54 protein-coding genes (2 of these 54 running past the window's edge) are annotated in these 57671 nt (G+C 33.4%); 26 read left to right on the forward strand and 28 right to left on the reverse strand.

Going from position 1 to position 57671, the window contains the following annotated elements:
• Both JI750_RS10730 and JI750_RS10735 read left to right on the forward strand, forming a co-directional pair.
• Positions 1-942, forward strand: partial view of a discoidin domain-containing protein gene (locus tag JI750_RS10730; RefSeq protein WP_202001331.1) — the end only. 978 nt of this gene lie to the left of the window's left edge; only the last 942 of its 1920 coding nucleotides appear in the window; its start codon lies off the left edge, out of view; its stop codon occupies positions 940-942.
• Positions 943-1107: 165 nt separating this feature from the next.
• On the forward strand, positions 1108-2499 hold the full coding sequence (locus tag JI750_RS10735; protein WP_202001334.1) for a M20/M25/M40 family metallo-hydrolase: 1392 nt from the start codon (positions 1108-1110) through the stop codon (positions 2497-2499).
• Positions 2500-2570: 71 nt separating this feature from the next.
• Here JI750_RS10735 and JI750_RS10740 read toward each other — a convergent pair whose 3' ends face one another.
• The 17 genes from JI750_RS10740 to JI750_RS10820 form a co-directional block, all read right to left on the reverse strand.
• Entirely contained in the window at positions 2571-2873 is a 303-nt protein-coding gene (locus JI750_RS10740; RefSeq protein ID WP_202001337.1) for a hypothetical protein, read from the reverse strand.
• A 6-nt stretch (positions 2874-2879) separates the two neighbouring features.
• The gene (locus tag JI750_RS10745; RefSeq protein WP_202001340.1) at positions 2880-3332 is read right to left on the reverse strand and encodes a hypothetical protein; all 453 of its coding nucleotides are present in this window, start codon (positions 3330-3332) and stop codon (positions 2880-2882) included.
• Between the two features lie 86 nt (positions 3333-3418).
• Positions 3419-4096, reverse strand: coding sequence for a YiiX family permuted papain-like enzyme (locus JI750_RS10750; protein WP_202001343.1), 678 nt, complete (start codon positions 4094-4096; stop codon positions 3419-3421).
• A 101-nt stretch (positions 4097-4197) separates the two neighbouring features.
• Positions 4198-5103 (reverse strand): hypothetical protein, encoded by a 906-nt coding sequence (locus tag JI750_RS10755; protein WP_202001346.1) that lies wholly within the window; start codon positions 5101-5103, stop codon positions 4198-4200.
• Positions 5104-5122: 19 nt separating this feature from the next.
• Positions 5123-5941, reverse strand: coding sequence for a 3-deoxy-8-phosphooctulonate synthase (gene kdsA / locus JI750_RS10760; RefSeq protein WP_202001349.1), 819 nt, complete (start codon positions 5939-5941; stop codon positions 5123-5125).
• A 217-nt stretch (positions 5942-6158) separates the two neighbouring features.
• Positions 6159-6518 carry a hypothetical protein gene (locus JI750_RS10765; protein WP_202001351.1) on the reverse strand — a complete coding sequence of 120 codons (360 nt, stop codon included), beginning with the start codon at positions 6516-6518 and terminating at the stop codon, positions 6159-6161.
• Positions 6519-6536: 18 nt separating this feature from the next.
• Positions 6537-6986 carry a 2-dehydro-3-deoxyphosphooctonate aldolase gene (locus JI750_RS10770; protein WP_202001353.1) on the reverse strand — a complete coding sequence of 150 codons (450 nt, stop codon included), beginning with the start codon at positions 6984-6986 and terminating at the stop codon, positions 6537-6539.
• Between the two features lie 20 nt (positions 6987-7006).
• Positions 7007-7693 (reverse strand): lysoplasmalogenase, encoded by a 687-nt coding sequence (locus tag JI750_RS10775; RefSeq protein WP_202001355.1) that lies wholly within the window; start codon positions 7691-7693, stop codon positions 7007-7009.
• Between the two features lie 8 nt (positions 7694-7701).
• Positions 7702-8973: a sterol desaturase family protein gene (locus JI750_RS10780; RefSeq protein ID WP_202001357.1), complete on the reverse strand. Its 1272-nt coding sequence runs from the start codon at positions 8971-8973 to the stop codon at positions 7702-7704.
• Between the two features lie 276 nt (positions 8974-9249).
• Entirely contained in the window at positions 9250-9525 is a 276-nt protein-coding gene (locus JI750_RS10785) for an ATP-dependent Clp protease adaptor ClpS (protein WP_095927736.1), read from the reverse strand.
• A gap of 36 nt (positions 9526-9561) precedes the next feature.
• Positions 9562-10395: a 50S ribosomal protein L11 methyltransferase gene (gene prmA / locus JI750_RS10790; protein WP_202001359.1), complete on the reverse strand. Its 834-nt coding sequence runs from the start codon at positions 10393-10395 to the stop codon at positions 9562-9564.
• A gap of 142 nt (positions 10396-10537) precedes the next feature.
• Positions 10538-11290 carry a triose-phosphate isomerase gene (gene tpiA / locus JI750_RS10795; RefSeq protein ID WP_012025485.1) on the reverse strand — a complete coding sequence of 251 codons (753 nt, stop codon included), beginning with the start codon at positions 11288-11290 and terminating at the stop codon, positions 10538-10540.
• Positions 11291-11345: 55 nt separating this feature from the next.
• On the reverse strand, positions 11346-11843 hold the full coding sequence (locus JI750_RS10800; protein ID WP_202001361.1) for a TlpA family protein disulfide reductase: 498 nt from the start codon (positions 11841-11843) through the stop codon (positions 11346-11348).
• 324 nt (positions 11844-12167) lie between these two features.
• Positions 12168-12830: an alpha/beta hydrolase gene (locus JI750_RS10805; RefSeq protein WP_202001363.1), complete on the reverse strand. Its 663-nt coding sequence runs from the start codon at positions 12828-12830 to the stop codon at positions 12168-12170.
• Between the two features lie 201 nt (positions 12831-13031).
• Complete coding sequence (locus JI750_RS10810) at positions 13032-13484, reverse strand: hypothetical protein (RefSeq protein WP_202001366.1); 453 nt, start codon at positions 13482-13484, stop codon at positions 13032-13034.
• Between the two features lie 147 nt (positions 13485-13631).
• Positions 13632-14732, reverse strand: a complete 1101-nt coding sequence (locus tag JI750_RS10815; RefSeq protein WP_202001369.1) for a BT_3928 family protein — start codon at positions 14730-14732, stop codon at positions 13632-13634.
• A gap of 78 nt (positions 14733-14810) precedes the next feature.
• The gene (locus JI750_RS10820) at positions 14811-15353 is read right to left on the reverse strand and encodes a DUF1599 domain-containing protein (RefSeq protein ID WP_202001373.1); all 543 of its coding nucleotides are present in this window, start codon (positions 15351-15353) and stop codon (positions 14811-14813) included.
• Between the two features lie 145 nt (positions 15354-15498).
• On the opposite strand from JI750_RS10820, the gene folP reads away from it, so the two are divergent.
• The 3 genes from folP to JI750_RS10835 are packed head-to-tail and all read left to right on the forward strand — an operon-like array spanning position 15499 to position 17841.
• Positions 15499-16323 carry a dihydropteroate synthase gene (gene folP / locus JI750_RS10825; protein ID WP_202001377.1) on the forward strand — a complete coding sequence of 275 codons (825 nt, stop codon included), beginning with the start codon at positions 15499-15501 and terminating at the stop codon, positions 16321-16323.
• Between the two features lie 26 nt (positions 16324-16349).
• Positions 16350-17189: a DUF4919 domain-containing protein gene (locus tag JI750_RS10830; protein ID WP_202001381.1), complete on the forward strand. Its 840-nt coding sequence runs from the start codon at positions 16350-16352 to the stop codon at positions 17187-17189.
• 19 nt (positions 17190-17208) lie between these two features.
• Positions 17209-17841 (forward strand): hypothetical protein, encoded by a 633-nt coding sequence (locus JI750_RS10835; RefSeq protein ID WP_202001385.1) that lies wholly within the window; start codon positions 17209-17211, stop codon positions 17839-17841.
• A 74-nt stretch (positions 17842-17915) separates the two neighbouring features.
• On the opposite strand, the gene JI750_RS10840 is transcribed toward JI750_RS10835, so the two are convergent.
• The 8 genes from JI750_RS10840 to JI750_RS10875 all read right to left on the reverse strand — a co-directional run bounded on the left by JI750_RS10840 (position 17916) and on the right by JI750_RS10875 (position 24184).
• Positions 17916-18350 carry a CHRD domain-containing protein gene (locus tag JI750_RS10840; protein WP_202001388.1) on the reverse strand — a complete coding sequence of 145 codons (435 nt, stop codon included), beginning with the start codon at positions 18348-18350 and terminating at the stop codon, positions 17916-17918.
• Positions 18351-18537: 187 nt separating this feature from the next.
• Positions 18538-19011, reverse strand: coding sequence for a 23S rRNA (pseudouridine(1915)-N(3))-methyltransferase RlmH (rlmH, locus tag JI750_RS10845; protein ID WP_111283719.1), 474 nt, complete (start codon positions 19009-19011; stop codon positions 18538-18540).
• 206 nt (positions 19012-19217) lie between these two features.
• Positions 19218-19520 (reverse strand): antibiotic biosynthesis monooxygenase family protein, encoded by a 303-nt coding sequence (locus tag JI750_RS10850; protein WP_202001391.1) that lies wholly within the window; start codon positions 19518-19520, stop codon positions 19218-19220.
• 93 nt (positions 19521-19613) lie between these two features.
• Positions 19614-21029, reverse strand: a complete 1416-nt coding sequence (locus tag JI750_RS10855; RefSeq protein WP_202001394.1) for an amidohydrolase family protein — start codon at positions 21027-21029, stop codon at positions 19614-19616.
• A gap of 215 nt (positions 21030-21244) precedes the next feature.
• Positions 21245-21529 (reverse strand): GNAT family N-acetyltransferase, encoded by a 285-nt coding sequence (locus JI750_RS10860; RefSeq protein WP_111366406.1) that lies wholly within the window; start codon positions 21527-21529, stop codon positions 21245-21247.
• Positions 21530-21534: 5 nt separating this feature from the next.
• Positions 21535-21930, reverse strand: a complete 396-nt coding sequence (locus tag JI750_RS10865) for an OsmC family protein (protein ID WP_202001420.1) — start codon at positions 21928-21930, stop codon at positions 21535-21537.
• Between the two features lie 2 nt (positions 21931-21932).
• A complete protein-coding gene (locus JI750_RS10870; RefSeq protein ID WP_202001423.1) occupies positions 21933-22814 on the reverse strand; it encodes a pirin family protein in 882 nt (293 codons plus the stop codon).
• Positions 22815-23083: 269 nt separating this feature from the next.
• On the reverse strand, positions 23084-24184 hold the full coding sequence (locus JI750_RS10875) for a DNA alkylation repair protein (protein ID WP_202001426.1): 1101 nt from the start codon (positions 24182-24184) through the stop codon (positions 23084-23086).
• A gap of 204 nt (positions 24185-24388) precedes the next feature.
• On the opposite strand from JI750_RS10875, the gene nadC reads away from it, so the two are divergent.
• The 5 genes from nadC (at position 24389) to priA (ending at position 29923) form a co-directional block, all read left to right on the forward strand.
• Entirely contained in the window at positions 24389-25246 is an 858-nt protein-coding gene (gene nadC / locus JI750_RS10880; RefSeq protein ID WP_202001429.1) for a carboxylating nicotinate-nucleotide diphosphorylase, read from the forward strand.
• A gap of 77 nt (positions 25247-25323) precedes the next feature.
• The gene (locus JI750_RS10885) at positions 25324-26247 is read left to right on the forward strand and encodes a YihY/virulence factor BrkB family protein (protein WP_202001432.1); all 924 of its coding nucleotides are present in this window, start codon (positions 25324-25326) and stop codon (positions 26245-26247) included.
• 1 nt (position 26248) lies between these two features.
• Positions 26249-26677, forward strand: coding sequence for a DUF2147 domain-containing protein (locus JI750_RS10890; RefSeq protein WP_202001434.1), 429 nt, complete (start codon positions 26249-26251; stop codon positions 26675-26677).
• Positions 26678-26687: 10 nt separating this feature from the next.
• Entirely contained in the window at positions 26688-27446 is a 759-nt protein-coding gene (gene bla-B1-FLAV, locus JI750_RS10895; RefSeq protein ID WP_202001436.1) for a subclass B1 metallo-beta-lactamase, read from the forward strand.
• Between the two features lie 26 nt (positions 27447-27472).
• A complete protein-coding gene (gene priA / locus JI750_RS10900; protein ID WP_202001438.1) occupies positions 27473-29923 on the forward strand; it encodes a replication restart helicase PriA in 2451 nt (816 codons plus the stop codon).
• An 8-nt stretch (positions 29924-29931) separates the two neighbouring features.
• Here the strand turns inward: priA and JI750_RS10905 are convergent, their stop codons facing one another.
• A complete protein-coding gene (locus tag JI750_RS10905) occupies positions 29932-30630 on the reverse strand; it encodes a LytR/AlgR family response regulator transcription factor (protein WP_008463025.1) in 699 nt (232 codons plus the stop codon).
• A gap of 177 nt (positions 30631-30807) precedes the next feature.
• On the opposite strand from JI750_RS10905, the gene rpsF reads away from it, so the two are divergent.
• From rpsF to JI750_RS10950, 9 genes are all read left to right on the forward strand, one after another.
• Positions 30808-31149: a 30S ribosomal protein S6 gene (rpsF, locus tag JI750_RS10910; protein WP_068842999.1), complete on the forward strand. Its 342-nt coding sequence runs from the start codon at positions 30808-30810 to the stop codon at positions 31147-31149.
• Between the two features lie 5 nt (positions 31150-31154).
• Positions 31155-31451 (forward strand): 30S ribosomal protein S18, encoded by a 297-nt coding sequence (gene rpsR / locus JI750_RS10915; RefSeq protein ID WP_002987043.1) that lies wholly within the window; start codon positions 31155-31157, stop codon positions 31449-31451.
• A 67-nt stretch (positions 31452-31518) separates the two neighbouring features.
• The gene (rplI, locus tag JI750_RS10920; protein ID WP_202001440.1) at positions 31519-31959 is read left to right on the forward strand and encodes a 50S ribosomal protein L9; all 441 of its coding nucleotides are present in this window, start codon (positions 31519-31521) and stop codon (positions 31957-31959) included.
• A 134-nt stretch (positions 31960-32093) separates the two neighbouring features.
• On the forward strand, positions 32094-32567 hold the full coding sequence (locus JI750_RS10925; protein ID WP_202001442.1) for a DUF6495 family protein: 474 nt from the start codon (positions 32094-32096) through the stop codon (positions 32565-32567).
• 1169 nt (positions 32568-33736) lie between these two features.
• Positions 33737-43636 (forward strand): Ig-like domain-containing protein, encoded by a 9900-nt coding sequence (locus JI750_RS10930; protein ID WP_202001443.1) that lies wholly within the window; start codon positions 33737-33739, stop codon positions 43634-43636.
• A gap of 47 nt (positions 43637-43683) precedes the next feature.
• The gene (locus JI750_RS10935) at positions 43684-44616 is read left to right on the forward strand and encodes a PorP/SprF family type IX secretion system membrane protein (RefSeq protein WP_202001445.1); all 933 of its coding nucleotides are present in this window, start codon (positions 43684-43686) and stop codon (positions 44614-44616) included.
• Between the two features lie 11 nt (positions 44617-44627).
• Positions 44628-46565 carry an OmpA family protein gene (locus JI750_RS10940; protein WP_202001447.1) on the forward strand — a complete coding sequence of 646 codons (1938 nt, stop codon included), beginning with the start codon at positions 44628-44630 and terminating at the stop codon, positions 46563-46565.
• A gap of 243 nt (positions 46566-46808) precedes the next feature.
• Positions 46809-48812: an NAD-dependent DNA ligase LigA gene (gene ligA, locus JI750_RS10945; RefSeq protein WP_202001449.1), complete on the forward strand. Its 2004-nt coding sequence runs from the start codon at positions 46809-46811 to the stop codon at positions 48810-48812.
• Positions 48802-49494, forward strand: a complete 693-nt coding sequence (locus JI750_RS10950) for a hypothetical protein (RefSeq protein WP_202001451.1) — start codon at positions 48802-48804, stop codon at positions 49492-49494. The genes ligA and JI750_RS10950 overlap by 11 nt, the downstream gene beginning before the upstream one ends.
• Here JI750_RS10950 and JI750_RS10955 read toward each other — a convergent pair.
• Positions 49481-50392: a bifunctional metallophosphatase/5'-nucleotidase gene (locus JI750_RS10955; protein ID WP_202001453.1), complete on the reverse strand. Its 912-nt coding sequence runs from the start codon at positions 50390-50392 to the stop codon at positions 49481-49483. The genes JI750_RS10950 and JI750_RS10955 overlap by 14 nt on opposite strands.
• Before the next feature lie 46 nt (positions 50393-50438).
• Positions 50439-51218, reverse strand: coding sequence for a 5'-nucleotidase C-terminal domain-containing protein (locus JI750_RS10960; RefSeq protein ID WP_202001455.1), 780 nt, complete (start codon positions 51216-51218; stop codon positions 50439-50441).
• A gap of 47 nt (positions 51219-51265) precedes the next feature.
• Here JI750_RS10960 and JI750_RS10965 point away from each other — a divergent pair, with 47 nt between their 5' ends.
• The 7 genes from JI750_RS10965 to recN all read left to right on the forward strand — a co-directional run.
• Entirely contained in the window at positions 51266-51778 is a 513-nt protein-coding gene (locus tag JI750_RS10965; protein WP_202001458.1) for a DUF6913 domain-containing protein, read from the forward strand.
• A 15-nt stretch (positions 51779-51793) separates the two neighbouring features.
• Positions 51794-52675: a 4-hydroxy-tetrahydrodipicolinate synthase gene (gene dapA / locus JI750_RS10970; protein ID WP_202001461.1), complete on the forward strand. Its 882-nt coding sequence runs from the start codon at positions 51794-51796 to the stop codon at positions 52673-52675.
• Positions 52676-52812: 137 nt separating this feature from the next.
• Positions 52813-53607 carry an outer membrane protein assembly factor BamD gene (locus JI750_RS10975; protein WP_202001464.1) on the forward strand — a complete coding sequence of 265 codons (795 nt, stop codon included), beginning with the start codon at positions 52813-52815 and terminating at the stop codon, positions 53605-53607.
• Between the two features lie 9 nt (positions 53608-53616).
• A complete protein-coding gene (locus tag JI750_RS10980; protein WP_008463064.1) occupies positions 53617-53934 on the forward strand; it encodes a DNA-directed RNA polymerase subunit omega in 318 nt (105 codons plus the stop codon).
• 7 nt (positions 53935-53941) lie between these two features.
• Positions 53942-55156, forward strand: coding sequence for a bifunctional phosphopantothenoylcysteine decarboxylase/phosphopantothenate--cysteine ligase CoaBC (coaBC, locus tag JI750_RS10985; RefSeq protein WP_202001476.1), 1215 nt, complete (start codon positions 53942-53944; stop codon positions 55154-55156).
• Between the two features lie 69 nt (positions 55157-55225).
• Complete coding sequence (porD, locus tag JI750_RS10990; RefSeq protein WP_202001479.1) at positions 55226-56110, forward strand: type IX secretion system protein PorD; 885 nt, start codon at positions 55226-55228, stop codon at positions 56108-56110.
• Positions 56111-56167: 57 nt separating this feature from the next.
• Positions 56168-57671: the 5' portion of a DNA repair protein RecN gene (recN, locus tag JI750_RS10995; RefSeq protein WP_202001481.1), read on the forward strand. The gene runs 149 nt beyond the window's last position; only the first 1504 of its 1653 coding nucleotides appear in the window; its start codon is at positions 56168-56170; the stop codon falls past the right edge of the window.

Genomic DNA, 57671 nt, shown 5'->3' on the forward strand with positions numbered 1-57671 from the left:
TATTGGAATACAGGAACATGTAAAATTTCAATAAAAGACCGTTTTGAGCGTCGTATAGATATGTTTCCTGCTGGATTTGATAAAGACGATGTAATGTATTCGATCACCGCTTATGGAGATTTCCCAATTGTACTGCCAACGAGTGAGCGTGATCAGACAAAAGGCGCTTCATCTGGATGGATGTTGCTTTCATATAAAAAGCCTGTGTCAGTTTCTTCGTCTGAGGAATGTATGGAAGTAGAAACACACAGAATGGATCATGGCGGTAAAAAAGTCTATGAGAAATTCTGTTACGGACCTGAAAACCTTACAGATGAAAATATTCAAACCTATTGGTCTGCAAAGACAAGCGACCCAGGCGAATGGCTTCAAATGGACTTAGGAAGACAAATGGAAATAAATGCGTTGCAGATTAATTACGCAGATCATAAAGCGACACAGTTTAATAAGGCAATGGACATTTATTATCAATATAAAATATTTATGTCTGATGATGCCCAAAATTGGACTTTGGTTGTTGATAAATCTAAAAATGATAAAGATGCACCTCACGATTATGTAGAGCTTTCAAAATCGATAAAAGCACGTTACATTAAAATGGAGAACATTCACAATGCATCAGGTTTGTTTGCGATTTCTGATTTTAGAGTTTTTGGAAATGGATTGGCTGCAAAACCAAAACCAGTAGCTTCTTTTAAAGTAGACAGAAACAAAGCAGATTCTAGAAACGCTATGATTTCATGGAAAAGACAGACAGATGCAATTGGTTATAACATTTATTACGGAATCGCTCCTGATAAATTGTACAATAGCATTATGGTTTATGGTGACAATGCATACGATTTTAGAGGTTTGGATAAAGGCACAAAGTATTATTTCACTATAGAGCCTTTTAATGAAAATGGTATCGGGACAAAAAATAAGATTATTGAAGTAAAATAATCTTTATTTACAAAATAAGTAAAAGCTCCGATTGCAAATTGAATAATTTGCAATTGGAGTTTTTTTTTGAGAAAAGGTTGAGAAAAAAACTTCAGAAATGTCGATAATTTTGTTCCTTTGTGAATGTACCATTGGTATACTAAACTCCAAATTACTACAGAAACTATGAAAAAAACGATTCTTTTAACTGCTTTAGTTTTAAACGGATTGACATCTTTTGCTCAGACAAATGATGAAAAAAACATTAAATTATTTTACAAAAAAGCTTTAACCGAAGCAAAATGTTACACTTGGCTAGAATACTTGTCAAATGATATTGGCGCTCGTTTGTCTGGATCTAAAGGTGCAGAACAAGCAGTTGAGTACGCTAAAAGCCAATTAGAAAGTTTAGGGCTTGATAAAGTTTATTTACAAGAAGTTATGGTGCCACACTGGGTTCGTGGCGAAAAAGAAACTGCATACATTCTTAATGGAAAAGTAAAAACAACAGTGCCGATTTGTGCATTGGGAGGTTCAGTTGCAACTCCAAAAACGGGTCTTACAGCAGAAATAATTGAGGTTCAGGGAATAAAAGAGTTGAATGAACTTGGAGCTGATAAAGTAAAAGGTAAAATTGTTTTCTATAACAGACCAATGAATCCTGAAAATATTGAAACCTTTACTTCTTACGGAGCTTGTGTTGATCAAAGATATGCAGGAGCAAAAGAAGCTGCAAAATTGGGAGCAGTAGGAACAATTGTTCGTTCTATGAATTTACGTTTAGACGATTTCCCTCATACAGGAGCTCAAAGTTATGGAGATTTGCCAAAAGCACAATATATTCCAACAGCCGCAATTAGTACAAATGGAGCTGAATTGTTGAGTAAATCTTTAAAAGCAAATCCAGCTTTGAAATTTTATTTTAAACAATCTTGCGAGACTTTACCAGATGCATTGTCTTATAACGTAATTGGTGAATTGACTGGAACTGTAACTCCAGAAAACATTATGGTTGTTGGTGGGCACTTAGATTCTTGGGATTTAGCAGATGGTTCTCACGATGATGGAGCGGGAGTAGTGCAGAGTATGGAAGTAATTCGTATTTTGAAAAACTTGAATTACAAGCCTAAAAATACGATTCGTGTTGTATTGTTTATGAATGAAGAAAATGGCGGAAAAGGTGGTGCTAAATACGAAGAAGTTTCAAAACAAAATAAAGAGAATCATATTTTTGCATTGGAAAGTGATTCAGGCGGATTTTCTCCAAGAGGATTTTCAATTGAAGCTGACGACGTTAATTTGAAAAAGATACAAGGTTATAAAGATCTTTTTGAGCCTTATTTAGTGCACAGTTTTACAATTGGCCACGCAGGTTCAGATATTAATCATTTAACCTCACAAGCTATTGTTAAAGCAGGTTTGAAACCAGATTCTCAACGTTATTTTGATTACCACCATGCAGCAAACGATACTTTTGATGCCATCAACAAAAGAGAACTAGAACTTGGTGCAGCAACAATGACTACATTAATGCATTTATTAGACCAAAACGGAATCGAGACTAAAAAAGCGAATTAAAATTCAAATTATAAAAAATGAAAAGCCATAAGTTTTACTTGTGGCTTTTTTCATGAATGCAATTTTCAATATTAAAATTTCATCACAATCAAATAATACAAGTAAATAATTGGAATATTAGAAAGTAAGATTAGAATTTTGATTCCGATATCTTTTCGTTGATGAGGTAAATGGATAAACTTTTCCATTAAATGAAAAAACATAATCAAGTTGACTACAATTCCAGCTAAAGCAAAAGGCCAAGCAATAACTAAAACGATAGGACTTCCATTTGAAATAATATAAGACATAAACAAAAGTGTACTGATTATAAAGGTTCCGATAGCTAATTCTGTAGATTGTTTTTCTTCGGAAGGATTATGAATAGTTTTCATGATTTTTTAAATTTTAAAAGTTTGCTGAATAGTTTTAATTGGCATAAAAAGCATTTTTGAAAAATCGAGATAATGAAATGCATTTGCTTTCTTGCCTCTTTTAAATTGCTGAATGAAATAGTTTATGCGTTTCGGATAAAAAATAGTTCCTGTTGCTATTACCATAAATAAATACAAGCTTTTCTTTCCGTTTCCAAGTAAATAGTACTGCATTCCGATTTCTTCATAAACCGAAACTCCAGTATTCGTAAGAACATGAATGATGTCGTGATCTTCGAGTTTTTCCTGAATATCGAAGTGATTCTTGTAAAGAAAATTTCCTAAACCAAATCCTAGACTTTCTTCGGGATAGTCCATTAAAGTGTTTTTGTCAATATTCCAAGGTTCATTCTTTTTAAAATATTTTTGATACGGTTTTTTGGAACATTTATATAGTTTTTCAATCAGGTAATCTCTCATAGTTTTGGTTTTTAAAAGTTCTTTGAATTTCAAAGTTTATTAGCAAATAAAAAGCTAGAATGAATTAAGACTAGCTTTTTAAGATATTAATAAGTGTCTACGACTGTTTTCAATATAGTAGAATCGGCAAGGTCAGAAGGAGCAACGACTTTTTCCGTTAGTGGAATATCGTTGCCGTAACGCTCTTTTAATATCTTCTGAACTCTGGAATCTTGTAAATTAAAATCTTTCAATTCTCTAAGTTTAGACAATTCGATTCCTGCTGCATTTTTATATATCTTCCAGATCAATTCCGAACAATAGATTCTATTGTCTGTCCATTCAAAATAAGCATCATATTCTTTACCGTCAAACTGCTGGCTATAATCTTTCATTTTCTGTAAAATCTGCGGACTTAAAACACTATCGTCCTTTAATCTTTTTACGACATATTTGCTATCTCTTCCATGTTTAATCCAATCTTCAAGCGGAGTAAGTTTTACAGGCTGAACAGCTTCAAAAACAAGCCATTTCCCGTTGATATCGTAAATAATGCCGCAATGAGAGAACTTAGAATTGGTTGCAATTCGAACCGCTTCACACTGTTTAGATTCTGAAGTTTGAAATATAAGATCGCCATCTTTAAATTTACTTGCTACTGTTTTCTCTTCTTGTTTGGTTCCCGTAAAAGGATTGTTAGGGAAAACTTTTATAGCCACAAATAAGGCACAGCCAAAACTTAAGATAAAAGTGATTATCGGAAATAGATATTTTTTGATTTTCATAAAGTATAATTTAAAGTACTTTGAGTTGCAAAGTAAATAATAAAAAAAATAGCTGCCAAATAAAATGACAGCTATTTTTTTAAATATATTTTGATGAAATATTAGATTCTAAAAATACCTCCAACAGCAATAATTCGCTGAAAATAAGTAAAGTGTTGAGACGCTTTATCTTCATTGCTTGTTGTAGTTCTAATATCCTGCATGTTGATATAACCACCTTTTAACTCTCCTTGCACATAGAAGTGTTTGAAGAAAGTAATGTTAAGACCCGCTTTTGCAGAAACACCGTAACCAGAAACATGAAAATCATCATGACGTTCTTTACCTAAAAGAGTAGTGTTGGTTTTTGGATATAAAACCCCGGCACCAATACCTTCGGTTAAGTTAATCTGAACTTTGTCAATATTTGGCAATCCAAACCATTTAGAAACATCATCAAATCTAGCAACTTCAGTATTAATGTAATTTAAACCATCTGTATGTTCGTACATTAAAAAAGCAGGACCGTTTACATTTATTTCACCATTGCCATAACCGCCTTCTTTAGCTCCTCCCTGAGACATATCTACAGGAGTATTGTTGTAATTATCATTGTAAATTGATGCAGGATCATCGGCAGGCAAATTGATGTTTCCGGTAACATTTGCAATTTGATTCTGTGACATTACATATTTCATGTGGTCAACACCAATCGTAACACTGTAATGATCGCTAAAAAAGTACCCCAATCTCAAATTGGTTTGTGGAATAGTCATATTAACAGGGTTGACATAATCAACATGCCATCCTTTTGGTTTATCATGAGCGGCCATATTCTCAACTGTAAAGTTGTAATCTTTACCTCTAAAGTTTACATCAGATTTTGAGTAGCTCTCTCTGTTACCTCCCCACATAACAAAGAATTTTCCTTTGTTGTGAGCAGCATATTTTTGTACAGGTATTTCTTCCTGAGCAAATGTGCTTAAAGAAACACAAGTCAGTAAGAAAAATAAAAATTTTGTTTTCAAAGAACTTAAGTATTATAATTTAAAATGCGTTAACTGTTTTTCTGATAGCAACTAACTTGTTCATTAAACCTTCAAAATAGTCCAAATGAAGCATATTAGCACCATCGCTTTTTGCATTAGCAGGGTCAAAGTGAGTTTCAATAAAAATACCGTCAACACCAACTGCGATACCCGCTTTTGCTACTGTTTCAATCATGTCAGGTCTTCCGCCTGTAACACCAGCTGTCTGATTTGGCTGTTGTAAAGAATGTGTTACATCTAAAACCGTAGAAGCATATTGTTGCATAGTAGGAATTCCTCTAAAATCAACAATCATGTCTTGGTAACCAAACATAGTACCACGATCCGTAACCATAACATTTTCATTATTACAGTCTAATACTTTTTGAACAGCATGTTTCATACTTTCAGGACTCATAAATTGTCCTTTTTTCAAGTTTACTGTTTTTCCTGTGTTAGCTGCAGCCACAACAAGATCAGTTTGGCGAACTAAGAAAGCTGGAATCTGCAATACATCTACATATTGCGCAGCCATATCAGCATCTTCATTTGTATGGATATCTGTTACTGTCGGAACATGAAAAGTTTCTGAAACTTTTCTTAAGATTTTTAATGCTTTTTCGTCACCAATTCCAGAAAAACTGTCAATTCTAGAACGGTTTGCTTTTTTGAAAGATCCTTTAAATACATAAGGAATCTGAAGTTTGTCGGTAATACCAACTAATTTTTCAGCAATTCTCAACGCCATTTCTTCTCCTTCGATAGCGCAAGGCCCCGCCAATAAGAAGAAATTCCCGCTGTCAGTATGCTTAATTTGAGGAATATGTTGTATGTTCATAAAATTATTTTTTTGCACTGCAAAGGTAGTTATGATTTATGAGTTTCAGATGAAGATTTAAGATTATTTTAAGAACTCTAATAGCTGGCTTGGAGCTTAGTAGAATTAGCATATAGCTAAAATTTCTTTTAATCGATTAAATGCTTTTTCCGAGGCAATATTAAAGCATGAAAAGAAACTGATAAATGACATTTATCATGTTTTGAAGTTTTGCAGTTTAATGCTGTTTTTTAGTTTGAACAATCTGTTTCTTATATCTATTTTCTTTGCATCTTTTGATCCAAAATTGTATTGAAATAACTAAAACCAAAATAAACAGCAAAAAGAAACAAGCCATAACAATGCCTAAAAGAGGCATTCCGCATCTTATTGGATTTGGATATTGTTCGTATTGTTTTGAGAAATTGTAATCGACAATGTAGAAAGAGATAATAGACACCAAGATATAAGAAACAATACTAATCCAGGATACGGAACTCAGGGTAAGTGAAATAGGTTTATAAACTGTTTTAGTTCCCATTATCAGTTGAAACAAAACAGGAAGTAAAATTAATATCAAAGGCAATATTTCAAGCATAATCTTGTCTTTGATGATTTATTGTTTCAATCTTAATCCTACTGGAACCATTAAAATTCCTTTTTCATAAACATTCAAATAAAGCTTAACAGGCTTTTTTTGTCCATCCCATTTCAATTCATAAACATTCAAAAATCCAGCTCCCATATTGCTTCTTTTAGTCGGAAATGGGCAACAGGTTTCTAATCTAGTATAAGTTACTTTTTCACCATTTGGGCCAGCTAAAGCATTTAAGAAGCGAGTTTCATTTAAAGCTTCATTGTTGGTGTTCTGAAAAAAAATATTAACAGGATAATCAGGATCATAGCCGTACTTTTTATCTTTAGCAAATTGTGTTATAGAAAAAGTATTATCCTTTTTTAAAATCAAATCTGGCGCATTGTCATCAACATTCTTTAATGTCGATTTTGTGCTTACGCAAGAAGAAACACTGATTAATAAAACAATTAAAAGGGCTATTTTTTTCATGGTTGAGATTGTTGCGAAAGTTATACTACTTGCTGTTCTTTTTTCGGATTTAGTTTTAAAGTACCAACTACAATCAGATATTGTGCCAGAAGATAGGTCAGCATAATAAAAAAGGAACTTTTAGGAATTGGAGCATAAAATTTATTTACAGCTAGAATACTGTCAGAGATAATAAAGAAAATTGCGCCTAAAAATACAAGCTGATTCCCTGGTTTTTCCCAAACCAAAAATCCGTTGAAAGCAAATAAAAGCATTATTGAGATTATTGAAGCATAAATCGAAACAGGGATTTCAAGTTCTCCTAAATGAGGCATTAAAACAGAAACCATTCCAATTAAATAAAATGCAATTAAAACACTTCCAAATATAAAAAGCGGTTTGTTTTGTTTTTTTCTGATTCTTTTCTGTTTATTAAAAAGAACACAATAGACAATATGTGCTGTTAAAAAAAATACAAGTCCTAAAATAAAATAAATTTCGCCTAGATCAGTAAAAAGCAAAATGACATCTCCAAGCCATGAAAGGGCAAGTGCTGCCAATAAAATATTCTGAGTTGGAAATTTTCTGTAAAAATAAGTTCCAAACCCAATAATTGGTACTAGAATGGGTTTAAGAAAAAGATCAAAACGCTCGTAGCCAGAGAGCAGAATAATGAGATAAACTATACTAAATGCTACATAAATTTTAAAAAAAGATGAGTTTCTCATAATAGGGGTTATGAATTGGTATATTGGTTTTGGTTGGTTTTAAAGTCAAAATTAACAAAATAAAGCGTTGTTAAAAAAGATAAAATCAGGTATGTAAAAATAATATAATTGCTAATTGGAATTTCACGATTTAATCCAAACCAATCTCCATAGTAGCCAATAATACAAATTACAAGCCCTAGACGAATGCCTTCCCATAAGAGGGCATATCGATTTTTATCCATTAACTCTGTGTAGCTATATATGGTTATAAAAATAAAAGAGCCGTAGATGAAAATATTTGGAAGACCAATTTTGGCAATATTCTCAAACAAATAACTTACAAACAATAATGTTATTAGCATTTGAATAACAGACCAATAAATCAGTTTTTGAGAATTCTGCGTGCCATATTTTTCAAAATTAAAAACATTCTCGATTTTGTTGACAGGAAATTTTTCTTCAAAATTTTCAGGACGCCAACCTGTTGGTTTAAACCAGATTGTCAATTTGTCTTTCCATTTTGGAGCGCGCCAAGCATCTTTTATTAATAAACTCAAATGCTGAAAATTTATCTTTATAGGATTCCAAGTATTGGCTGGTCTTGTGATACCGAAAACTGGAGGCACATCGTCTAGTTCTTCTTGAAAAGTACCAAAAAGCTTGTCCCAAAAAATAAAAATCTGAGAATGGTTTTTGTCTAAATATTCTGGATTAATGGCATGATGTACGCGATGGTGTGAAGGGGTTACCAAAATATGCTCAATAAAGCCCATTTTCTTAATATGCTTCGTGTGATACCAAAATTGCAAAAATAAGTGAATAGGCAACGTAATGGCAATTACTGAAGCAGGAACGCCTAATAAAGCCGCAGGAATCAGTAAAAAAGTAAATAGATTGACTAAACTAGCAATGGGCTGGCGTAGTGCGCAAGCAAGATTAAACTCTTCACTGCTGTGATGTATGGCGTGTTTATTCCAAAGAAAATTAATTTGGTGTGCTAGTCTATGACTCCAATAACCGTAAAAGTCAATTACAAAAAAAGCAATGCAGTAGGAGAGGACATTGGCTTCTAAATGTTGTAATGCAATTTTAGAAACCAGCCATTCATAAGAAAGAAAAGTTACACTCAGCCCTAAAACATCTTTTACCGAATTGGTAATGCCAGAACTTATGCTTGATACGCTATCTATCAATGGAGCAGTATCGTTCTTTTTATAAATGCCGTAGATTTTTTCAATAACAATTAAAGCTAAAAAAATTGGCATCGCAATAATTAATATCTTTCCGTATTCTTCCATAAAAAAGGATTCTATTTCGTTCAAATATAAAATAAAATCGAATGCTTTTTAAATTATTGATAAATTAAACCATAATAATATAGTATTTTGATTTAAAATAAATAAAATAGAGAAAGGATTCTCATAATTGTAAAGAAAAACTAATAGAATAGTGTTTTATTGTCTTTCTTTATTAGAAGATTTTTTTAATGAATTGAAATCTATAAAAATAAAAAACGTATTCTATTCAATTCTAATGTCGAATAAAATAGAATACGTTTTTAATGATTGAATCAATTAAACAATTTCGGCGCTAAGCCCAGCTTCCAAAAGTTGTGTGCATTGAGGTTTAAGTTTTTCAATCGGACCAGTTTTTACAGTGCATTTTCCGTTATAATGAACAATCAAAGAGCATTGTTCAGCTTGTTCAGCCGTGTGGTCACAAACACGCATAAGAGTATCGATTACGTGATCAAAAGTGTTTACATCATCATTATACACAATGATCTCGTTATTAAAAGCAATGGCTTCTTTTTCACGAACTCTTTCTCTTACTTTTTCTTTAGTACTCATGTCTTATAGGTTTTGTACTGAATTGATTATCAGTATCTAATTTACATATTTTAAAGATACCCAGTTGTTTCTTTGAAGCTTTTTAACATAAGTTAAACCCTTTTCAACACAAGAAGCATCAATAAAAGGAATATCTTCTTCATAAAAACCGCTAAAAAGAATTATCCCTTTTGGGTTTAAAGCATCAACATAAGACTGCATATCGTTCAACAAAATATTTCTGTTGATGTTAGCAATTATCAAATCATATTTTTTGCCTGCAAGTAAAGCTACATCGCCTTCATAAACGCTAATATATTTACAATTATTGCGCTCCGCATTTTCAATAGAATTTAAATAACACCAATTATCAATATCAATTGCGTCAATAGGTTCTGCGCCTTTCATTTCAGCCAAAATAGCCAAAATAGCAGTTCCGCATCCCATATCTAGAGTTTTTAGACCTTTAACATCCATCTCTAATAAATGCTGGATCATCATGTGAGTTGTCTCATGATGACCAGTTCCAAAGCTCATTTTTGGTTCAATTACGATATCAAATTCAGCATCTGTTTTTGGATGAAAAGGTGCGCGAACGTGGCATTTTCCGTCAACATCAATTGGTTCGAAGTTTTTCTCCCATTCTTCGTTCCAGTTTACCTGATCGATTTCTTCAATTGTATATTCAATCTTAAACTCTTCAGATTGTAAAATATAAATATCATCTAGGATATTTTCATCCCATAAATCCTTCTTCACAAAAGCAGAAATTCCATTTTCAGTTTCCGTAAAACTTTCAAACGCTTTTTCGCCCAATTCAGCCACTAAAATTTCAGAACCCAACTCTTTCGGCTCAATTGTAAAATGATATCCTAAATATATATTTGACATAAAAAAAATTTTTGCAAAGGTAATCCTTAAATTATAAATTTTCAATTTAAAAATTCCAAATTCCAAAACGAAAAAACCATTCGCATAGCGAATGGTTTTATGTAGAATTTATTCCGATAGCTATCGGGGACTAAAATTTTAATTAAATAGCTGTAACAATCGCTAAGAAATCATCAGCTTTTAAAGCAGCACCTCCAATTAAACCTCCATCAACGTCTGGTTTAGAGAAAATTTCTTTAGCGTTTTCTGGTTTTACAGAACCACCGTATAAAATAGAAACTTCATCAGCGATTTCAGCTCCGAAAGCTTTACGGATTGTTTCTCTGATGAATTCGTGCATTTCTTGTGCTTGTTCTGGCGAAGCAGTTTCTCCAGTTCCGATAGCCCAAACTGGCTCATAAGCTAAAACAATTTTAGACCAAGATTCTTTTGCAATATGGAAAACACCATCACGTAATTGGTTCTCAACAATGTTAAAGTGATTTCCAGACTGACGGTCTTTTAATTCTTCTCCGAAACAGAAGATTACTGTCATGTCATGTTTTAAAGCTGTGTCAACTTTGTTTGCGATTAAAGCATCTGTTTCGTGGAAAATAGCTCTACGCTCAGAGTGACCTAAAATTACTGTGTTAACGCCAATGCTAGTTAACATATCTGCAGAAATTTCTCCTGTAAAAGCACCACCTTCAGCTTGGTGAACGTTTTGAGCAGAAACTCCGATAGTTGTATTTTTTAATTTAGCAGCCGCTGCTTGTAAGTTTACAAAAGTTGGAGCTACAATTACTTGTGCATTTGTTTTTGCTGGAATTTTAGCAATTAATTCGTTTAATAACTCTTCAGTTTGCGCTGCATTTTTGTGCATTTTCCAGTTTCCTGCAACAATCGATTTTCTCATTTTGGTAGTTTTATATTATTTTTTTGTTTTTTGTTTGAAATGTTGTAATTGAAAATTATTTCAACGATTGTAAAGTAGAATTGATTTTTTCGAAATCAGTTTCGATCGCTCTGTACAAAACTATTTTTCCTGTTTTGTCAACCACGATATATCTTGGAATCCAATCTAAGTCAATCGCTTTTCCGAAAAGGCCTTTCATTCCGTCATTCATCATATAATGATCGCCTTTATTTAATTCATGTTTTTCGATTCCTGCTTTCCATTTATCAGCCGTTTTATCAGCAGAAAGGAATAGATAAGAAACATCAGGATTATTAGCTTGTAATTCTTTTAATTTTGGCATTGCTTTTACGCAGTCACCACACCAAGAAGCCCAAACTTCGATTAGCAAAGTTTTTCCTTTATATTTTTTTAAGATGTTTTTGAAAGCAACTTGACTTCCGTCAGTGGCTAGTAATTTCTCAGATAAGGCCTCTTTAGAAAAAGCTGTTTTCTGAGCTTGTGTGCAAGAAAAAGAAATAAATGCAATTACGGCTAGAACTAATTGTTTCATATTTTATTAAAATTATTTTTTATTAAGGTACTGAATTCACAAAGTTAAACAAACAAATGGAATGCCAATTGTACATTAACAAAATTTGAAGAGTCGTTTATTTTGTAACAAAACAGCGTTTTTTGGTTGAAAAAAGTGTTTTGAAATCGTAATAGTAGAGACGAAAAATGATGTTTTTTTCTAACAGAGATATTTTGCAAATAAAAAAATGATAAAAATTTTATTTTTGGAAAAAGATTTTAATCAAAAAAACGTCAGATTGCAATAAAAAAAGCCTCCAATAAAATCAAAATTATTGAAGACTTACTTTATGTTTTTGAATGCTTAATTCAAGTCATAATTTCCATTTGCCCATTTTTTACTTGGAGCAATCCAATTGTCTGCTGCTTTGTACAAAAAGCCATGTTTTAAACCAGTATTAAGTTCGATTTCTTTAAAGTGTTCTATTTTGCATTTAGAATTTTCTTTTCTTTTGATAGCGGAAACGCCATAAATATCTGATTTTTCATAAATGGTTAAAATATTACCGCAAAAATTAATGTCTGGAATTTCTTTAATATCAATATCTCTAAAACATCCAATAAAAACAAAATTCACATCTGGATTAGATAGATAAGTAGAAACATATTGGGCAATATAACCACCTTGTGAAGTTCCTATTACCGTAATATGATTTGCTGGGACGCCTTTCTTTATAAGCTTTTTAATTTGTTTTGTCATCTTCTCAGCATATTCTGCAGAGTTGGTGTTTTTCTTTCTTTTTTCGCTAAAAACAATAAAGTTATCTTTTCTGTATGATTTTAAGATTTCATTATATTCTGCTTTTCCATATTCTGGATGAGCTACATTTAGATCATTTTCTTCTACAAATTTGTTGTGAAAAAAGAAAATGTAGCGTTGATCTTTACTAGCGTTTTTTTCTTGGCTATAGCCGTTAAGATTTAAAAGAAAACTAAAAATTAGAAAAAATCTTGAAAATTGTTTCATAAAAAGGATTTGCTTATCGGATTGTTTTTAACAAATATAAAAACAAAATAATCAGTTTTACTATTTTTCTTACTTACAATTTTTAGAATATTATGTGTAAAAAAAGAGCGCCAATTCGGATGAATTAGCGCTTTTAAGTTTATATTTTTTTGGTTTTAAATATTTTATTATCAATGTAAATCTATAATTTAATTGAAATAATCAGCTTTTTGTATTAATCAGGATTTTGTATACCCCCGTTGTATTATCTTGCTTTACTTCTCCATTTTTGATTTCAACTGATTTTATTACTACCGATGAACATTCGCCTCCTTTTCTCTTTTCTGTAACAGCATATATTTCGCAAACATTTTTGCCTTCAATAGTGATAGCATATTTAAGTGATTTTGATTCCCATCCTAAGCTGAAAGTGAGACGATTTGATTTCTCACCATTAGCATAAACAGATTCAATGACTTTGTTTTGATCTAAATCTGTAATAGTTACCTCTTTTTTAGAATCAAAAGTACCGTTCTCAAACAGGTTTTCTCCTGAATCTTTGTCGACAAATTCTACAGTAATAGTTGCTGGTCCTGTAGAGCAAAGTACGTCTGATCCACATCCTGTAGTAAAAATTAAAATTAGAAATAATGATATTGATACTATTTTTTTCATGATTAGAATAAGTTTTTGGTTTGATCAAATGTAGGATTATTATTCGTAATATGAAATGTGATTTTAAATAAAAATGTTTTAAAATAAAAAAAAGCGCTAATAAATGTATTGTTTATTAGCGCTTTATAAATTTATATTTTTAAAGTATTATAGTTTCAAATCATCAACATCATTGTAGTGAACTTTTTGAGCAATAGTTCCATCATGTACCACAACAATACTTGGATTTGCTCTTTCGACAGTTTTTAAAGCTGTTCCGTCGCAGAAATAGAAATCGATGTCTAGAGCATAGTCTTTTTTCGCTTTAGCAATTTCATCAGCTCCAGAAGCCGTCATTCCTATTACTTTGTAACCTTTTGCTTTTGCATCTGCAGTAACTTTTGTTAGTTTTTTCATTCCTTCCGGATTTGATAAATTCAAATCATAAGTCACATAAATCAACAATTTAGGCTCTTTTAATAATTCTTCTTTATAATCAGAATCATCTTTTGTCATAGTAAAATCATGAATTGGCGGAATATAACCTTCAGTAATTACTTTGTCTTTACGATCAACAAATACGGCACCTTCAGGAATATTCATTAAATCTTTTTCTGTAAATTCTTTATCAACGCCATTTACTTTATAGATAAAAATCATTTCTACAACCGATTTTGGTGCACCTTCAGGAATTTCCATTCCTTTTTCGATGTTTGTTCCCACTTTATACGGACGGAAATCTTTGATAGGATTATGATTGATAACCCAAACAGCCATAAATACACATAAAATGATGCTCACCAAAGTGATAATGTTGGTAACCAATTTAGAAAATAAAGGTCTTACTAATTTTTTATTGATAAATAAAATCAAGATAAAGAAAAGTAAAACAACATCTTTTGTAAATGATTGCCAAGGCGTTAAATGTAAAGCATCTCCAAAACAGCCACAGTCTTTTACTACGTCAAAATAAGCAGAGTAGAAGGTAAGGAAGGTAAAGAAAACGATTAGCAATAATAAAGCCCAGATTGTTAATTTTGATTTGTATCCAACCAAAAGCATTACCCCCAAAACTACTTCCAGAATAACTAAAAAGATTGCTAAACCTAAAGCTAATGGCTCTAAAAAAGGCATATTGAAAACTGGTTCACTGAAATATTCGGCTAGTTTATAAGAGAAACCAACAGGATCATTCAGTTTTATTAGTCCGGAAATGATAAATAATACGCCGACAAATAATCGGGAGAATTGGGTAATAATGTTTTTCATGGCAAATATTTAGGGTTAAATTCCAAATTCCAAAATCATGTTAGAAAATTGGAATTTGGAATTTTATTTTTGGAATTTCTATTTATTTATAGGATTTAGGATTAAAGCAAAAACAGAATAATTAATCATATCCTGATAATTAGCATCAATTCCTTCAGAAACTATTGTTTTTCCTTTATTATCTTCAATCTGCTTAACGCGAAGTAATTTTTGAAGAATTAAATCGGTTAAAGAACTCACACGCATATCACGCCAAGCTTCGCCATAATCGTGATTTTTGGCTTCCATTAAATCTTTGGTAAGCTTTACTTTAGCATCATATAATTCAGTTGCTTTTTCAACATCAAGATCCGGCTGATCTACAACGCCTAGTTCCAACTGTATCAAAGCCATAATAGAATAATTGATGATTCCGATAAATTCTCCTTTTTCGTCTTCATCAACTTTGCGGACATCATTTTCTTGCAGACTTCTGATTCGTTGCGCTTTTATGAAAATTTGATCTGTTAGCGATGGCAATCTTAAAATTCTCCACGCACTACCATAATCTTTCATTTTATTGATAAACAAGGCTCGGCAAACCTCGATAACATTATCAAATTCTTGGGAAGTATTCTTCATTTATATGCTGTATATTTGCTAAAATTTCTTCAAAAATAAGGATTAAATTAAAGAGTTTCAAGTTTCAGGTTTTCTTTGTTTCAAGTTTTTTCTAAACAAAGTGTTAATGGCGGAAACTTGAGGCAAAAAAGTAAAATAAAACAAAATGCTAATTAACTGCAAAGGCGAACTTATAGATTTATCGATTCCTAAAGTAATGGGAATCTTAAATGTTACTCCAAATTCCTTCTTTGACGGAGGAAAATATAAAAACGAAGACGAAATTATTTCTCAAGTAGATAAAATGCTTTCTGATGGTGCAACTTTTATTGATATTGGAGCATATTCTAGTAAGCCAAGTGCAGAATTCGTCTCCGAGCAAGAAGAAATCGACCGAATTGTTCCTGCAATAGAATTGATTTTAAAGCATTTTCCAAAAACATTATTATCAATCGATACATTTAGAGCTGAGGTTGCGAAAGCAAGTATTGAAAGTGGTGCAGCGATTATAAACGATATCGCGGCAGGAGAATTGGACGATAAAATGTTTGATGTAATTGCACATTACAATGTTCCGTACATTATGATGCACATGCGAGGAAATCCGCAGACTATGCAGAGTTTGACTCAATATGATGATATTATTAAAGAAATGCTTTTCTATTTTTCTGAGAAAGTAAAAAAAGCAAGAAGCCTCGGAATCAACGATTTGATTTTAGATCCAGGTTTTGGTTTTGCAAAAACAACCGATCAGAATTATGAAGTGATGCACAAGATGGAGCTTTTTAATTTGTTGGAGTTACCTGTTTTGGCTGGTATTTCAAGAAAATCAATGATTTATAAAACGCTTGATATTACGCCACAAGAAGCTTTAAACGGAACTACTTTCCTGAACACAATTGCTTTGACAAAAGGTGCAAAAATTCTTCGCGTTCATGACGTGAAAGAAGCGGTGGAATGTGTTACTTTGTTTAATAAAATGAGTTTTTAATTTACGTACTTTTAGTTTAGATATAAATGATAAAAAAGAAATATTTCTTGGTTTGCTTTGTCTGTTTTATAGTTAATTTAAGTTCAGGACAAGCTCCCTTGCCACCACCACCGCCACCTCAAAAAGCTCAAAAAGCAGATTTAATTTATGGTGACCCCGATGGAAAAGATAATAAGAAAAGTCAAAATTCTAAAGCCAAAACAACCAGAGTAAAAAGTAATACAAAAGCTATTGAGGAGAATGGCTTTCCAAAAAGCGCCCAAAAATTTAATATTGCGATTACAGAATCAACAAATCCAAGTTCTGTTTATTACTACAAAAATATAGAAGCTCTGATTCGAAAAGGAGATACAACAGCTATCACAGCTGCACAAATAATTAGCTTGACTAAATATAAAATTTATTCTAATACAATAAATCCAACTAATTTGGATAGTTTAGCAAATAAAGTATACAAATTGAATGAAGCTAAAAAATATGACGAAGCAATTACATTGGCTAAAGAAATTTTAAATCAAAGCCCAAACAACATTACTGGTCATAAAGAACTAGCTTTTGCTTACAAAAAACTTGGAGATACAGAATTGGCTAATCTTCATTTTTCGATGATGGTTAAAATTATTAATTCGATATTTAAATATGGCGATGGAAGCCGAAACTCACCATATATTTTTAATAACTTTTTTGAAGGAATATCTGTTTATGAAGCCAAATTTGGTTTATATCCACAAAGAACTAGGTTGATTCTAACAAAAGAAAAAATCCTTCTAGCGGGCTATGATAGTTATCATATTATGCGTTTTGCAAATTTAACGCATTGGTTTCCATTGCTAAAAGAAGGCGATTATAAAGTTGAATTAAATTAGAACGATAAAAGAATTAAAGATGAAATACTTTTCTCTACTTATAGTTTGTCTTCTATTTTCATGCGGAAAAAAAGAAGATGTGTTATTGCCAAAATCAAATGTTTCAATTGTAAAAGATGTGCAAGATCATTCCCCGATTTATATCTTTTTTAAAGTTGAAGGGAAAGATACAATAGCCGATTTGAATAGAAAAAGTGCTATTATCTCAACAAATTGGATTTTAAATATTGACAAACGTTTACCGTTAAAAGTCGTAATTCCGCAGGTAATAAAAATGCAGGAAAAAAAACGTAACGAAAAAATGCATCAAAATGAAGAATCTGAAAACTATTATTCTTATGCAGATTCTATCGGAAAGAATTTAGCCTTTTTACCTTTCACGAAAGTGTTTTATAAAATGGAGAAACCTACTGTAAGAAGTTTTGTTGTTTACTTTAAAAAAGGAAAAAAACAGGTTTTTATGGGAAATCAGGAAATAAAAATAGCAGAAATATTACAGCAGTTTTACAGTATAAAATTTGATAGAGTTCCGAATCTGGTTTTTTTATTTGATAAAAACATGAGTTATGAAGAATATATTCAATATAAAATTTTATTGCACAAGCATGTGACTTACAACCTTGATAAGCTTCCAGTAGAGTTTATTTTCTAAACAGCCTGCTGTATAATAAACAGTAAATTAAAAAAGCCTTTCTCTAAATAAAAGAAAGGCTTTTTTGTGAATGATTAATATCCACCACCGCCTCCGCCGCCATCTCCTCCAGAAGTGCCAGTTTTTGTTAGAGTGCCGCTAATTTCCCCATTAGGGTAAGCAGTAGTGTGTAAATTAACATAATAATGATTAGCCATCAGTTCAGTAATTTGCGCATCAGTTATAGAACCAGATACAGATATTGGAGAGGTAGATATATTTGCATCAGGAAACGGAATAACGATTGTGCCGTCTGCTGCATGTATATGACCATGTATTGGTGTTAATCCTGAAAAATTTACTTTAATATCAAACGTTTTGTTGGTTTGATTTAATTTTAGTGTTGCACTGCCTGAAGCTGAAGAAGTTGCACCTGTAACTGGGGTCAAATTAGCAGTAAATGTCACAATTACTGGTGATGTGTAATTGTCGTCATACCCATTAGAACACGAAGTCCCAATTAAAAGCAATAGTAGGATTACCGAAAGGCGAAATAAAGATTTCATAATTATATGCTTTTTAGGTTAGAAATAAGTTTAAAAAACTATAATTATTAAATTTTATTAAGATTTAATAAATCACTATAAATTTACGATTTTAATTTTGAATTAATCAGTTTTTAATTGTTTAAATTGTTGATTTTTAATAATTTATATATTATTGATGATGGTAAGGTTCGTTTCTTAAAATTGTAAATCCTCGATACAATTGTTCGATGAAAAACAAACGAACCATTTGGTGTGAAAATGTCATTAGCGAAAGCGAAACTTTTCCTTGTGCTTTTTTATAAACCGTTTCAGAAAACCCGTAAGGACCGCCAATTACAAAAACGAGAGTTTTTACACCAGAATTCATTTTCTTTTGTAATTCTTCAGAGAAACCAACGCTTGAAAAAGTTTTTCCGTTTTCATCCAATAAAATTAATTGGTCTGTTGCTGAAAGTTTAGAAAGAATCAATTCGCCTTCTTTTTCTTTCTGCTGGCTTTCAGATAAGTTTTTTACGTTTTTGATGTCGGGAATAATCTCCAATTCAAATTTGATGTAAAACGACAGACGTTTAGTGTAATCATCAATCAGAGTTTGAAGCGATTTATTATCTGTTTTGCCTATGGCGATGAGTTTGATGTTCATTGGTTATTTTTTTAGCCACGAATTACACGAATTAGCACGAATTTAATTTAAACACATAGAGATATAGTTTTCTTTGTCTGCAAAAGGCGTTTCACTTATTGCAATACACATAGCTATGTGTTAAAGCTTGCTTTTTCTGTAATCTTAAACAGAAACAGTAAATCTATGTTTCTATGTGTTTAGTTTTTTCGCAGAAAGGATAAGTATTATTTTTTATTTTCAAAAACCGTTTCGAAATGTTCTACAATTGGAAACGGTTCATAATAATGATGCAAAATCTTTTTCCATTCCAAATACACGTCAGAAGTTCTGAAGCCTACTGTGTGATCTTCAAGTGTATTCCAATCAACCAGTAAGAGGTATTTGTTTTCGACTTCAATACATTTTTCCAAACGATGCCCTAAATAACCATCGATTGATGAAATGTATTGACTCGCTTTTGTAAAATCAGCTTCAAATTGAGAGGCTAATTCTGGTTTTATAAAAAGATATACGGCTTCTAAAATCATTTTTAACGCAATTTTATTTGCTTGATCTACTAAATCTGCGGGAAAAAATATACTCTCGCAGATTTAGCGGATTTGGCAGATCTGTTATTTTTATTAATTTTTAGAGAACTTAGCTTCAAAAGTTTTAAAACGATTGTCTAAATCTTTAATTAATTGCTTTTTAACCGATGCATCTTGAATAAAACTGTAATTAATGCTGTTGTAAACGTATTTTTTGATTGTTTCGTAGTTTACATCAGGATATCTTTTTGCCAGTAAAACATATTGTTCAGTCATGTTGCTTCTTAAAATTCCCGCATCGTCTGTACTGATTACAATTGGCACATTGAATTCTTTATAAAGCGTAAACGGATGTCTGTTTTCTTTTACTTTCAAAATGAATTCGTTGCTTACTAAATTGATTTCGATTGGGATATTATTTTTCGACATATATTTCAATAAATCATACGAGTTAGCTTCGTAAGCAATATCCACTCCGTGGCCAATTCTGTTGGCACCTGCTACATAAATCGCATCGTTGATGTGCCACGTTAATTCTTCTGGCTGAACCAAACCTAAAGTCAATTCGCCCGCATGGAGCGTATATTTTACGTCTGGGAATTTAGAATGACAATATTTAAACATCACCATGTGTAACCAGTAATCTTTCATAGAGTTTTCGCCATGCTCTGGAGAAACGATATTTACACCCGCAGTCAGTTTACTTTCGCTTGACAAAATAAAAGCAATAACCAAATTTTTGAACAAATCTACAGGTTCCATAAAACGAAGCACAAAGTTTTGATAACGCATCGTGAATTTTTCGTCATCTATTTTTAAGTCTTTATGAAGCTTTGCTATGAAGTTATTATTGAAATCTTCGGCATATTTTTTAGCCTCTTTTTTCTGAAGAGATTTATATAATTCATCCAAAAGTTTTAAAACAGCTTTTTCATCTTTTTGACTAGCTGCCTGACGAAGATTGGTATTGAAATCAGCTAAACCAGAAACATTCATATCACATGGAATTGTTGATAATTGTGTTTCGATATACGTTACATTTTCTGCAATGGCGCGCTTTTTCAATTCCAGCATTCCTTCTGCAAAATGACCTTGAATTGTAGGTTCAAATTTCATAAAAGAATCAAAAAACTGATCATCAGAAGGAACGGATCCGTTGTAATCTTTAACCGACCAAGTTTGCATAATCTGCTGTTCGTAATACTCTAATTTTCCTTTATTTTTAAGAGAAGAAAAATTTTCCCAGTTTCCGTTTGCAGGTTTAGTTTTAGAAACTGCCATTGTTTCTAGATTCAAATAAAAGTCTTCTGCAATAGCTCTTTCCAAAAGAGGTTCTGCATAAACTGATCCTGAAAAATGGTGGTGTAAATCGCCTCCTTTAGGCATTTGTTGAAAGAAAGCTGTTAAGAGAGCTTCATTATTTCTGATTTTTTCTAAATAACTCTCAGCCGATTGAGAAAAGCCGATTTGTGCTATAAAAAAACAGAAAAGCGTAATTATTCTTGTCATACTCTAAGATTAAATTACGCGCAAATATACGAGTTTTCGGAGAAATTTGAAAATCGAATTTCGTTATGTTGAATTTTTACCGCAAAGAACGCAAGGTTTTGTTATTTACTAGGCTTAGTATAAACGCAAAGTTCGCAAAGCTTTATCTAAAAAAAACTTTGCGAACTTTGCGTAATTCTTTGTGTGCTTTGCGGTTAAAAAGAACTTAGAACCTTTTAAGAAAAAAGTACATCATGTATTTCAGGAACCTTATCAAAAACGCTTTTTGCAAAAGGACAAAGCGGAATAATTTTCAGATCATTATTTCTAGCATATTCAACGGCAGCCATAACCAATTTTTTGCCGACACCTTTTCCGTTAAAATCTGGACTTACTTCGGTATGATCGATGATGAATTTTGAGTCTCCTGCCCAAGTATATGTCATTTTTCCTGCTTCTTTTCCGTCTTCTATGGCTTCAAAATAGCCTCTTCTTGTATCGTTTATTTGTTGAATTTCCATTGTGTTTATATTAATGTCGTTTTAATTTCGATTGAATGTGTCAGTGTTTTATGAATTGGACAACTGTTTGCAATCGTTTCTAATCTTTGCCTTTGCTCTTCGTTAACATCTCCGATTACTTCAATTCTTCTAGTAAATGAGGTGCAATTTCGCTCTGAATCTCTTTCAAAATCAATTTTGATATTGATTTCTTCAACGTTCCATTGCTTGCGATTGATATACATTCGTAAAGTAATCAAGGTGCAGGAAGCCAATGACGATGCCAAAAGCTCTGTAGGATTCAGTCCTAAGTTTTTGCCTCCCAATTGTTGAGGTTCGTCTGAAATTAAAACATTTCCGCTGGCAGATGTAATTTCTGTGCGATACAAACGCGTATCTATTTTTGCTGAAAGTGTATCCATAATTATTTAATTCTTGGTTCTGGCAATGGAACAAATTCGGTTTCTCCAGGAACTTTCGGAAAAGTTTGGTTTGTCCAATCAATTTTAGCTTTTTCGATGAGGTTTTTGTCTGATGAAACGAAGTTCCAAAAGATAAAATGCTCTTCAGGAAATGGCTGTCCACCAAAAAGATAAACCGTAGAGTTTTCAGAAATTTCAAATTCGCAAAGAGAAGCTTCAGTTGTAATTAAAATCTGTTTTGGATCGTAAACATGTTCGCCATTTTTTATGCTTCCTTCTAAAATATACAAACCGCTTTCGCCAAATAAATGATGTCCGATATTGATTTTCTTAGCTTCTTTGCTTTTGATTTCAATAAAATATAATGGACTGTAAACAGGAACAGGTGATTTTCTGCCAAATGCTTCACCAGCGATTAATTTGTATGAAACACCATCTTCTTCCCAAGCTGGAATGTCATCTGCTTCAACATGTGTGAAATTAGGCTCCATTTGCTCCAATTCTTTTGGTAGCGCCACCCAAATCTGCAATCCGTGAAGCATTTTATCTGAATGTCTTAAATATTCAGGAGTTCTTTCGGAATGAACGATTCCTTTTCCAGCCGTCATCCAGTTTACTGCTCCCGGTTTTATTTCTAATTCTGTTCCTAAACTATCGCGATGCATAATGCTTCCTTCAAACAAAAATGTTAGGGTAGAAAGTCCAATATGCGGATGCGGAGGAACATCCATATTTTCGTGATCACTTAAATGTGCAGGTCCCATATGGTCGATAAAGACAAATGGCCCAACGGCTCTTTTTTCTCGGAAAGGCAATAAACGACCTACCATAAAGTTGCCAATATTGGCAGCGCGTTCTTCGATAATTAAACTGATATTTGACATGTGGTATTATTTGATTTGAAAACAAAATTACAGTTGTGATAGAAATCTGTAACTTAATTTAGATTAAGAAACTTGTTTTTTGTGTTAGCTATAAAAGTAGGGAAAATGTAGAATATTTCAAACGCTTTATTTTTATGGAGTACAGTTTGTCATTCCGAGGAACGAGGAATCCCACAGGAAACTCCGCTAAGTAAAGCGCCAATCTTTGTCGAATCCCGAGTGTGATTCCTCGTTCCTCGGAATGACAAAAAATGAGAGAATTCATTGATTTAATCAATCACCTCAAACTCCAAAACTTCACTCTCCGTTCCATTAATAATAATGGACAATTGATGTGCTCCAGTATAAAAAACTCTTGTCGTAATTAATTTAAAAGACTGATTTCTTTCAATCTTAGTTAATTGATTTGGATTGTAAATCTTCTCGCTTATTTTGAAGACTTTTTTAGCCAAATGTCCTTTTGCTTTTTTATAGTGAACAGCATATTCTAAACGAACTGTTTTAGGTTCTTCATTTTTATTATTTAAATGAAATTGAAACTGAAGATAATCTCCAATTTTTACAGTAGGTGTTTTGATTTCAAAAGACGAAAGTTCAATATTGGTGCTTTCTAAACCATAATGACTTAAAATTTCAGGATGGCCTTGTTTTAATAAAGTTCTGCATCCGTGTTTAATAATTCCGTCTGTTTCTTTGCTGTGGTCTTTCCATCTTGAAGCGATTTCTAGAACAATTTGCGGATTGTCTTTCGCAATGTCATTTAAATTATTGGCAACACTTCTTCGAACATATTCTGAAGGATCATTTTTTAGATTTTCTAAAATAGGAAGAATAGAAGAAGGATCTTTTTTGAGAAACGGAATTGCCATTGCCCACGGTAATCTTGGGCGTGAACCTTCACTTGCCAATCTGCGAACGTGGTGATTTTCGTGTAAAGACCATTTTATCATTTCGTCAATCATTCTTTCTTTATATTTTAAAATAAAAGGACGAACGGCAAATTCGCAACTTATAAATTGTGTTACAGAAACAAAAGCTTTCTTAGAAGTTTCAAAATCATCTAAACCGTACATTTCGATATAATCGGCAAAGAAGATGAAAGCCAGATTACTGTCTGCAAAGTTATTTTTTCTTAAATTTTCTATGATTTTGTCAATTAGAGAAACAGCTTCGGGAAAGTTTTGAGGCATAAATTGATGAAATACAACGGTTGTATGTTTCATTCTCTCTTTCCATTCTTTTTGATCAAAATTACCTTCGTAAATTGCTTCAATAAATTTTTGTTTGTTGAATGTTGGATAGACTTCAGCGACAGCTTTGCTAAAATTTTCGTAAAAAGAAACCGAGTAAATATCTTTAATTAATCCCATAATTTTGCTTGATTAAACTTCAAAGATATTTAATTGAGCGCTTATTAATGGATTAAGTTTTGTTAAGAATTGTAACTTTATTTTTCTGAATTTCTTAAAGGTTAAAAAAGAGATATTTAATGTTTTGTATAATTTTTCATGTTCTCGGAACTTTCAAATCCATAAAATATATTCTAATTTAGCATTATTATTAAAAATAGAAAAATGATAAGCAAAGTTCAATTTCAAGCAGAATTAAAACTCTTAATAGAAAATGCCATAAGAGAAGATGTCGGACCTGGCGATTATAGTTCGCTTGCGTGTATTCCTGATACAGCTCATGGTCAGGCAAAGCTATTGGTAAAAGATCAGGGAATTATTGCTGGTGTTGAACTTGCCAAAATGATATTTGAGTACGTAGACCCAAAGCTTAAAGTAAAAACATTTATTGAAGACGGTACGCGTGTAGAATATGGTGAAATTGTTTTTGAAGTTTCTGGAAGTTCTCAATCTATTTTGAAAGCAGAAAGAGTAGTTCTGAATACCATGCAGAGAATGTCTGCAATTGCTACAAAAACCAATCATTTAATGGGGCTTTTGGAAGGAACAAATGCAAAGATTTTAGACACTCGTAAAACGACTCCAAATTTTAGGGTTGCAGAAAAATGGGCTGTAAAAATTGGCGGTGGCGAAAATCATCGTTACGCTTTATACGATATGATTATGCTGAAGGACAACCATATTGATTTTGCTGGTGGAATTACTCGTGCTATTTCTAAAACTAAAGAATATTTGAAAGAGAATAATCTTGACTTGAAAATTATTGTTGAAGCACGCAATTTGGATGAAATCAGAGAAATTTTGCTTAGCGACGGAGTTCATAGAATTCTAATAGATAATTTTAATTATGAAGATACAAAAACGGCAGTAGCTTTAATTGGTTCAAAATGCCAAACAGAATCCTCTGGAAATATCAGCGAAAAAACGGTTAGAGAATATGCTTTATGTGGTGTAAACTATATTTCATCTGGTGCTTTGACACATTCTGTTTATAATATGGATTTGAGTTTGAAAGCTTTTTAATGAAGTTATGAATTTTGAGTTATAAGTTATGAGTTTGATTTAAAAATCTAAACTCTAATATCTAAAATCAAAAATATATGTCTAAAGAGATAGAAGATCGGATTGAGAAACTGCCTGTAATACGCAATCTGGCCCGACTTTTTAAAAGAATAAAATTCCCTTGGTTAGAGGGATTTTCTTTGTATGATTTGCTCGAAATGTACACCATCGGAATTATTGATGGCGCATTTTCATATCATGCAAGCGCGGTTTCTTTTAGCTTTTTTATGGCTTTATTTCCTTTTGCACTGTTTATATTAAATTTAATTCCATTTATCCCTATAGACAATTTTCAGGAAGATTTCTTGCAGTTCGTTCAGCAAAGTGTTCCGCCAAATACTTTTGATGCGATCAGTAAAATTATCAGCGATATTTTAAATAATAGTCACTCAGGTTTGCTTTCGTCTGGATTTTTTCTTTCGATATTTTTAATGGCAAACGGAATTAACGGAATTTTAAGCGGTTTTGAATCTTCAAAACACGTTTTTGATAAACGAGGTTTTTTGCATCAATATTTAGTAGCTCTAGCTATTTCGCTCATAATGACAATAATTTTATTTGTTACAGTGGCTACTATCGTAGTTTTTGAGGTTTTTATTCAAAAAACAATTATTCAAGATGTGCTGAGCGACCGAATCCCGCTTATTATTTTAGGACGTTATTTGTTTGTTGTTTTAATGATTTTGATAACATCTTCAATATTATTGCGTTATGGTACAAAACAGTATAATAAAGTGCCTTTTATAAGTATTGGTTCTGTTTTTACGACAGTCTTAATTGTTATATCTTCGTTCTTTTTTGGGATTTGGGTTATAAAATTTTCAAAATATAACGAACTTTATGGTTCTATTGGAACATTATTAATTCTAATGTTTTATATTTGGATAAACTGTATGATTCTGCTTTTAGGGTTCGAATTGAATGCTTCTATCAGAAAATTAAAACAAAAAAAAGAAAAATAATATGAAAAACTTGATGCTAACTATCGGAGTATTCTTCTTTGCCCTAACCATGCAAAGTCAAAATGTAATTGGAAAATGGAAGACAATCGACGATGAAACTGGTGAAGCAAAATCTGTAGTAGAAATTTATGAGAAATCTGGGAAAATATACGGGAAGATTGTAGATATACTTCGAGAAGGCCACAAAAAAGATGTTTGTGTAAAGTGTGAAGGCGCAGAAAAGAATAAGCCAATTTTAGGAATGGTTATTATAAACGGACTTAAAAAAGACGGTTCTGAATATAACGGAGGAACAATCTTGGATCCTACAAGCGGTAAAAAATACAAATGTTATGTTACTTTAGAATCTGCTGATAAATTGAAACTTCGCGGTTATGTTGGAATTTCTTTGATGGGAAGAACACAATATTGGACAAGAGTAAAAAACTAATTAAAACTTGATGCGAAAATTAGCTTCGATAATTTTATTCTTAGTTATAGTTTCAAATAGCTTTGGACAATCTAAGAATTCACCATTACAAATAAGTCATCTTACGGGTGACTTTTATGTTTATAGAACTTTTAACGATTATAAAGGCGTTAAAGTTTCTGCTAATGCCATGTACGTAGTTACTAAAGAAGGTGTTGTTCTTTTTGATGCTCCATGGGATAAAACGCAGTTTCAGCCTTTGCTAGACAGTATTGAGACAAAACATAATAAAAAAGTAGTAATGGTTTTTGCAACGCATTCGCATGAAGATCGTGCAGGCGGGTTGGATTTTTATAGACAAAAAGGGATTAGAACCTACTCAGGTAAATTAACAGACGAAATTCTTAAAGAGAATAATGAGGGTAGAGCTGAGTTCATAATTCCAGATGATGCGACTTTTACCATAGGACAATATAATTTTGAAGTATATTATCCGGGCAAAGGCCATGCGCCAGACAATATTGTAGTGTGGTTTGGGAAAGAGAAAATTCTTTACGGCGGATGTTTTATAAAAAGTGCCGAAGCAAAAGATTTAGGTAATTTAGGAGATGCCGATGTTAAAGAATGGGAAAGTTCTATTAAAAAGGTCCAATCAAAATTTAAAAATCCGAAGTATGTTATTCCGGGGCATGATGACGGAACGACAAGTGAATCTATAAATCATACTTTGAAGTTAGTTCAAGATTATAATCTTTCAAACAATGCTTCTTCTAAATCAAGTCAGAAATAAAATTAACTGACTTATAAAAAAAATCCATGCATTTCATTGAAGTCATTTTACCGCTTTCTTTAGCCAAAACATTTACATACCGAGTTTCTGAAGCCGAATATCATTTCATTAAAAAAGGAATGCGTGTTGCAGTGCCTTTTGGTAAAAGTAAAATATATACTGGGCTCGTTTTAGATGTTCATGAAAATGCTCCGACATTATATGAAGCAAAAGAAATTCATCAGATTTTAGATGAAAAACCTATTGCAACCGAAATTCAGATTAAACACTGGCTTTGGATTGCAGATTATTATATGTGTGGTATTGGTGATGTGTATCGCGGAGCATTTCCGAGCGGATTATTGCTGGAGAGCGAAACAATTATTTCGCATAAACCCGATGTTGTGGTAAATGACAGCGAACTTTCAGATGATGAGTTTTTGATTTATGAAGCATTACATCATCAGAGTTCATTAAAGGTTCAAGAAATTACTTCGATTTTAAATAGAAAAAATATACTTCCAATTCTTCAAAAATTGATTGCGAAGGATATAATTTTTTTAGATGAAGAAATAAAAGAAACTTACAAGCCAAAGTTGGTTCGTTATGTAAAACTGCATTCAAAATACGAATCTGATAGTGGTTTGGAAGAATTGCTGACTGTATTGAAAAATGCTAATAAACAAAGGGAAATTGTTTTGGCTTATTTTCAGATTAGTGCTTCAGAAAAAAAGCCGATTACGGTAAAGAAACTTATTGAAGTTTCGAACGCGGGATCGGCAGCTGTAAAATCTTTGGTTGAAAAGGAAATCTTTGAAGAGTATTATTTGCAGCAAGATCGTGTTGTATTTAATGGAGAAGTGTCTGAAAAAGAACTAAGATTAAGTGAAGCTCAAGAAAATGCTTTTTTGGGAATAAAAAACAGCTTTTTGACAAAGGAAGTTTCTTTGCTTCATGGCGTAACTTCAAGTGGAAAAACAGAGATTTACATTAAGTTAATTGAAGAGTATCTGGAAACAGGAAAACAGGTCTTGTATCTGTTGCCTGAAATAGCACTTACGACACAACTTGTTTCGAGACTGCGTCTTCATTTTGGAGACAAAGTTGCCGTTTTTCATTCTAAATACAGCAATAATGAAAGGGTTGAGGTTTGGAGGCAAACACTCGAAAATTCTCCCAAAGCACAAATTGTCATAGGAGCAAGATCGGCTTTGTTCTTGCCTTTTAATGATTTAGGATTGTTAATTGTTGACGAAGAACACGAACAAACTTTTAAACAGACAGATCCAGCGCCAAGATACCATGCAAGAGATGCTGCAATTGTTTTGGCTAATTTTCATAAAGCAAAAGTTTTGTTAGGTTCGGCAACGCCAAGTATCGAAACTTATTTTAATGCACAGAATGATAAATACGGATTGGTAACTCTTTCTGAGCGTTATAAAAATGTTCGTTTGCCAGAAGTGCTTTTAGTTGATATAAAAGACAAGCATTTTAGAAAAAGAATGACAGGGCATTTTAGTGATCTTTTGATTGAAGAAATTGCTGAATCATTATCGTTGGGCGAGCAGGTTATTTTGTTTCAAAATAGAAGGGGATATTCGCCTATAATCGAATGTTTAACCTGCGGTCACGTTCCGCATTGCCAGCAATGCGATGTGAGTTTGACTTATCATAAACATAAAAACCAGCTTCGTTGCCATTATTGCGGGTATTCAATTGCAAAACCGACTAATTGCCATAGTTGTTCTAGTATCGATTTGACTACAAAAGGATTCGGAACAGAACAAATAGAGCAGGAGTTAATTTCGCTTTTTCCAAAAGCAAAAACAGCCAGAATGGATCAAGATACCACGCGTGGCAAATTTGGTTTTGAAAAGATAATAGATACATTTAAAAATCGTGAGATTGATATTTTGGTTGGTACACAAATGCTGGCCAAAGGACTTGATTTTGACAATGTAGGCTTGGTCGGAATTATGAATGCGGATAATATGCTTCATCATCCAGACTTTAGGGCTTTTGAACGCAGTTTTCAGATGATGACTCAAGTTGCGGGAAGGGCTGGACGATCAGAAAAACAAGGGAAAGTAGTTATCCAGACTTATAATCCAAATCATAATACAATTCAGCAGGTTACAGACCATAATTATATAGGTATGTACAAAGAGCAGCTGTATGATAGGCAGATTTATAGATATCCTCCATATTTTAGGATTATAAAGCTTACGCTAAAACATAAAGATTATGATAAGTTAAAAGAAGGCTCAATGTGGTTGTATCAAGTTTTGAGTCAAAACTTAGGAATTCCTGTTTTAGGGCCAGAAGAGCCGGCGATAAGCAGAATACGAAATGAATATATTAGAACTATTTTAATAAAGATTCCGAATAATCTTCATTTAGGGAATACAAAAAAAACTATTCAGAAAATGCTGAATAGTTTTGAAACTGTAGCTCAATACAGAGCTATAAAAGTTACAGTAAACGTTGATTTTTATTAAAACGGCAATTAAGAAGAAGTTGAAAGTGCTTTTACAAGATCTTCTTTTTTATTGCGGCTTAAAGGTATTTTTGTAATGCCAATTTCGGCAAATTTGCTGTTAAAGCGTTCAACCTTATCTATGTTGATGATGTACGATTTATGAACACGAATGAATTTGTCTTTTGATAAATCATTCTCAAAAGATTTCATAGTAGATAGGACCAGATTGCTGTCATCTTCAGTTACTACTCTTACGTAATCTCCAAAAGCTTCAATCCATTTTATTTTAGAAGTGAAGATTTTAAGTTTTTTAAGATTACTTTTGATGAATATATGCTCGCCTTCTTCTTCTTTGATATCTTTTTTAAGCAGATGCATGTCGATTGCTCTTTTTACAGAAGCATTAAATCGATCAACCGCAATTGGTTTTTGAAGATAATCGGTAGCGTCGTAGTCGAAAGCTTTTAAAGCATATTCGGCTTTAGAGGTAATAAATATAATTTGAGGTTTTGATTTCAATCCGTCAAGAAAATCAAATCCGTTAATAACTGGCATTTCTATATCAAGAAATATTAAATCTATATTATTTAATGAGATACAACTTTTTGCTTCAATTGCATTAGAAAAATCCCCGATTAAATGCAAGCCTGGGTGATTATTAACCAATTTGGCAATAATTGTCCTTTGTATAGAACTATCATCTACAACAACACAGTTTAGTTTCATAACATTTAAATTTAGAATAAATTCAGGATAGCAATAGTAAATGTATTATTTTTTTGTAAAAAAAACTAAGGTTGAGGCATCTTTTTTGCATTATGACGAATAAAAGAAAAAAAATGTTGGATATATAAATTAAATGCTTACTTTTGCACCCAATTTTAACAAATAAATTTTTTATTTATGAATCATTATGAAACTGTTTTCATTTTAAATCCCGTTTTATCTGAGGTTCAGGTGAAGGAAACAGTAACGAAATTTGAAGAATTTCTTACTAGTAGAGGAGCTGAAATGGTATCGAAAGAGGATTGGGGTCTTAAAAAAATGGCTTACGAAATCCAAAACAAAAAAAGTGGTTTTTACCATTTATTCGAATTCAAAGTAGCTGGAGAGGTTCTTTTAGCTTTTGAAACTGAATTCAGACGTGATGAAAGAGTTATGCGTTTCTTAACTGTAAGTTTAGATAAACATGCTATTTCATGGGCTGAGAGAAGAAGAGCAAAATTAAAATCTACTAAAGCGTAATTATTATGTCTACAATCGAACAATCTGCAAAAGGAAAAAAAGACGGAGATATCAGATATTTAACGCCTTTAAACATTGAAACTAACAAAACTAAAAAGTATTGCCGTTTCAAAAAATCAGGAATCAAATACATCGATTATAAAGATGCTGATTTCTTATTGAAATTCGTTAATGAGCAAGGAAAAATTCTTCCTCGTCGTTTAACTGGAACTTCATTAAAATACCAAAGAAAAGTTTCTGTAGCTGTAAAAAGAGCTCGTCACTTAGCTTTAATGCCATACGTGGCCGATTTATTAAAATAGTAAAAAAAAATCTAGTCGCTGGTTTCTGTTATGCAGAACCTAACTTCTAAAATTTAAGGACAACAACATGGAAATTATTTTAAAACAAGACGTACAAAACTTAGGATTTAAAGATGATGTAGTATCTGTAAAACCAGGTTACGGACGTAACTTTTTAATTCCTCAAGGATTCGCTACTTTAGCTACTCCTTCTGCTAAAAAAGTTTTAGCTGAAAACCTAAAACAAAGAGCACACAAAGAAGCTAAAATTGTTGCTGATGCTAAAGCATTAGCTGAAACATTAAAAGCTCTTGAAATTAAACTTACTGCAAAAGCTGGTGGAGAGAAACTTTTTGGTTCTATCACTAACATCGATATCGCTGAAGCTTTAGAGAAATCTGGTAATGCTATCGATAGAAAATTCATCACTAGCGGTGTTGTAAAACGTTTAGGAAAATACAATGCTACAGTTCGTTTACACAGAGATGTAATCGTTGAATTAGCTTACGAAATTGTTGCTGAAAAGTAATAGTTTTGAATCTATATAAAAATCCCGATGCAAATCGGGATTTTTTTTTATAGACAAGTAATAATTCGCTTTATGCTATTTATCATTGCGTTTTGTATATGATTCTTAGCTTAAAAGCTTAAAGCTTAAAATAAATGAAATACGCAAGATTAACAAAAGAGCAGTTTGACGAATTACATGCTGAATTTGCAAGTTTCTTGGCAACGCAAGCAATAGATAAAAAAGAGTGGGAAGAACTTAAGGCTAATAAACCTGAAGTAGCGGAACAGGAACTGGATGTTTTTTCTGATTTGATTTGGGAAGGAGTATTGTCTAGAGCGGAATACTTAGAACATTTTTCTAAAAATCATATATTTCTATTTCATTGCTTTGATACTTATATTAAATCAATTGTTTTGAAATCATTTTCTCCAGAAGTTGACTTCTTGACTAAGGAAGGGCTTCAGTGGCTGAGTGATAATATGTTTACTGAGAATATAGAAATGAAAGTAGGGAAGAAAGTGTTTACAGATGAGCGTAATTCTTCGATTTTTGAATTGATTAAACAAGGTGCTTTTTTGAGTGATGGACAGTTATTTAACCAAATTAACACGATTATAGAATCTTAAATTAATTTATAAGTTTTTAAGAAAGCAGGTAATTAGTACATAGTTGCCTGCTTTTTTTTTTTTTTTTTTTAACTTTTGTTTAATCTTTTTAATGATTTTACCCCCGTATTTCTACTTGTTTTTTTGCGATTCTTTTAAATTCTTTGGATTATAAATTTGAAAATAGATTTTAAACGGTATTTGGTCTTAATTACGGATAGTTTTATCAATTACTTTTTATTAAATGTAAGAATATACTTTATTTATATCGATTTAACATATTTTGTTTAATATTTTGTTTAATTAAAAAAACGTAGAATAATTATGTTAAATGTAGCATTTTTCTTGATGTTTTAATCTGTCGATAATATTGAAATTAATGTTTTAAGAATAAATTATAAGAATTTTAAGCTTGTTTTTTGTTTTTGTTTTTTCTAATTTTAGGTAACAAAAGTTAAACAAAGTTTTTCTTTGGTTTTCAAAACATAGTGGTTAGAAATTTATTTGCCATGTTGTTAAGATTGAAAATTGAAAAATTATACAACAACCTAATAAGTCTGCGTATGGAATTGACAATTACTTTCTTTATCAAATTTATTTTATTTGTACATTTTATTTTATTTTTTAACCTCTTAAACGTACTTCGTCTCAACGATAATTTTAATCGTTATAAAATTTTTAATTTTTTTTCAAAAGGTTTGCATTTTAGTTTGCTGTCTTATAATTACCCCATTCGGCGTGCTGATTATAAGGAGTAAAAATTTCATTGAATATAATGTAGATTCTAATCTAGTTTTGCAACTAGATATTTTTAGGAATGACTAATCAACTTTCTCAAAAAAAATAGAATTGACTATATAAGAATTCCCCAGTTCTACTTTCAACTAAAAATTTTCATTATGAAAATTAGACCTACAACAAATCACTCCTCTAGGAAAACTGACTACAATCATTTTTCCTCAAAAAAAGCGGAACTTATTTTATCTCAGAGAGATCGAATTTGTTCTCCGGTATATTTCGATATACTGAATTCAGCATAATTTTTTTTAGCAAAACACAGTTTAACAGCTTTTTTATAAGTTGCTAGATTTTGTTTTAACTGTTTGATTTTTAATTGATTGTTTAATTGCGTAGGTGCGTGCACTTACTGCAAGAGGTGTTTTATTGTCCATTTTCTAATCTTCCAAATTATGAAAAAAAAATTTACTTTTTGTAATCTCTTTCAAAAGAGATTATTAGGACTTTTAACTTTATTCTTTATATGCACTAATGCATTCTCTCAGACTGTTTGTAGACCTGTGTCTCAGACAAATAGTGCTGGAGGAGGACTTTTGTGTTTAGGAGTAGATGTTAATAGTCCTGCCAATGCTTACGATAGCGCTGGCTTATCCACTTATGCAACCTTAACGAATGGTGTTGCAGTACTTGGATGTTTTGCAGAAGAAACAATGACCTTAAACCAGACGGCCCGAGCCGGTGATCAAGTTGCAATATACTTTGGCACAGGCAACGGATTGCTTGATTTAAGCTTGTTAGCAAATGCAACAGTTCAAGCTAAAAATTCTGGAACCAATGTCGGTTCAAGTGTGGCTTTAAATAGTCCGCTTTTGAATTTGAATTTGCTGAGCGGTAATACTGTTGCTGTTGCAAAATTCCCAATCACGGGAGATACCAACCAAATTCAGATTCAGGTTGGGGGTGGTCTTTTAAGTCTTTTAGTAAGCTTAAGAGTTTATGATGTTAGGTTAGAATTTGCGCAACCAACAGTATCTGGCGGTTTATCGCAGACAGTTTGCGCGGGAGTTCCAACTACTCTTACGGCAACACCAGCTGCAGGCACTACGCTAGCTTGGTACAGTTCTGAATTTTCAACAACAGCTTTGGCAGTAGGAAATACTTATACAACTCCTGCTTTAGCATCAAATACTACATATTATATAGGAATAACTAGAGCAGCAGGATGTGAAGGAAATGTTCGCGTACCTGTTGTTTTAAATGTTTCTAATCCAGCCATTCCAGCAATTAGTAATGTTGGAACAACAGTTTGTTCGACAGGAGCGACTCAGCAAACAACTTTATCGGTTGTAAATGCTGTTCCTGGAACAACTTACAATTGGTACTCTTCGTCAACAGGCGGTCCTGCTTTAGCTAGTGGAACTACTTACTCTCCAACAGTGCCTTTAGGAACGACTCAATTCTTTGTGGAAGCTGCTATAGGCACTTGTGTTAGTTCTCGTACTCAGGTTAATGTTGTTTCGACAGCTGTGCCTTCAACGCCTACTGTTCTTACTCAAAGCGTAACAATACAATCTGGTCAGAATGCAACGTTAAACGCTACAACTTCTGAATCGGGTGTACAATTAAACTGGTATGAATCGGCGACAGGCGGAACAGCGGTTGCGACAAATACAGCCACTTTTACTACGCCAATTTTAACAGCGACTAAAACTTATTATGTTGAAGCACAGAGCCCAAATGGGAATTGTGTTAGTGCAACTAGAGTGCCAGTTACTGTAACGGTTCAGCCATCAGCTTTAGGAGGATGTCTTGAAGCTAGCAGTCAGGTAACTAGCCAAGTAGGAATATGTTTATTGTGTAATGCTACAAATCCGAATTTCTCTGTAGACGGAAATCCTGCAACTGCAGCAAGGCTTACTATTCCTGCTAATGTAGTAGGATCTATGCAGCAAACATTACAATTTACTAATCCTGGAAAAGCAGGAGATCGTGTTGATGTTGACTTAGAATTGCCAGGAGGTTTAGCAGACGTTCAATTATTAAGCGTAATTAGTTTGGCAACCTACAATGGGGCGACTTATAATAATGATAGAGTTGCAATTAATAATCCTCTTATTACTTTGCAGTTATTAAGTGGTACTAGATATAGAGCGAGCGTTACAGCAGGTGCCAATTTTGACCGTGTAGAGGTTCGTTTAGGAGGTATTGCAGGTCTTTTGACTAATTTAGACATTTATCAGGCCACCTATATTTATAAAGCTCCAGTTGTTTCTGGAGATACTACTATTTGCAGCGGAACGACCACTACTTTAACTGCTGCACTTGCAGTAGGAGAAACAGTTAATTGGTATAATGTTCCTACAGGTGGCACTTCATTGGCTTCGATAGCATCTTACACAACGCCAGCTTTAACCGCACCAACAATTTATTATGTTGAGGTTACAAGAAATGGTTGTGTGAATAGCGAAAGATCTTCGGTTCAGGTTTCAATAGAAAATCCGGTGCTTCCTACAGTTAATGCTTCACCAACAACAATTTGTAACGGACAGTCTACAACCTTAACAGTTCAAGCTCCAGTTGCTGGTACTACTTACAATTGGTATGATGCTGCAACAGGTGGCAATTTAGTATTTACAGGTAATTCGTTTACAACACCAGCTTTGACTGCAGATGTTACATATCATGTTGAAGCAGTTATTGGTAGTTGTTCGACTGCAACACGTACTGCTGTGCCATTGACAGTGAATCCTTTACCAGCAACGCCAACTTTTGCCTCTTCAGATGTTCTTATCCAGTCAGGACAAACAGTTACATTGGAGGTTCAAAATCCAGTTGCAGGCGTTCGATACAATTGGTATGATGTTGCAACAGGAGGCGCTTCTATAGCTTTTGATACAACTACCTTTACTCCAAGTCCAGCTTTAACTGCTAACAAAACTTATTATGTTGAAGCTTCGAATGTGTTAACAGATTGCGCAAACCCAGTTAGAGGAGTTATAAATGTTACTGTAATCAATGCAATTAGCAACTGTCTTAGAGCCAATTCTCAAGTTGTGACAAAAGGCGGTTTAACAGGCTGTTTATCATGTGGTTCAGCAAATGACGGAAATTCTGTTGATAACGACAATACTACAGCGACTACGCTTTCAGTACCTTTAGGTGTAGTCGATTATATTCAACAGACATTGACTTTTACTTCTTCAGGACAAGCAGGTGATATTATTGATGTGGAATTAGGTATTCCTGCAGGATTACTTGATATTAGTGCGCTTTCTAATATTAGTTTACAAAGTTTTAACGGAGGAGCTCCAAATGGTGATCAGACTAACATTAGCTCATTATTAAATATACAACTTTTAGGAGGTAATCGTTTTAGAGCAAGTCTTGTTGCGGGTGGAGCATTCACAAGTGTTCAAGTTCGCTTAACAGGACTATTAACTGCACTTTCTTCTTTAGATATATATGATGCTTCTTACAGATTTGCAAATGCTACCATCACAGGAGCAGCAACGCCAATCTGTGAAGGACAGACAGCTTCGTTGTCAGCTTCGTCAACAGGAGGAGAAACTTTTGTTTGGTATGACGCTTCTACAGGAGGCAATATTGTAAGTGTAGCTCCAACAGCTCCATTAACAACAACAACGACATACTATTTAGAAGCTACACGTGGAGGAACTTGTGTAAACAGTTTACGCCAAGCAGTTACTGTTACAGTATTGCCAATTCCAACAGGTGCAAACATTAATGTTGCAAACCCTATTGAAGCAACTTGTGCAGGAGCGGCAGTAATAGCTCCTACGACAACAATTGCTGGAGCTACATTTAAATATTATAAAGATCAAAATAAAGGAACAGAAATTGTAGATGGAAGTGTAGATGGAAATATAACATTTGTAAAAGATCCTATTACTGGTGATCTTTCATTAACTGGTTTGACTGCTTTGAATTCTCCTTACAATTTATATATTTCTGCAGTTAACGGAGGTACTTGTGAGAATGTAAATGGAGATTTAAAACAAGTAACAGTTAATTTCCCTTCAACAACATCATTAACTGTTATCGCTACTCCATTGCAAGCTTGTGGTAGTGCTAATTTGGCTAATGCAATTACTAACTTTGATTCAACTGTTACTTATACATTTTATGATCCTTCAAATAATGTAATGACAGTCGAAGCTGCTGCAAATGTGACAGTAAGTGGTATTTATTCTATTGAAGCACAGAGTGCTACTAGCACTTGTCCGTCAGCTAAGCTGCCTGTAACGGTAACAATTAATGAAGTGCCAACTTTAGTAGTGACTAATCCGCAAGAATCTGTAAATGTTGGAACTGACGTTGCATTAAATGCGACTTCTACTGGAACCATCACATGGTTTAATCCACAAGGAGTTGCAATTGCAGGTCCTCCGTTTACAACTGGCCCGTTGAATGTTCCAGGAGTTTACACTTATACTGCTGTAGCAACTATTGGGACTTGTACTACCACCACAACTAAAATAATAAATGTGATAGACCTTACAAGCTGTCAAGACTTAACAGATCGAGTTTATGCTACAGGACAAACTAAAGGTTCTATAATTACTGGTGATGTTTTAAATGGTGTAAATGCAGTCGATGGAAACCCTCAAACATTCTCAACAATTAGCACAACTGTAGGGCTTTTAGGTGTTGGAACAACGTGGCAAAATTTAACTTGGCCTTCTAATATAGCTAAAGGTACTCCTGTTACAGTTAAATTAGGTTCTGAATATAATTTATTGGCTGTTGCTCAGAATTTATCAGTAGTGGGTACAAAAAATGGTAATCTTATTGGTACAGGACAGCCAGTATCAGGGTCATTATTAAATTTACTTTCAGGAGATAATACTTATGAGTTTACTTTTGTTCCTTCAGATGCATCAGGTCCACAAGATTATGATGGTATTCGTATTGTATCTTCTTCAGTTTTAAGTGTAGCTCAAAATACAAAAGTATTTGAGGCTTATTATAAAAAACCGGTTACTTCAGTTACTTGTACATCAGGAGATATTCAAGATATTTTTTATGGCGCAACAGATTTAGGAATCGGAGCGGCAACTGCTCTGATAGGAGTAAGTGATGTTTGGAACGTTGCTGATAAGGATGTCGCTACTTTTGCAACAATGTATAGTGGGGCAGGAGTTTTAGCGGCTGCAGATCTAACAGTACAATTTAAAACACCATCTGTTATTAGCGATACCTTAAGAATTGTGGTTTCAAAACCAGGAACTCTTTTAAGCGTGAATCTGCTTACAGGATTTTCAGTTCAACGTTATTTAGGAAATGTGGCAGTTGGTGCTCCAATTGAAAACACAAGTACTTTATTAAGCATAAAATTATTGCCAGGAAATACATTGGCAATGGTATTGGTGTCTTCTCCAACAGAAATTTATGATAGAGTTAGAATCCGTTTAGGAGGTGTTGCTGGAGTGTTAGATTTCTTAAGAGTTCATACTGTAGAAAGAACAGCTAATACCACAGTTATTGGTGCAGATCCGCAGAATAAAATTACGGTCTGTCCAGGAACCGAGATTGAACTTCAAATACCTGAAGTAGCTTGTTCTACATATCGATGGTACGATGCAGAAACAGGTGGAAACTTAGTTGCAAGCGGACCTACTTTTACAGTGCCAGATAATTTAACTGCAGGTATTTACAGATATTATGTACAGCCAGTACGTTATGGTTGTGAAAATTATGCAAGAGGAGAAGTTACTGTTGAAGTAAAAGCTTCTGCTCCAGTAAATGCTTTAACAGATATTACTTTAAACGGAGGAACAACAACATCAATTTGTTCTGCTTCTGGAACGGTAACTTTAGCAACAGGTTTAAGCGGAACGCCAGTTTTAACAAATCCTGTTTATCATTGGTATCGTTTTGATGGAACAACAAGTCAGTTAATTCCGGGAGAAACAACTGCACAATTGATAGTAAACGGATTGGCTCCGGGAACTTATACTTATTTTGTTGGAGTAAGTTCTGATGAATTGTGTGAAACTGCAGCAGCAGACAGAAAACAAATTACATTCACAATTTTACCTCCTTCGACAGTAAATGATATTACAGTTGATGATGTAACAGTTTGTAATGGTGTTCCAGCATCTTTAACTCCGTCAGCACCAACATTAACTAGTCCAGTATTCACTTGGTACTTAGATGCTAATAAAACACAGCCAATTACAAATGGAGCTGTAATAGCGGGAGTTACTTATGCAATAGATGCAGCTGGTATTTTAACTGCTACAGGTTTAACAAAAGCAGTAAGTCCGATAACCTATTATGTAGCAGTTTCAAGCACTAATACGTGCGAAAATTTAGCAGGAACATTACAAGATGCAGTAATTATAGTTAGCGATCCAAATACGCCAACAACTACAAACGATACTCAGAATTTCTGTTTATCTTCTGCATCTACAGTTGCAAATATTCAAGTAAACGAGAGCAATGTTATTTGGTATGATGCAGCGATAGGCGGAAATGTAATTGCCTCAACGACTCCTTTAGTAAGCAGAATTTATTACGGAGCAGCTACAGATGCACTTACAGGCTGTGAAAGTTCAGTAAGATTGGAAGTAACAGTAAATGTAAATGATCCAGCGACTCCTACATCTACAAATAATCCTCAGAATTTCTGTTTGGTAAACGCACCGACTGTTGCTGACCTTCAGGCAAATGAGACAGGCGTTATCTGGTATCTTTCTGCTGCGGGAGGAACTGCATTAGATCCGACAACAGCGTTGGTTAACGGAACAATCTATTATGGAGCTATAAAAGATGTTGCAGGCTGCGAGAGTTCAGTTCGATCATCAATAACAGCAAATGTTACTGATCCAGCGACTCCAACATCTATCAACAATCCTCAAAATTTCTGTCTGGTAAACGCACCAACTGTTGCTGACCTTCAGGCAAATGAGACAGGCGTTGTCTGGTATCTTTCTTCTGCAGGAGGAACTTCGTTAGATCCGACAACAGCGTTGGTTAACGGAACAATATACTATGGATCTATAAAAGATGTTGCAGGCTGTGAGAGTTCAGTTCGATCATCAATAACAGCAAATGTTACTGATCCTGGAACTCCTACATCTACAAATAATCCTCAGAATTTCTGTTTGGTAAACGCACCGACTGTTGCTGATCTTCAGGCAAATGAAGCAGGCGTTGTATGGTATCTTTCTTCTGCAGGAGGAACTTCATTAGATCCAACGACAGCATTGGTTAACGGAACAATCTATTATGGAGCTATAAAAGATTTACAAGGCTGCGAGAGTTCAGTTCGATCATCAATAACAGCAAATGTTACTGATCCTGGAACTCCTACATCTACAAATAATCCTCAGAATTTCTGTTTGGTAAACGCACCGACTGTTGCTGACCTTCAGGCAAATGAGACAGGCGTTATCTGGTATCTTTCTGCTGCAGGAGGAACTGCATTAGATCCGACGACAGCATTGGTTAACGGAACAATCTATTATGGAGCTATAAAAGATGTTGCAGGCTGTGAAAGCTCAGTTAGATCAATAATAACAGCAAATGTTACTGATCCAGCAACTCCGACATCTACAAATAGTACTCAGGATTTCTGTCTTGTAAATGGGCCGACAGTTGCTAATCTTCAGGCAAATGAAGCAGGCGTTGTATGGTATCTTTCTTCTACAGGAGGAACTTCGTTAGACCCAACGACAGCATTGGTTGATGGAACAGTTTATTATGGAGCTATAAAAGATGCTGCAGGCTGCGAAAGCTCTGTTAGATCAATAATAACAGTAAATGTTACTGATCCAGCGACTCCAACATCTACAAATAACCCTCAGAATTTCTGTCAGGTAAATGTACCTACGGTCGCTGACCTTCAGGCAAATGAAGCAGGTGTGGTGTGGTATCTTTCTTCTACAGGAGGAACTTCATTAGATCCGACAACAGTATTGGTAAACGGAACAGTTTATTATGGAGCAATTAAAGATGTGGCAGGCTGTGAGAGTTCAGTTCGATCAGCAATAACAGTAAATGTTGCCGATCCAGGAACACCAACATCTACAAATAGTACTCAGAATTTCTGTCTTGTAAATGCGCCGACTGTTGCTAATCTTCAGGCAAATGAGGCGGGTGTGGTGTGGTATCTTTCTTCTACGGGAGGAACTTCATTAGATCCAACGACAGCATTGGTAAACGGAACAGTTTATTATGGAGCAATTAAAGATATGGCAGGCTGTGAGAGTTCAGTGAGATCATCAATAACAGTAAATGTAAACGATCCAGGAACACCGACTTTAGTAACACCTGGACAGCAAAACTTCTGTGTAGTAAATGGGCCTACTTTTGCAAGTGTTCAGTTCAATCAGACAAACATCGTTTGGTATACAGCTCTAACAGGCGGAACAATGATTGCGTCAACGACAGCTTTAATAACAGGCCAGTATTTCGCAGCAATTTCAGATCCAGCAACAGGTTGTGAAAGTACTACAAGATTACCGGTTGATGTGAATGTAACTGATCCAGCAACACCAACAACAAATGCTGCTGCACAGACTTTCTGTACAGGTACAAATCCGACAGTTGCTAATATTCAAGTGAATGAAAGCAATGTAGTTTGGTATACAGCTCAAACAGGAGGGACAGCTTTAGCTTCTACAGCTGCGCTAAATACTCAAACTTATTTTGGAGCAATTAAAGATCCAGCAACAGGATGCGAAAGCAGTGTAAGATTACAAGTAGCAGTTACAGTTGGAAACACAATAAATCCAACAACAAATAATACAGCACAGACTTTCTGTTCTGCAAATGCACCAACTATTGCGAATATTCAAGTAAATGAAAGCAATGTAACATGGTTTACAGCAGCAACAGGAGGAACAGCGATTCCTGCAGGAACAGTGCTTACATCTGGAGTATATTTCGGAAATATTGTTGATCCAGCAGGTTGCGAAAGTTCAACTCGTCTTCAGGTAACAGTAACAGTAGTCGATCCGAGTCCAACTCCAACTACAGCAAACACAACTCAAAACTTCTGTGCTTTAAATTCGCCAACAGTGGCTAATATTCAAGTAAACGAAGCAAATGTTGTTTGGTATGGTATAGCTACGGGAGGGACAGCAATTCCACCAACAACAGCTCTTACAACAGGTACTTATTATGGTGCGGTTTCAAGTGCTATAGGATGCGAGAATCCAGCAAGATTGGCTGTTACGGTAAATGTAAATTCACCAAGTGTAATTACAACGCCAAGAACAACGCAGACATTCTGTTTATCTGCTTTGCCAACATTAGCTAATATTTTGGTAAACGAAACAAACGTAGTTTGGTATGCGTCTGCAACTGGTGGAACTCCATTAGCAAATACAACTCCGCTTACAGCAACTACTTACTATGCAGGATCTTTAGCTAACACATTTAATGGTTGTGATAATGGACCAAGATTAGGTGTTACAATTGCATTCGAAAATGATGCTGCAGTTCAACTTGCTACTACAGATGATACTCCATGTGTATTCAAAGGGGTAACTTATTCAATAGCAAATGGAAAATCTAATTATGTATGGACTATTAACGGAGGCACAATTGTTTCAGGCGGAGGTACGAACGATGGATCTGTAACCGTTTCTTGGTCAGATATTGGGCCAGGAACCGTAACAGTAGCTTATGTTAACAATTGTGACGAAAGAACAATTAAGACATTAAATGTTACTGTTGCAAGCTGTTCAGATTTAACCATTACTCATACAGTTGATAATCCAACTCCAAATTTTGGTGATCAGGTAACATTTACTATAACAGTAAATAATGTCGGAGAAGGCGATTTCATTAACACACTTGTTAGCGATTTACTTCCAAGTGGTTTACAATTAGTGAGTTCATCTGCAACATCAGGAACATATGATCCAGCAACACAGCTTTGGACAATACCAACGCTAAATGCAGGTCAGAGTGTAGTATTAACAATTGTTGCAGAAGTATTGCCAAACGGTAATTATACAAGTGTAGCAACTGTAGAAACTTCAACTCCTTTAGATGTTGATGCTTCAAACAATTCAGCTTCAGTTACATTAGAACCAATTTGTTTAACTGTTTACAATGAGTTTACTCCAAATAATGATGGTAAAAACGATTTGTTCAGAATAGATTGTATTGAGTCTTATCCAAACAACGAGCTGAAAGTATTTAACAGATACGGAGCGTTAGTGTATAGTAAAGCACATTATGAAAATGATTGGAACGGAACAGCAAATGTATCCGGTGTAATTAATAGAGGAGATATGCTGCCAACAGGTACTTATTTTTATGTGATAACCATTGGAGATGGAACGGTTAAAAAAGGCTGGTTGTCTATCATGAGATAACCCACTTCTATTAATCATCTAATTAATTAAACTAAATAAGTATCGTTATGAAACTATATATAAAATCATTAGAAACATATTTCATTTTAATATGTTCTTTTATTACGGTTTGCGCTTCGGCACAGCAAGATCCCGAGTATACGCAGTATATGTATAACACTATGGCGGTAAATCCAGCGTATGCTGGATCTACCGGAACCATAGAGGCAGCACTTTTATATCGTTCTCAATGGGTAGGAATGCCAGGTGCTCCAGAAACCCAATCTTTCTCCGTTCATTCTCCACTTAGAAATGAAAAGCTTGGAGTAGGTTTAAGCGTTGTAAATGATAAAATCGGACCTTCAAATGAACTATATCTTGATGGAAATTTTTCTTATTCATTGCCACTTGGTTATGAAAAAAGATTGGCTTTTGGTATTAAAGCTGGTACAAGAATGTTAAACGTCGATTGGTCTAAAGGAAGATATTATGATGATGACGATGTTTTGTTAAATCAGAACATTAACAATCAGATGAAACTAGCAGTAGGAGCAGGGATTTACTATTATACAGAAAAGTGGTATGTAGGATTTTCTATCCCGAGTTTTATTCAGAATGATTACTATGACGATGTTCGCGAATCTATTGATTATGATCGTTTGCATTACTATTTAATGGGAGGTTATGTTTTTGATTTGAATCCAAATTTGAAATTTAAACCAGCGTTTTTAGTAAAAGCAGTAAGCGGAGCTCCACTTACCGCAGATATATCAGCAAATTTCATGATTCAGGAAAAGTTTGTTATAGGAGGAGCGTATCGAACAGATGATTCGATAAGCATACTGGCAGGTTTTCAAATTTCACCAAGTTTCTTTCTTGGATATGCTTTTGATTACACTGTAAGCCAATTGAACAAATACAACGATGGTTCTCACGAATTCATCTTGCGTTATCAATTTGTGCAAAAACAAAGTAAAATTAAATCTCCTCGATTCTTCTAAAAACAAAACTTATGAGAAAACTATATATCCTATGTTTAATTTTGAGCGTTACGTTTAGTTTCGCTCAAAAAACTAACTTAAAGAAAGCTGATGCTTTGTTTAGAAGCTTTTCTTATTCGGATGCTTCCAAAGCTTACGAAGAATGTTTGCAAAACATAAAAGATCCATCAGCGCAGACTTTGAAGAATGCAGCAGATTCCTATTATTTTATTTCTGATTCTAGAAATGCACTAAAGTGGTACAGAAAGTTGTATGAAGTGCAAGGAAATAATTTGACTGATATTTACTATTTGCGTTACATCCAATCCATGAAAGCAGTTATGGATTATGATGAAGCAGATAAAATCACAAAAGAATATTTAGATAAAAAAGGTGATAAAGCAGAGATTAACCGATATGTTGCCCAAAAGAAATACATGGATAGCGTAGCAAAGGCAAAACCTCTTTATACCATTAAAAATCTAGATATAAATACTAGCAAATCAGATTTTGGAGCTACATTTTTTAAAGACAATGTCGTGTTTACATCGGCTCGTGATACCACAAAGTTCAGTGAGAAATTGTATACTTGGAACAATCAGCCTTTTCTTAATCTGTATATCGCAGAAAGAAATCCCGCAGATGGAAGTTTATTTAACGAAACAGTTTTTCTTCCGAATGTAATGACCAAATATCACGAAGCTACGGCAAGTTTTGACAGTCAGGGAAAAACGATTTATTATTCAACCAATATTGTAAAGAAAAACAAATTGGTAGTCGATGAGGCTAGAGTCAATAATTTCCAGATTGTGAAAGGATCTATTGTCAATAATAAATTAGAAAACCCAGAGAAAGTATTCTTTGACAGCGACGATTACTCAGTTGGACATCCTTCATTAAGTGAGGACGGACGATTATTGTTCTTCGCTTCAGACATGCCTGGCGGGCAAGGGGAAACTGATCTTTACATGGTAAAAATTGCAGCAGATGGTACAATGAGTTCGCCTCAGAATCTCGGACCAAATATTAATACCATTGGTAATGAAGTGTTTCCTTTCTTTCAAAACGGAGTTTTATATTTCTCTTCTGATGGACATTATGGCTGGGGAGATTTGGATGTTTACGAAAGTAAGCTTCAGACAGATGGAACTTTTTCAGTGCCAAAAAATCTTGGAGCACCTATTAACAGCAACAAAGACGACTTTTCTTTTATAATTGACAAAACAGATGCTTATGGCTATTTTTCTTCTAACAGAGCAGGAGGAAAAGGAGATGATGACATTTATTCTTTTGCAAAAGGAAAACCAGTTTGTAACCAAAGTATTTCTGGAATGGCTATTGATCATAAAACCAAAAAGCCTTTAACAGATGTTACAATAATGGCGTACAACTCTTTTAGCGAAGTTTTAGGAGAAACCAAAACAAATTTTGATGGAAAATATGCTATCGAAGTTCCTTGTAACAAAGTAATCAAAATGATTGCCGCAAAACCAAATTATAGCAGTGATGACAAAACTGTAGAAACAACAGATCAAAATGGAGGCGAAATAAAGGATGTAAATTTTGAACTAAGCAATTACGACGATTTGGTGGTTAAAAAACAAGGAGTAGAAAAAGTAGATGTAAATCCGATTTATTTTGACTACGACAAATATGATATTACGCCAAAAGCAGTAGAAGAACTAACAAAAGTTGTCTTCATTATGCAGAAATTTCCAAACATCAGAATCAAAATTGAATCTCACACAGATTCACGCGGAAAAGATGCATATAACCTGAAACTTTCAGACAATAGAGCAAAATCAACACGAGATTATATCCTTTCGCAAGGCATCGATGCTTCTAGAATTGAAAGTGCCATTGGCTACGGAGAAACACGATTAATTAATAAATGTAAAAATGGTGTAAAATGTACCGAAGAAGAGCATCTGTTAAATAGACGTTCAGATTTTATCATTATTCAAAAATAATTTTATATTTTCGCTGTAAGATATTGATTTTCAGTTAAAAATATAAAACGTCGAAACCATTTGGAAGTTGGTTTTTTTAATTCTTTTTTAAGAATAATGGACAAGGAGAGAATCAGACTGCATGAATTTGTAGTCTGATTTTTGATTTTCTAAAACTTTTATTTTTTCTGCATTTGAACAAAAATAAATTCTAATTTTGATATTCAGTTTTTCATCACAATAATCTGCAATATTTTACAATTTATGAGCATTCAAGAGACCATTCAAACATTACGAAATGAACTTAATCAGCACAACTATAATTATTATGTGTTAGACAATGCCACAATTTCAGATTATGATTTTGATATTAAATTAAAAGAACTTCAGGATTTAGAAAAAAAACATCCAGAGTTTTTTGACGAAAACTCACCAACACAAAGAGTTGGCGGAGCTGTGACTAAAAATTTTAAAACCATTGCGCACCAGTATAGAATGTATTCTTTAGATAATTCTTATTCTAAAGAAGATCTTTTAGATTGGGAAAACCGTATCCAGAAAGTTTTAGGAAACGTAAACCTGCAATATACGTGCGAATTAAAATATGATGGAGCCTCAATAAGCATTACTTATGAAAACGGAAAACTAGTTCAAGCTTTAACACGCGGAGATGGTTTTCAAGGAGATGAGGTAACAAATAACATCAAAACTATAAAATCGGTTCCGTTGCATTTAAAGGGAAATTATCCCGATAAATTTGATATCCGAGGCGAAATTATACTTCCGCATGCTGGTTTTGAGAAAATGAATCAGGAGTTAATAGAAATCGGAGAAACGCCATATTCAAATCCAAGAAATACAGCTTCAGGAAGTTTGAAATTGCAAGATAGTGCTGAGGTTGCTAAACGTCCGCTGGAGTGTTTACTTTATTTTGTAACAGGAAACAACCTGCCTTTTAAAACTCAATATGAAGGATTAGAATTGGCTAGAAGCTGGGGATTCAAAGTTCCGAAAGAAGCAAAATTAGCCAATAGCATGGATGAAGTTTTTGAATTTATTGATTATTGGGATGTGCACCGTCATAATTTGCCTTATGAAACTGATGGTGTTGTGGTAAAAGTAAATAGTATTCAGTACCAGGAAGAATTAGGTTATACGGCCAAATCGCCACGTTGGGCAATTGCCTATAAATTTAAAGCTGAACAAGTTTCAACTGTATTAAAATCAATTTCGTATCAAGTCGGAAGAACAGGAGCTATAACACCAGTTGCCAATTTGGAGCCTGTACAGCTTGCAGGAACAATTGTTAAGAGAGCTTCTCTTCACAATGCAGATCAGATTGAAAAATTAGATATTAGAATAAACGATACTGTTTTTGTTGAAAAAGGAGGAGAAATCATTCCAAAAATCATTGCAGTAGATTTAGAAAAACGTCCTGAAAATTCAGAACCAACACATTATATTTCTTATTGTCCAGAGTGCCATACAGAATTGGTTCGAAATGTTGGAGAAGCGAATCATTATTGCCCTAATTTCTACGGTTGTCCTCCGCAGATTATAGGAAGAGTGCAACATTACATTTCAAGAAAAGCGATGGATATCGAAGGGCTTGGAGGCGAAACAGTTGCTTTGTTGTTTAAAAATGGTTTAGTACACAATTATGCCGATTTGTATGAACTGAAAGTTGAGGATATTCTACATTTAGAAAGAATGGCTCAAAAATCAGCTGAAAATTTGGTAAATGGAGTTCAAAAATCAAAAGAAATTCCGTTCGAGAGTGTGTTATTTGCACTGGGAATTCGTTTTGTTGGAGAAACTGTTGCCAAAAAATTAGCCAAACATTATAAAAATATAGATGCTTTAGCTCAAGCTTCTTTAATGGATTTAATTTTGGTAGATGAAATTGGAGAAAGAATTGCCAAAAGTGTGATTGAATTCTTCGAAAATGAAGAGAACCAAAAAATTATTGAACGTTTAAAAAGTTATGGAATTCAATTTGAAATTGAAGAAAAAATAAACCCAAATGCTACTGATAAATTTGTTGGAAAAACTTTTGTGGTTTCTGGCGTCTTTAGTCAATTTTCTAGAGATGAACTAAAGAAAGCCATCGAAGATAACGGAGGAAAAGTAGGAAGCTCAATTTCTGCAAAAACAGACTTTGTAGTGGCAGGAGATAATATGGGGCCAGCGAAACTGGAAAAGGCAACAAAATTAAATATTACCATATTATCAGAAGAGGATTTTATAAACAAATTAAATGAAGCCTAACAAACCATCATTAATTTTGTTCTTTATTGGCTTGTTTTGTACAATCATTTTTGATTGGACAGAACAAGATGTTTTTGCCACATATGCAAAAGCTATTGTTCTCCCTGCTATTTTTATTTACTATTTAATTAGCAGTGAGTTCGAAATAAAAAAAACAGAAGGGCTGATTTTCTTTTTTTGTTTTGTAGGACAAGTTTATGATTTAATGGATGTTGAAAGCTCTGAATTAGGAGGTGTACTCAGTTTTCTCGTTGTTTATAGTTTGATCGTTACCATCTTTATTAGAGAACACGAGAGAATTAGATTAACCAGACGGGATATTCTGCCTATTTCTATAGTAGTGGTATTTATAGTTTATTTGTTAATCTCTGTTTTGAGTCTGCAGCTCGATAGTATGAGAAAATTTATTGTGATTTATACTGTTTACGGAATTGTTCTGAGTATACTAAGCTATTTCTGCTTTGTAAGTTACATCACAAAAGGAACACATATCGCATTGCTGATGTCGCTCATGGCCATAAGCTACATCTTCTCTGATATCTTTTATATTTTTAATGAATTTTTCTCGTATTCTATTGTTTTAGTTTTAATACGAGATACAACTCAAATTCTAGCTTATTTCTTTATGGTAGAATACTTTTTAGAAAAAGCTAGAATTCAAAAAAAAACTATACCACAATAGTGGCGCTTTGATTTGTATGAGCTTTATCTTTATCAAAATAGAAATCGATACGGCCTAAATTAATTCCGTAGCATCCCACTTGATTTACCAAGACATCTTTACCAGCTTTATTTTTTACAACTGTAGGTTTATCCAAGAAAGTATGTGTGTGTCCTCCAATAATTAAGTCAATATCCTGAGTTTGTGCAGCAAATGTCAAATCACTAATTTTTGTAGGCTCATCTTTATATTTGTAGCCTAAATGTGAAAGGCAAATTACTAGATCACATTTTTGTTCTTGTTTTAAAAGTTTTGTCATATCCTGAGCAACTTCAACAGGATTATTGTAAACAGTTTCTAGATATAATTTTTTATCTACTAGGCCTTGCAGTTCAATTCCAACACCAAAAACCCCAACTTTAATTCCATTCTTATTAAAGATTTTGTACGGTTTAATATGTCCATCCATAACCGTGTTTTTAAAATCGTAGTTAGAATTGATGAAGTCAAAAGTTGCATGCGGAAGCTGAGCATATAATCCGTCTAGACCATTGTCAAAATCATGATTTCCAATTGTTGAAGCATCATATTTCATCATGCTCATCAATTTGAATTCTAATTCTCCACCGTAATAATTGAAATATGGCGTTCCTTGAAAAATGTCTCCGGCATCCAACAAAAGCACATTTGGATTTTCTTTACGGATAGCTTCAATTAATGTTGCACGACGAGATACACCTCCTTTATTTGGGTTGCGTGGATCATCAGCAGGAAAAGGATCAATGTGGCTATGCACATCATTAGTATGTAGAATTGTTAGATGCTTAATATCGTTACTTTCAAAACTGCTCAAAGACAATCCTAAACTTAATAGGGCAGTACTTGCTGCTGTTTTTTCGATAAACTCTCTTCTTTTCATTTTATATATTTTTTGCAGAAATGCTATACTTGTTTTTTTATAAATTTTATTCCTCTGTGATTCTGATATTTTTTGGAGCCACTACTGTGTCTACTTCTTTAAAATAATCAATTAAGACATCTCTAAGTTTATAGTTTAAATCAAACTTTTGAGTGCTTTTTGCAAAGAAAGTCATGCTGTCACCACCATTTGCTAAATAGTCATTTGTGGCAACATAATACGTTTTGTTTAGATCAAGCGGTTTGCCTTGGACCATGATATCTTTTGCCTTGTTATCTTTTGCAATAGTAAATGTCATTCCAGACAAAGGTTGAGGTTTTTTCTCCTTAATAATATAAGCGGCAATTTCTGAGATCTGTTCACCTTTTAATGCCATAACAACTAAGCTGTTTTCAAAAGGCATAATTTCGAAAGCCGATCTTGTAGTAACATTTCCTTTAGGAAGAATAGCACGAATTCCACCATGATTTAAAAGGCATAAATCGATATCTTTCTTTTCGCGAGCGTTAAAAACAATGTTTCCTCTTTGCACGCAAACATCAGCCATTAAGCTTCCGATTCCGGTTTGCCATTTTCCTGTGCTTTTGTCAAGTGTTTCAGGACAATAAGCCAATACATTATCCAAATCCTTATTAATGTGATCGCGATAAGGTTTAATAAAGTTTTCAATTTCAGTAGTTTCCCCAGTCTTTTCGGTAACAGGAACTTGTTTTCCTTCAATTTTAGTTAGATTGTAGTTCTTGGTACTACAAGAAGAGATTGAAAAAAGTGTTAAGAATATAACAAAAAGTTTTAAAAATCCGTTATACTTTTTTAGTTTTACCATTTTAAATGCAACTTAAATAATTAATTTTGTAATCTGGTAAAAGTACTATGTTTTTGAATTATATAAAGGAGTTTTTTGTAAAAAAATCATTAAATGTTAATTTAAATAATGAAAAAAGCGAAGTATTTACTAAAAACGTTCAAACAATTGGTTTATTGATAGATGAGAGCACTTTTGAATCTTCAGAAGCATTAATTAAGGAACTAACACTTCATGGAATTGCTTTAGAGAATATAAAAGTTCTTGCATACAGAGAAAAAATTAAGGAAAAAGACAGCTATGTTCGCCCAACTTTTGGTAAAAAGCACATTAATTGGAATGGCGAAATTACAGAAGATTTTGTGAATGAATTTTTAGATTCAAAATTTGATCTTTTACTGAGTTATTACGATGTTGAAAATGTTTTTTTGATGTTGTTAACCAGCAAATCAAAAGCTAAATTTAAAGTCGGATTTTCTGCTGTAGATCAAAACCTGAATCGTTTGATGATTAATACAGGAATAGGAAACTATAAACTGTTCATTTCAGAATTGTTTAGGTATTTAAAAAATATAAAATAAATTATAATTAATAATATGCAATCATTAATAGGAACAGGTGTTGCGCTTGTAACGCCATTTAAAAAAGATTTTTCAGTTGACATTGAGGCTTTACAGCGAATTGTAAACTTCTCTATAGATGGTGGAGTGGAATATCTAGTTGTAATGGGAACAACAGCAGAAAATGCTACCCTTACAGCAGATGAGAAAGAGTTGGTAATAAAGACTGTAATCGATGTGAATAAAGGAAGATTGCCTCTTGTTTTAGGAGTAGGAGGTAATAATACTATGCAGATTGTTGAAGAGTTAAAAACAAGAGATTTTTCTGCTTTTGAAGCGATATTATCTGTTTCTCCATATTATAATAAACCAACTCAAGAAGGAATTTATCAGCACTTTAAAGCAATTGCTGAGGCTTCTCCAGTTCCAGTAATCCTATATAATGTTCCAGGAAGAACAGCAAGTAATATGCTTCCTTCGACAGTGGTGCGTTTGGCTAACGATTTTAAGAATGTTGTGGCTATTAAAGAAGCAGCAGGAGATATGGCTCAAGCAATGCAAATTATTAAAAATGCGCCAAAAGACTTCTTAGTGATTTCTGGAGATGATATGCTGGCGTTGCCAATTGTTTTAGCGGGAGGAGCTGGCGTTATTTCTGTAATCGGGCAAGGTTTTCCTAAAGAATTTTCAGAAATGATTCGTTTAGGTTTAAATAAAAAAGCGGTTGATGCGTTTAAAACACATTATTTCTTGTCAGACAGTATTGATATGATTTTTGAACAAGGAAATCCAGCTGGAATTAAACAAATCTTCCAAGCACTTGGAATTGCTGAAAACACGGTTCGATTACCATTAGTTTCTGTTGATGAATCTCTAGCAACAAGACTTAATGAGTTTGTAAAAAACAGCATTAAATAATTGTTAAAGTGTTAGTATTTTAAGATACTAAAAAATTATTTTGCAGTAGCTAAATTAATAACTAAATTTGCCACCGAAACTTCGGTGCGATTTCACTTTGGCATAATTGTCTGAGAGATTGTAATAACAGTAAGAAAATGAAAAAAACACTATTGCTTTTAATTGTTGTAACTCTTTTTTATTCTTGTGGAGAATATCAAAAAGCGTTGAAAAATGAAGATGTTGCAGCAAAATTTGAAATGGCAACAAAAATGTATGATGCTGGTAAATACACAAAAGCGATCCGTCTTTTTGAGCAATTAGCCACTTCTTACCGAGGAAAACCTCAGGCAGAAAAGCTGTTTTACATGTTTTCGCAATCGTATTACAAAACAAAACAATATTATCTAGCTGGTTATCAGTTTGAAGCTTTTGTTTCGGGATATCCACGAAGTGAGAAAGTGCAAGAAGCTGCTTTTTTAGGAGCTTACAGTTATTCTAAATTGTCACCAGTTTATAGTTTAGATCAGGCAGATACAGTAAAAGCAATAGAAAAATTGCAAACATTCATGGATAATTATCCAAACTCTGAATATATGGCTCAAGCTAATGAGGCTGTACAGAAGCTAAACGGTAAATTAGAGAAAAAAGCATATGAAAATGCTAAAGGATATAATACAATTTCAGATTATAAATCGGCTTTAATTGCTTTTGATAATTTTATCGCTGATTTTCCTGGAACGCCTTTAAAAGAAGATGCATTGTTTTATAAATATGATTCAGCATACCAATTGGCAATTAATAGTGTTCCTTCAAAAATGGAAGAGCGTTTACACGTTGCGCAAACGGCTTATGCTAACTTGATGAAGTTTAAAAGCGATACAAAATACAAAGAAAAGGCAGACGAAATGAATGCCAGAGTTGAAACAGATTTACAAAAATTTACTAAATAAAATAAAGTCATGGATTTAAAAAAGACGAATGCTCCTGTAAACACAATAACTTACAATAAAACAGTTATTGAAGAGCCAACAGGAAATGTGTATGAGGCAATTACCATTATGGCTAAAAGAGCAAATCAAATTAATTCAGAGATTAAAAAAGAATTGACTGAAAAATTAGAAGAGTTTGCTACTTACAATGATAGTCTAGAGGAAGTTTTTGAAAATAAAGAACAAATTGAAGTTTCTAAATTTTACGAAAAATTACCAAAACCACACGCTTTAGCTGTTCAAGAATGGTTAGACGGTAAAACTTACCACAGAAGTTCAAACAAATAATAGTACAATGTCAGTTTTAAACGGGAAAAAGATTTTACTGGGTGTTTCTGGTGGAATCGCAGCCTATAAAACAGCCACTTTAGTACGACTTTTTATAAAAGCAGGTGCACATGTCCAAGTGATCATGACACCTGCTTCTAAGGATTTTGTAACCCCACTTACATTATCTACTTTATCAAAAAATCCAGTACATTCAAGTTTCTTTAATCAGGATGATGAAGACGAGGTTTGGAACAATCACGTGGAATTGGCTCTTTGGGCAGATTTTATGCTGATTGCGCCTGCTACTGCCAATACTTTATCTAAAATGGCTACAGGAAACTGTGATAATCTTTTAATTGCGGCCTATTTATCGGCAAAATGTCCAGTTTATTTTGCGCCTGCAATGGATTTGGATATGTACAAACATCCTTCAACTTTATCGAGCTTTGTTGCTTTAAAACAGTACGGGAACATTATGATTCCTGCTGAAAGTGGAGAATTGGCTAGTGGTTTGTCTGGAGAAGGCCGAATGGCAGAACCTGAAAACATTGTAGCTTTTCTAGAAGCCGATTTAGAAAGTAAATTGCCACTAAAAGGGAAAAAAATACTAGTTACAGCTGGTCCAACATACGAAGCGATAGACCCTGTGCGTTTTATTGGCAATCATTCTTCTGGTAAAATGGGGTTTGATATAGCTAATGAAGCAGCAAGCTTAGGAGCAGAAGTGTTTTTGATCGCAGGTCCAACTCATTTGAAAGCTAAAAACAGTCTCATTAAAGTGATTGATGTTGTTTCGGCTCAAGAAATGTACGATGCTTGTCATTTACATTTTAATGAAGTTGATGCGACAATTGCTGCGGCCGCAGTTGCAGATTACAGACCGAAATTTGTTGCAGATCAGAAAATTAAGAAAAATACAGACGAATTTTCGATAGAACTAGAAAAGACAAAAGATATACTATCTTCTTTGGGTGCTATCAAAAAAAATCAGTTTTTAATCGGATTTGCATTAGAGACTGAAAATGAAATTGAAAATGCTAAGTTGAAAATTCAGAAAAAAAACTTAGATTTGATTGTTCTAAATTCCTTACAAGATAAAGGTGCCGGTTTTAAAAAAGAAACCAATAAAGTGACGTTTATTGATAAAAATTTTGAAATAGAACCAATGGAATTGAAATCAAAAGAATCTGTTGCGGCTGATATTTTGAATAAAGTTATTCTGCATTTTTCAAAATCATAAATTTAAAATATACGCCAGAAGCATAATTGGGAAGACCTTTATGTTTGTAAAATTAAATATTAGACGATTATGAATAAGATAGTTACGCTATTAGTATTTTTAAGCTTTGGTTTTGTACAAGCTCAACAGCTAAACTGTACAGTTACTATTAATACAGAACGTCTAACCAATCCTAATAATCAGGTTTTTAAAACACTTCAAACTTCTCTGGCTGAGTTTGTCAATAAAACAGATTGGACAGGTTCTGTTTTAAAGCAAAACGAGAGAATAAACTGTTCAATGTATATTACTTTGTCTTCCAACAGTTCTGATCAATTTACTGGAACAATTCAAGTTCAGTCTTCAAGATTGATTTTTAATTCTACGTATTCTTCTCCAGTTTTAAATTATAACGATAAAGATTTTAATTTTAGATATACAGAATACGAGCCATTGTTATTTAATCCAAGTACTTACGACTCAAATCTAGTTTCTGTTATATCTTTTTACTGTTATGTAATTTTAGGAATGGATGCTGATACCTTTCAAATGGGTGCAGGAAATCCATATCTTCAAACTGCACAAAATATTGCCAATGTGGCACAGCAAGGGGGTTTTAAAGGTTGGAACCAATCTGACGGACTTCAGAATCGTTATTATTTAATTAATGACATGATTGCGCCAACATATAGCGATTTGCGTCAGACTACCTATGCTTATCATACTGGATTAGATGCAATGACTTTGGATCAAAAAGCAGCAAAAGAAAAAATTAAAAACGCAATATTGCTTATCGGGAAATTAAATTCAGTTAAGCCAAATGCTTTTATAACACGAGTTTTCTTTGACGCAAAATCAGACGAAATTGTTTCGATTTTTTCTGGAGGTCCAAGTATTCCAATTACAGATTTAACGGATGTTTTGAATAAAGTTTCGCCGTTAAACTCTACAAAATGGTCACAGATTAAATATTAATCTTGTTTTTCATTTTTTATCTTCGTTAACTTTTATTTTTTTTTACAAAACCGCCCTATGATTACATCGTTGTCAATTAAAAATTATGCTCTTATCGAAAAACTAGCGATAGATTTTTCTAAAGGTTTTTCTATAATTACAGGCGAGACAGGTGCAGGGAAATCGATTATTTTAGGCGCGATTGGTCTTGTTTTAGGAAAAAGGGCAGATCTTACTTCGTTGAAAAATAAAGAAGAAAAATGTGTTATTGAAGCGCAGTTTGAAATTGGAAAATACAATTTAAAAGAGTTTTTTGAAGCTAATGATTTAGATTATGAGGATGAAACGATCATAAGAAGAGAAATTTTGCCGTCAGGTAAATCACGTGCTTTTATAAATGATAGTCCTGTAAATCTTCAAGAACTGCAAGATTTGAGTTTATATTTGATTGATATTCATTCACAACAGCAAACTCAAGAATTATCAGATGAAAATGTTCAGTTTAAAATTATTGATGCCATTGCAAATAATTCAGAGGTAATCGCTGATTATCAAAAACTGCTGAAATCGTACAAAACTGATAAGTCGAAATTGAGTGCTTTGCTGAAAAAGCAGAGTGATGCAAGTAAAGAACAGGAATACCATACATTTTTATTAAATGAATTGGTTGCGGCTCAATTAAAATCTGGAGAACAGCAAGAGTTAGAAGCCGACTACGAAAAACTGAATAATGTTGAGATAATAAAAGAGTCTTTAGATAAATCTCTAGCAATTGCAAACGAAGAGCAATTTGGTGTTTTTCATAATTTAAATGAAATTAAAAATGCCTTGCAAAAAGTAGCTCCTTTTTCACCAGAATATCAAAATTTGTTTGAAAGAATTACAAGTTTAACTATCGAGTTTGATGATATTTCTAAAGAATTAGAAAATTGTTCGGAGAAATTATTAAATGATCCTACGCAGTTAGAATTGATAAATCAAAAATTACAGCTGATTTATAATTTACAGAAAAAACATCAAGTGAGTTCTGTAGATGATCTTCTTCAGATTCAGTCAGATTTGGGTAATTCTTTATTAGAATTGGATAATATGGATGAAGAAATTACATCTTTGTCTAAAATTATAGAAGAAAAAGCAAGTGAACTTGATAATTACGCATCGAAAATACATGGAAATAGAGTAAATGCAATTCCGAGATTATCAGAGCAGCTCGTTTCTATTTTGGAAACTTTAGGAATGCCAAATGCTCGTTTTAACATGGAATTGTTGCCTTCAGAAAACTATTTCCAAAACGGAAAAGATGAACTGCAATTTTTATTCTCTGCAAATAAAGGAACCGATTTTGGCCTGCTTAAAAAAGTAGCGTCAGGAGGGGAGATGTCTCGTATTATGTTAGCTGTAAAAGCAATTTTAGCTAAATACTCTAAACTGCCAACCTTAATTTTTGACGAAATAGATACAGGAGTTTCTGGAGAAATTGCTATTAGAATGGGAGAGATTATGAAGGAAATGAGTAATACGATGCAGATTTTTGCCATTACACATTTACCGCAAATTGCAGCAAAAGGAGACTCTCATTTTA

The organism is Flavobacterium tagetis, from assembly GCF_016735615.1.
Classification (GTDB): domain Bacteria; phylum Bacteroidota; class Bacteroidia; order Flavobacteriales; family Flavobacteriaceae; genus Flavobacterium; species Flavobacterium tagetis.

Bases quoted from the DNA above. Each gene is read 5' to 3' on its own strand.
- JI750_RS10935 (WP_202001445.1), top strand. From the start codon at position 43,684: ATGAAACTATATATAAAATCATTAGAAACATATTTCATTTTAATATGT.
- rlmH (WP_111283719.1), bottom strand. From the start codon at position 19,011: ATGAACATCAAACTCATCGCCATAGGCAAAACAGATAATAAATCGCTT.
- JI750_RS10850 (WP_202001391.1), bottom strand. From the start codon at position 19,520: ATGATTTTAGAAGCCGTATATCTTTTTATAAAACCAGAATTAGCCTCT.
- JI750_RS10965 (WP_202001458.1), top strand. From the start codon at position 51,266: ATGTTTTTGAATTATATAAAGGAGTTTTTTGTAAAAAAATCATTAAAT.
- JI750_RS10805 (WP_202001363.1), bottom strand. From the start codon at position 12,830: ATGAAACAATTTTCAAGATTTTTTCTAATTTTTAGTTTTCTTTTAAAT.
- JI750_RS10960 (WP_202001455.1), bottom strand. From the start codon at position 51,218: ATGGTAAAACTAAAAAAGTATAACGGATTTTTAAAACTTTTTGTTATA.
- JI750_RS10740 (WP_202001337.1), bottom strand. From the start codon at position 2,873: ATGAAAACTATTCATAATCCTTCCGAAGAAAAACAATCTACAGAATTA.
- JI750_RS10860 (WP_111366406.1), bottom strand. From the start codon at position 21,529: ATGGAAATTCAACAAATAAACGATACAAGAAGAGGCTATTTTGAAGCC.
- ligA (WP_202001449.1), top strand. From the start codon at position 46,809: ATGAGCATTCAAGAGACCATTCAAACATTACGAAATGAACTTAATCAG.
- JI750_RS10925 (WP_202001442.1), top strand. From the start codon at position 32,094: ATGAAATACGCAAGATTAACAAAAGAGCAGTTTGACGAATTACATGCT.
- JI750_RS10955 (WP_202001453.1), bottom strand. From the start codon at position 50,392: ATGAAAAGAAGAGAGTTTATCGAAAAAACAGCAGCAAGTACTGCCCTA.
- JI750_RS10890 (WP_202001434.1), top strand. From the start codon at position 26,249: ATGAAAAACTTGATGCTAACTATCGGAGTATTCTTCTTTGCCCTAACC.
- bla-B1-FLAV (WP_202001436.1), top strand. From the start codon at position 26,688: ATGCGAAAATTAGCTTCGATAATTTTATTCTTAGTTATAGTTTCAAAT.
- JI750_RS10780 (WP_202001357.1), bottom strand. From the start codon at position 8,973: ATGGAAGAATACGGAAAGATATTAATTATTGCGATGCCAATTTTTTTA.
- JI750_RS10885 (WP_202001432.1), top strand. From the start codon at position 25,324: ATGTCTAAAGAGATAGAAGATCGGATTGAGAAACTGCCTGTAATACGC.
- JI750_RS10865 (WP_202001420.1), bottom strand. From the start codon at position 21,930: ATGGATACACTTTCAGCAAAAATAGATACGCGTTTGTATCGCACAGAA.
- nadC (WP_202001429.1), top strand. From the start codon at position 24,389: ATGATAAGCAAAGTTCAATTTCAAGCAGAATTAAAACTCTTAATAGAA.
- JI750_RS10940 (WP_202001447.1), top strand. From the start codon at position 44,628: ATGAGAAAACTATATATCCTATGTTTAATTTTGAGCGTTACGTTTAGT.
- rpsF (WP_068842999.1), top strand. From the start codon at position 30,808: ATGAATCATTATGAAACTGTTTTCATTTTAAATCCCGTTTTATCTGAG.
- JI750_RS10875 (WP_202001426.1), bottom strand. From the start codon at position 24,184: ATGGGATTAATTAAAGATATTTACTCGGTTTCTTTTTACGAAAATTTT.
- JI750_RS10800 (WP_202001361.1), bottom strand. From the start codon at position 11,843: ATGAAACAATTAGTTCTAGCCGTAATTGCATTTATTTCTTTTTCTTGC.
- JI750_RS10785 (WP_095927736.1), bottom strand. From the start codon at position 9,525: ATGAGTACTAAAGAAAAAGTAAGAGAAAGAGTTCGTGAAAAAGAAGCC.
- JI750_RS10815 (WP_202001369.1), bottom strand. From the start codon at position 14,732: ATGAAAAACATTATTACCCAATTCTCCCGATTATTTGTCGGCGTATTA.
- JI750_RS10810 (WP_202001366.1), bottom strand. From the start codon at position 13,484: ATGAAAAAAATAGTATCAATATCATTATTTCTAATTTTAATTTTTACT.
- JI750_RS10870 (WP_202001423.1), bottom strand. From the start codon at position 22,814: ATGTCAAATATCAGTTTAATTATCGAAGAACGCGCTGCCAATATTGGC.
- porD (WP_202001479.1), top strand. From the start codon at position 55,226: ATGAATAAGATAGTTACGCTATTAGTATTTTTAAGCTTTGGTTTTGTA.
- JI750_RS10930 (WP_202001443.1), top strand. From the start codon at position 33,737: ATGAAAAAAAAATTTACTTTTTGTAATCTCTTTCAAAAGAGATTATTA.
- JI750_RS10765 (WP_202001351.1), bottom strand. From the start codon at position 6,518: ATGCTTGAAATATTGCCTTTGATATTAATTTTACTTCCTGTTTTGTTT.
- JI750_RS10750 (WP_202001343.1), bottom strand. From the start codon at position 4,096: ATGAAAATCAAAAAATATCTATTTCCGATAATCACTTTTATCTTAAGT.
- rpsR (WP_002987043.1), top strand. From the start codon at position 31,155: ATGTCTACAATCGAACAATCTGCAAAAGGAAAAAAAGACGGAGATATC.
- JI750_RS10735 (WP_202001334.1), top strand. From the start codon at position 1,108: ATGAAAAAAACGATTCTTTTAACTGCTTTAGTTTTAAACGGATTGACA.
- JI750_RS10775 (WP_202001355.1), bottom strand. From the start codon at position 7,693: ATGAGAAACTCATCTTTTTTTAAAATTTATGTAGCATTTAGTATAGTT.
- JI750_RS10975 (WP_202001464.1), top strand. From the start codon at position 52,813: ATGAAAAAAACACTATTGCTTTTAATTGTTGTAACTCTTTTTTATTCT.
- JI750_RS10830 (WP_202001381.1), top strand. From the start codon at position 16,350: ATGATAAAAAAGAAATATTTCTTGGTTTGCTTTGTCTGTTTTATAGTT.
- JI750_RS10820 (WP_202001373.1), bottom strand. From the start codon at position 15,353: ATGAAGAATACTTCCCAAGAATTTGATAATGTTATCGAGGTTTGCCGA.
- kdsA (WP_202001349.1), bottom strand. From the start codon at position 5,941: ATGAACATACAACATATTCCTCAAATTAAGCATACTGACAGCGGGAAT.
- JI750_RS10980 (WP_008463064.1), top strand. From the start codon at position 53,617: ATGGATTTAAAAAAGACGAATGCTCCTGTAAACACAATAACTTACAAT.
- tpiA (WP_012025485.1), bottom strand. From the start codon at position 11,290: ATGAGAAAATCGATTGTTGCAGGAAACTGGAAAATGCACAAAAATGCA.
- JI750_RS10855 (WP_202001394.1), bottom strand. From the start codon at position 21,029: ATGACAAGAATAATTACGCTTTTCTGTTTTTTTATAGCACAAATCGGC.
- coaBC (WP_202001476.1), top strand. From the start codon at position 53,942: ATGTCAGTTTTAAACGGGAAAAAGATTTTACTGGGTGTTTCTGGTGGA.
- JI750_RS10745 (WP_202001340.1), bottom strand. From the start codon at position 3,332: ATGAGAGATTACCTGATTGAAAAACTATATAAATGTTCCAAAAAACCG.
- JI750_RS10770 (WP_202001353.1), bottom strand. From the start codon at position 6,986: ATGAAAAAAATAGCCCTTTTAATTGTTTTATTAATCAGTGTTTCTTCT.
- rplI (WP_202001440.1), top strand. From the start codon at position 31,519: ATGGAAATTATTTTAAAACAAGACGTACAAAACTTAGGATTTAAAGAT.
- folP (WP_202001377.1), top strand. From the start codon at position 15,499: ATGCTAATTAACTGCAAAGGCGAACTTATAGATTTATCGATTCCTAAA.
- priA (WP_202001438.1), top strand. From the start codon at position 27,473: ATGCATTTCATTGAAGTCATTTTACCGCTTTCTTTAGCCAAAACATTT.
- dapA (WP_202001461.1), top strand. From the start codon at position 51,794: ATGCAATCATTAATAGGAACAGGTGTTGCGCTTGTAACGCCATTTAAA.
- JI750_RS10835 (WP_202001385.1), top strand. From the start codon at position 17,209: ATGAAATACTTTTCTCTACTTATAGTTTGTCTTCTATTTTCATGCGGA.
- JI750_RS10950 (WP_202001451.1), top strand. From the start codon at position 48,802: ATGAAGCCTAACAAACCATCATTAATTTTGTTCTTTATTGGCTTGTTT.
- prmA (WP_202001359.1), bottom strand. From the start codon at position 10,395: ATGTCAAATATATATTTAGGATATCATTTTACAATTGAGCCGAAAGAG.
- JI750_RS10905 (WP_008463025.1), bottom strand. From the start codon at position 30,630: ATGAAACTAAACTGTGTTGTTGTAGATGATAGTTCTATACAAAGGACA.